Consider the following 55,895-nt stretch of genomic DNA (forward strand, 5'->3'; position numbering starts at 1 on the left):
TGGCCGTTGACAGGAATCGGTGAGGCTGTAGAATGCGCCCCACTTCGACGGACACGGCCCATGAGGCTTGAACGGGAAGGCGAAGTAAGCGGTTGTTTGATTTGGGTTTTTGCGGTTCAGGTCTTCTTCGGGAGCGGCGTTAAAAACCTTGAAATAATCGTTGACAAGGTGGCGATCTGATGTAGAATACGCGGCCTTGATTGAGCAGATGCTCAACGCTCTTTAACAAGTTGACCAAGTAATTCGTGTGGGCGCTGGCCGAGACTATCTGGCGACAGATAATCGAGGCAAGCGACTCGTCGAGAATGAGTTTTGTCTTGAGCAAGATTAGAGATCTTCGGATCTTGTATGATTTAAACTGAAGAGTTTGATCATGGCTCAGATTGAACGCTGGCGGCAGGCCTAACACATGCAAGTCGAGCGGAAACAGGGGGAGCTTGCTCCCCGCTGTCGAGCGGCGGACGGGTGAGTAATGCATAGGAAACTGCCCAGTAGTGGGGGATAGCCCGGGGAAACCCGGATTAATACCGCATACGCCCTTCGGGGGAAAGCAGGGGATCTTCGGACCTTGCGCTATTGGATGTGCCTATGTCGGATTAGCTAGTTGGTGGGGTAATGGCCTACCAAGGCGACGATCCGTAGCTGGTCTGAGAGGATGATCAGCCACATCGGGACTGAGACACGGCCCGAACTCCTACGGGAGGCAGCAGTGGGGAATATTGGACAATGGGGGCAACCCTGATCCAGCCATGCCGCGTGTGTGAAGAAGGCTTTCGGGTTGTAAAGCACTTTCAGCAAGGAGGAAAACGTGTTGGCTAATACCCAGCATGCTTGACGTTACTTGCAGAAGAAGCACCGGCTAACTCCGTGCCAGCAGCCGCGGTAATACGGAGGGTGCAAGCGTTAATCGGAATTACTGGGCGTAAAGCGCGCGTAGGCGGTTTGATAAGCGGGATGTGAAAGCCCTGGGCTTAACCTGGGAACGGCATTCCGAACTGTCAGGCTAGAGTATGGTAGAGGGTAGTGGAATTTCCTGTGTAGCGGTGAAATGCGTAGATATAGGAAGGAACACCAGTGGCGAAGGCGGCTACCTGGACCAATACTGACGCTGAGGTGCGAAAGCGTGGGGAGCAAACAGGATTAGATACCCTGGTAGTCCACGCCGTAAACGATGTCTACTAGCCGTTGGGACTCTTGAAGTCTTAGTGGCGCAGTTAACGCACTAAGTAGACCGCCTGGGGAGTACGGCCGCAAGGTTAAAACTCAAATGAATTGACGGGGGCCCGCACAAGCGGTGGAGCATGTGGTTTAATTCGACGCAACGCGAAGAACCTTACCTGGCCTTGACATGTTGGGAACTTTCCAGAGATGGATTGGTGCCTTCGGGAACCCAAACACAGGTGCTGCATGGCCGTCGTCAGCTCGTGTCGTGAGATGTTGGGTTAAGTCCCGTAACGAGCGCAACCCTTATCCCTAGTTGCCAGCACATCATGGTGGGAACTCTAGGGAGACTGCCGGTGACAAACCGGAGGAAGGTGGGGATGACGTCAGGTCATCATGGCCCTTACGGCCAGGGCTACACACGTGCTACAATGGCGCGCACAGAGGGCTGCAACCCCGCGAGGGTGAGCTAATCTCATAAAACGCGTCGTAGTCCGGATCGCAGTCTGCAACTCGACTGCGTGAAGTCGGAATCGCTAGTAATCGCGAATCAGAATGTCGCGGTGAATACGTTCCCGGGCCTTGTACACACCGCCCGTCACACCATGGGAGTGGATTGCACCAGAAGTGGTTAGTCTAACCTTCGGGAGGACGATCACCACGGTGTGGTTCATGACTGGGGTGAAGTCGTAACAAGGTAGCCGTAGGGGAACCTGCGGCTGGATCACCTCCTTAACGATAGCTGGAGGTTTCGGTCAGAGTCCACACGAATTACTTGGTCAATGAGAAGAGAGCAAAGGGTCTTTCGGGCCCGACTTGGCTTGTTTGTGACAAGCAAAACCGGGTCTGTAGCTCAGGTGGTTAGAGCGCACCCCTGATAAGGGTGAGGTCGGTGGTTCAAGTCCACCCAGACCCACCAAAATTGACCAGCTCGTCGTTGCGCCAGGACTCGCGTACTGATGTACGCTTCACCTTGGCGCGCCTAGATCTGATCAATTTTCCGAGTACGGCGAGTGAACACGGTTTGCCGGCTTGGTGAGTGGCTGATATTAGGGGCCATAGCTCAGCTGGGAGAGCGCCTGCCTTGCACGCAGGAGGTCGGCGGTTCGATCCCGCCTGGCTCCACCAAAACCTGGTCGACGATCCCTGAATACCTGACGCAAGTCAGTGTGCAGAAACAAGTGTTTCGAATTGATGACCATCGAAGCCCTTCTTTCTGATCACTGGGTCAGAATTGCTCTTTAACAATTCGGATGAGATTGAAACACGAGATTGATTCTTCTAGTTCAGAGTCAATCTCAGCGATAACGATCAAGCGTTATCCGGTGTGTCGTTGAAGTGGTTGTTTATAGCTTCAGTCGGCTGTCTCTGAATCTCGTCGAGAAGCGAGAAATGGTGAATCACTTCGGTGGTTGGCGATTTCCTGTTGAACGATGAGGCGCAGGTCAGTTGTCTTGGGGTTATATAGTCAAGCAACTAAGCGCATACGGTGGATGCCTTGGCAGTCAGAGGCGATGAAAGACGTGGAAGCCTGCGATAAGGCTCGGGGAGCTGGCAAACAAGCTGTGATCCGGGCATCTCTGAATGGGGAAACCCACCGACTTTCGGGTCGGTATCTTACACTGAATCCATAGGTGTAAGAGGCGAACCGGGGGAACTGAAACATCTAAGTACCCCGAGGAAAAGAAATCAACCGAGATTCCCTTAGTAGCGGCGAGCGAACGGGGACCAGCCCTTAAGCTGGACGACTGGTAGGAGAAGGTTCTGGAAAGGACCGCCATAGTGGGTGATAGCCCCGTATCCGAAACCTGAGTTCAGTGAAATCGAGTAGGACGGGTCACGTGTAATCCTGTCTGAACATGGGGGGACCATCCTCCAAGGCTAAATACTCCTGACTGACCGATAGTGAACCAGTACCGTGAGGGAAAGGCGAAAAGAACCCCTGTGAGGGGAGTGAAATAGACCCTGAAACCGTATGCGTACAAGCAGTCGGAGCCCCTTCGTGGGGTGACGGCGTACCTTTTGTATAATGGGTCAGCGACTTATGTTCAGTGGCGAGGTTAACCGTGTAGGGGAGCCGTAGGGAAACCGAGTCTGAATAGGGCGACTTAGTCGCTGGGCATAGACCCGAAACCGGGCGATCTATCCATGAGCAGGGTGAAGGTGCCGTAACAGGCACTGGAGGCCCGAACCCACTGTCGTTGAAAAGCCAGGGGATGACTTGTGGATCGGAGTGAAAGGCTAATCAAGCCCGGAGATAGCTGGTTCTCCCCGAAAGCTATTTAGGTAGCGCCTCGGACGAATACCACTGGGGGTAGAGCACTGTTTCGGCTAGGGGGTCATCCCGACTTACCAACCCGATGCAAACTCCGAATACCAGTGAGTACTATCCGGGAGACACACAGCGGGTGCTAACGTCCGTTGTGGAGAGGGAAACAACCCAGACCGCCAGCTAAGGTCCCCAAGTACCAGTTAAGTGGGAAACGATGTGGGAAGGCTCAGACAGCTAGGAGGTTGGCTTAGAAGCAGCCATCCTTTAAAGAAAGCGTAATAGCTCACTAGTCGAGTCGGCCTGCGCGGAAGATGTAACGGGGCTCAAACTGGTCACCGAAGCTGCGGCTGCATACGCAAGTATGCGGGGTAGGGGAGCGTTCTGTAAGCCTGCGAAGGTGTGTCGAGAGGCATGCTGGAGGTATCAGAAGTGCGAATGCTGACATGAGTAACGATAATGGGGGTGAAAAACCCCCACGCCGGAAGACCAAGGGTTCCTGCGCAACGCTAATCGGCGCAGGGTGAGTCGGCCCCTAAGGCGAGACCGAAAGGTGTAGTCGATGGGAAACGGGTTAATATTCCCGTACCTTGGGTAGCTGCGATGGAGAGACGGAGAAGGCTAGGTGAGCCGGGCGACGGTTGTCCCGGTTTAAGCGTGTAGGAAGGGGACTTAGGCAAATCCGGGTCCTCAATTCCGAGACGTGACGACGACTGCCCTTTCAGGGCGGGAAGTCATTGATGCCAGGCTTCCAGGAAAATCTTCTAAGCTTCAGGCTACTCGGGCCCGTACCCCAAACCGACACAGGTGGTCAGGGTGAGAATCCCAAGGCGCTTGAGAGAACTCGGGTAAAGGAACTAGGCAAAATGGTGCCGTAACTTCGGGAGAAGGCACGCCGGCGTTAGGTGAAACCCCTGCGGGTGGAGCCGAGGCCGGTCGAAGATACCAGGCCCCTGCGACTGTTTATTAAAAACACAGCACTGTGCTAACACGAAAGTGGACGTATACGGTGTGACGCCTGCCCGGTGCCGGAAGGTTAATTGATGGGGTTAGTCCTCGGACGAAGCTCTTGATCGAAGCCCCGGTAAACGGCGGCCGTAACTATAACGGTCCTAAGGTAGCGAAATTCCTTGTCGGGTAAGTTCCGACCTGCACGAATGGCGTAACGATGGGGGCGCTGTCTCTACCCGAGACTCAGTGAAATTGAAATCGCCGTGAAGATGCGGTGTATCCGCGGCTAGACGGAAAGACCCCGTGAACCTTTACTATAGCTTCACAGTGAACTTTGAGCATGTTTGTGTAGGATAGCTGGGAGGCTTTGAAACCGGGACGCCAGTTCCGGTGGAGCCAACCTTGAAATACCAGCCTGACATGTTTGAGGTTCTAACTTGGTCCCCTGATCGGGGATGAGGACACTGTGTGGTGGGTAGTTTGACTGGGGCGGTCTCCTCCCAAAGCGTAACGGAGGAGCACAAAGGTGGGCTAAGCATGGTCGGACATCATGCGGTTAGTGTAATGGCACAAGCCCGCTTAACTGCGAGACAGACACGTCGAGCAGGTACGAAAGTAGGTCATAGTGATCCGGTGGTTCTGTATGGAAGGGCCATCGCTCAACGGATAAAAGGTACTCCGGGGATAACAGGCTGATACCGCCCAAGAGTTCACATCGACGGCGGTGTTTGGCACCTCGATGTCGGCTCATCACATCCTGGGGCTGAAGCCGGTCCCAAGGGTATGGCTGTTCGCCATTTAAAGTGGTACGCGAGCTGGGTTTAGAACGTCGTGAGACAGTTCGGTCCCTATCTGCCGTGGACGTTGGAGATTTGAGGAAAGCTGCTCCTAGTACGAGAGGACCGGAGTGGACGAACCTCTGGTGTTCGGGTTGTCACGCCAGTGGCACTGCCCGGTAGCTATGTTCGGACGGGATAACCGCTGAAGGCATCTAAGCGGGAAGCCCCTTCCAAGATGAGATCTCCCCGGGCCCTCGAGGCCCCTGAAGAGCCGTTCAAGACCAGGACGTTGATAGGCCGGGTGTGTAAGCGCTGCGAGGCGTTGAGCTAACCGGTACTAATTGCTCGTGCGGCTTGACTATATAACACCCAAGACAACTGCGATAACCTTGATCGTAAAGCACTTCAATCTCATCCATCCCAGTGATCAACCGTTTTGCCTGACGACCATAGCGGTCTGGAACCACCTGATCCCATCCCGAACTCAGCAGTGAAACAGACCAGCGCCGATGGTAGTGTGGCGTTGCCCATGCGAGAGTAGGTCATCGTCAGGCTCTTAATCCCAAAACCCCGACAGCTAACGCTGCCGGGGTTTTTTATTGGCCGTTAGAAAGAGATGACCTACGAGAGTGTGAGCCTCGGTGCCCGACAGGGCAGGCGACGCGCAGCGTTGCCAGGGGCGAACGCCCGGAGCGTCTCGCGAAGGGCCGGGTCATCGTCGCCCTGCGCAGCAGGGCCTGGGGGCCACACCAAAACTCCTCGGCGCCCTGCGAGCGCTACCCCTCTCCCCAGCCCTCTCCCTCAGGGGGAGAGGGAGTAAGTCTGTGCAAACCGGCAACGGGGGCACTCAATACTCACCATAAAAAAGCCCCGACACCAACCGGCATCAGGGCTTTACACTCCGTTAAAAGCAGCCTCTCAGCCCCGCAATCCCCCAAACCGCTTCAAACAAACGCCATCCAGGGCACCGTCCACACCCCGAAGATCACCATCGCAGCCCCGGCAACCTGCCGAAACCAGCGGTTGGTGCGAAGTGCCTGTATCCAGGTAGCTGCGAGACCGGTGCCCAGCATGGACGGCAGTGTTCCCAGGCCGAAGAACAGCATGGTGAGAGCCGCCGCAGGAACGGTGGGTTGCAAGGCGGCCCAGCCCAGGGTGCTGTAGACCAGTCCGCAGGGTAACCAGCCCCAGAGTGTGCCCAGCAGGAGCGCCTGGAATGGGTTGCGGACGGGTAGCAGCTTGCCGGTAATGGGCTGCAGGCGCCGCCAGACCGGCGCCCCGATCCGTTCAATGTGGCGTATGCCGTTCCACCACTGGCCCATGGAAAGCCCCATGAGGACAAGGAGCAGCCCCGCCAATGTCCTCAGGGGTGGTCCCAGGCTGCTCCAGGTGCCAGTGGCACTGACGCTGAGCCAGGCGATGAGGGTTGCGATAACCACATAGGAGGCGATACGCCCGCCGTTGAAGGCGAGCAGCATGGAGAGTTGACGCAACCGAAAACCGCGACCCACCGGCAGGCTCATGGACAGTGACGCACTGATGCCACCGCACATGCCCAGGCAGTGGGTACTGCCCAGGAGGCCAATAACAAAGGCGGCGGGGTAGCTCAGTGCCAGGTCGTTCAAGGTCAGGCCTTTGGCTCGTTCCGTTCGTCCTGATCGACAGTGCGCCCGGTTTCGGCTCGGGCGACGTCCCGGGGCTGCTTGGCGTCGTCGGGGATCATGTCCCGATCATCGTCGTAGAGGATGCGGTGCGCCGGGCCTTCCAGGTCGTCATACTGGCCATTTTTTACCGCCCAGTTAAACAGCAGGATACCGGCGGTCACCAGCAGCAATGTGATGGGAATGAGTATGAGGACTATATTCACCAGCTAATCACCTCTATCCGCCCGTGGCGGACATCTTGTGTTGGCCCTGTTCGCCAGGTTCGGGGAGAGACGCTTCCGTCTCCCTCCTGGCATCCTGGCTGAGCCTGAGTGCATTGAGGACCACCACCAGCGAACTCAGCGACATGCCGATGGCCGCCAGCCAGGGTGGTACAAGGCCGGCAGCCGCCAGTGGCAGGGCCAGCAGGTTGTAACCCAGTGCCCACAGCATGTTCTGCCGGATGATACGCCGCGTATCCCGGCTGGCGTCAATGGCCCTGGCCAGGAGCGACAGCCTGCCACTGAGCAGGATGGCATCCGCCCGGTATTGGGTCAGGTCGGTGGCGGAGCCCATGGCCACGGACACGGTGGCACCCGCCATGGAAGGCAGGTCATTCAGGCCATCTCCCACCATCATGATCTTCCTGTCCTCGTCCGCCAACCCCTGCAGGTACGATAACTTGGCTTCCGGGGAGGCACCGCCAATCGCCCGGTCGATGCCCAGTTCCCTGGCCACCCGATCCACGTGGCCGGAACGGTCACCACTCAGCATGATGGTCGCAATTCCCCGGGACTGTAACGTGTGGATGGCGTCCCGGGCATCGTCCCGGATCCGGTCATCGATCAGGAAGCATGCCTCGACCTGGCCGTCCACCGACAGCCACAGGTCGATGCCGGCGTCATCCTCCGGCATCGGGGGAGGGGCTGTCGTTGTATGGGTGGCGATAAACTCCCGATGACCGATGGCCACGGGTCGACCCTGCCATTGGCCGGTCAGGCCCTCCCCGAGATAATTGTGGACGTCGGATACCTCCTCGGCGGACATTCCGGCGAATACCCGACTGATCGGATGTTCCGAATGCCGCTCCAGTCCCGCAGCCACCGCCAGGGCCTGTCCGGACGACAGTGACCCCAGCGGCCTTGTGTCCAGCAGATGCAGCCTGCCTTCGGTCAGGGTGCCGGTCTTGTCGAAGACAATGGTGTCGATCTCTCCCAGGGATTCCAGGGTGTGGCCCCTGGTGGGCAGGAAGCCCAGCTTCCGCAGTGTCAGCGTGGCGCTGGTCAGGGCCGTGGGGGTGGCCAGTGACAGGGCGCAGGGGCAGGTTACCACCAGCACCGACAGGGTGATATCGAAGGCATGGTCGGAGCCGGCCAGCCACCAGCCCAACCAGACCAGGGGCGCAATCACCAGTACACGGCTGACAAAGACAGCGGCGATTCGGTCCGCCATCCTGGCCACCCGTGGCTTGTCGGACTGTACCCGGTCGAGGATCCTCAGGATGCCCGATAGACGGGTACGGCTGCCGGTCCGCGATACCTCGATTTCCAGTGGGTTCTCGCCGTTGATACTGCCGGCAAACACCTCGTCACCCGGTTGGTGGGATTCCGGCAGGTATTCGCCGGTCAGGGCCGCCTCGTTAAGTGTGGAGCGGCCATGGACGATGACACCATCCACCGCCAGGGTCTCCCCGGGTTTCACCCGAATACGATCGCCTGCCTGTAGCTGGTGGGCCGGCACCACTTCCGATTCCCCGTCACGGACCAGTGTGGCTATCCGGGGCTGGTAGTCGCCCAGGGCCTTGCCGGTGAGCCCCGCGCGGTAGCGTGCCCTGGTCTCGATGTAGCGGCCCAGTGACAGGAAGAAGGTGAACATGCAGACCGACTCGAAATACACCTCCCCGCCACCTGAGACGGTGACCCAGGCGCTGGCGATGTAGGCCAGGCCAATGGCGGTGGCCACGGGTACATCCATGGTGAAGTGCCGGGCCTTCAGGTCGCGGATGGCATTGGTGAAAAACGGGCGGGCGCTGTAGGCCACCACCGGGGTGGCCACCAAGAGGCTGAACCAGCGGAAGAGCTGGATAAACTCCGGCGTCACGTCGCTGATCATGTCGAAATACAGTGGGATCGCGAGCATCATGCTCTGCATGGTGCCGATACCGGCCACCAGCAGGCGGATAATGGCGGAACGGTTTTCGGCCTTCAGGGCCTGTTCGGCTTCATCCGCGTGATAGGGGGAGGCCGTGTAGCCCAATTCCTGGATGGCGATCAGCAGGTCACTGAGACGGGTCTCGTCCGGTGACCAGACGAGCCTTGCCCGCTGGGTGGTATGGTTGATGGAAAACGCCTCCACACCCGGGTACCGGGCCAGGTGCTTCTCCAACAGCCAGATACAGGCCGCGCAGGTGATGCCCCCGATCAGCAGTTGTGCTTCCATGGCGCCCCTGACCGGGGCCACGAACGACTCCTGGGCGGCGGGATGGTCCAGCTCCCGAAGCCGTTCCAGGTCCGGTTCGGAGAGTGAGCGCGGGGTTGCCGCCGGCGCCGTGCGGAACTCGTAGAAACCATCCAGTCCCTCCTGGTGGATGGTTTCGAATACCGAGCGACAGCCGTGACAGCAGAACACCCGTTCTGGATGTGCCTGATCGGGGAGGATGGCCCCGGCGGACCGGACGGGCTCACTGCAATGGAAGCAGGAAAGCGTATCAGCCACGGTCCGAGTCATCGGGGCGCAACGTTATCCCGGACTCAACAGGAAAACGCCCCTCACCCTTGATACGCCAGTCAGCGGATGGGCCACTCAGGTCAAGGTACCAGCGACCATCAATATTGCCGGCAATCTGGCCCCGGTAGAGGCCGGGGCTGACAGACCGGAGTTGTATTACCCGGTCCTCCTTACCCAGGGTCGGGTGGAACAGTTGCAGGACCAGGTACTCCGGTGCCACCGCAGTGGCCGCGCTGCTCTCCAGGGTAACCTCCAGTTGGCGCTGGGACTGACGGATACGGGCTTCCAGACCCAGATCCGACGCCAGGACATACCGGGCCATGGACTGGTTGATGCCAAGCCCCTCCTTGGAATAGTCGTCCACCACCATGGAGCTCTGTGTGTTCAGGGCTATGGTAATGGCGATGATGCAGTAGGTAATGGACATCGCCGGAAACAGTACCAGGAACCAGAACCAGGGCTGTCGGTACCAGGGGCGGTTGGCTTCGTCGCTGTGGGTATTCGCGGTGTCGGACATGGTGTACTCGTTTCAGGGAACAGGTCACCCGGCCCCGGGGCCGGGCTGGTGGTCAGCGGGGTCTTGGACCAATGAACTGACTATCGGTTTCATCGGACACGTTGGTGGTGTCAAGGGCTTCTATGCGGAAGGTGATCCCGGTATTGATGTCTTCCAGGTCTTCCGGGTCCACCTCAACCACCACCGGCACCGATCGGTGACCGCTGGCATCAACGCTGACCGGGTCACTTCCGCGGAGCAGCCTGGCCGACTCGATCCCGTTGACTTCAATACGATACTCCCGCGGATCTTCCGACAGGTTGTTGATCTTCAGCGTGTAGGTGTTCTCCACCCAGCCCCGGCCATTGTAATTGAACATGGCGCCCCGGTCGCGGATCACATCCAGATCTACCGGTACCCGGGTGGCAATGGTAACCGCAACCGCGGTGATCATGAGCATCAGCAATGCCCCGTATCCGAAGGTGCGCGGGCGAAGCAGTTTCGAGCTTTTACCTTCCAGTTCGTTCTCCGTGGTGTAACGGATCAGGCCACGGGGGTATTCCATCTTGTCCATAACGCTGTCGCAGGCGTCAATGCACAGGGCACAGCCGATGCATTCATATTGCAGGCCGTCCCGTATATCGATGCCGGTGGGGCAGACCTGCACACAGAGACCGCAATCGATACAGTCGCCCAGCCCGATTTCCTCCCGGTCGGCGGACTTCTTGCGGCTGCCCCGGGGCTCACCACGGTTGGGATCGTAGGAGACCACCCGGGTATTGCGGTCGAACATGACGGACTGGAAGCGGGCATACGGACACATATACAGGCACACCTGCTCGCGCATCCAGCCGGCGTTCATGTAGGTAGCCAGGGTGAAGAAGCCGACCCAGAAATACGCCCAGCCGTTGGCGTCCAGTGTTGCCAGGTCCGCCAGCAGGTCGCGGATGGGGTAGAAATACCCCACGAAGGTCAGGCCGGTGGCCAGGGCAATCAGTAGCCAGGCAATGTGTTTCGCTGACTTACGCATGACCTTTTCAGGAGAGTTGGGGGCCTTGTCGAGTTTTATCCGCTTGTTACGGCTACCCTCGATACGCTCCTCAACCCACATGAAGATGAAGGTCCACACGGTTTGCGGGCAGGTGTAGCCGCACCAGACCCGGCCAAACAGGGTGGTGATAAAGAACAGTCCGAAGGCACAGATGATCAACATCGCCGCCAGCAGAAAGAAATCCTGGGGGTAGAAGGTGCCGCCGAAGAGATGGAACTCCCGGGCGGGCAGGTCGAAATGGATCAGCGGTTGACCGTCAAACGTCACCCACACGAACAGGAAGTACATGCCCATCAGGGCCATCAGGCTGAAGAAGCGGATACGCTGGAACAGGCCCGTTACTGCCCGCACGTAGATCTTCTTGCGGCTGGCGTAAAGCTCGACGGTTTCCGGCTTCTTTTTGTTGTTGTCGGAGGGGCCGTCAGTGTTCGGGTCTATTTCTTTGACCGGAATCTGACTGCTCATCAGTTACCTCCCGATGAAACAAGGTGACCAGCCCGTAGGCAGTGTGGTCCTTGGGGATCTTTTCAAGCCTGGGTCCGTGGTGGCAGGCCCAGGGTTGAAAAGACACCGGGCGCCGCAGGGCGACGCCGGAGACTTCAGTCGTTGGAAAGGCTGTACACGTAGGCGGCGAGGATATGGATCTTGTCGTCGCTCAGGCGTTCGCCCTGGGCAGGCATCTCGTTCTGACGACCGTAGAGTACGGTTTCCTCGATCCAGTCGTAGGTGCTGCCATACAGCCAGTTGTCGTCGGTCAGGTTGGGGGCACCAAAGGCATAATTACCCGTGCCATCGGCGCCATGGCATGACGCGCAGGCCTGGGCGAAGACTTCCTCTCCCGCTTCTGCCGACGCTGCGTCCTGTTCACGGCCACTGAAACTCAGCACGTAGTTTACCACCTGGTCCACCTGCTCGGAGGTCATATTGGGCATCATGCCTTTTGCTGGCATGTTGCCCTTACGGCCATCGTGGATGGTCTGTACGATGGTTTCCGGGTCACCGCCATGGAGCCAGGCATCGTCCGTCAGGTTGGGGAAACCGATGGATCCCCGGGCCGCGGAGCCATGGCAGACAGCACAGTTGTTGGCGAACAGGCGCTGACCCATTTCATTGGCTTCTTCGTTCTGTGCCAACTCTGGAATCGGGACGTCGCCAAACTGGGCATAGATTTCATTGTAGCGGGCTTCCGCCTGCTGCATTTCCTCTTCCCACTGCTTTTCCTGACTCCAGCCGAGCAGGCCCTGCCAGTTACCGAGACCCGGGTACAGGGCCAGGTAGCCCAGTGAAAAGACACAGGTAGCGATAAACAGGTAAAACCACCATTTGGGCAAAGGGTTGTCATACTCCTCGATGCCATCGAAGGAGTGGCCAGTGGTTTTTTCAGTTTCGGTATCGGTCGTCTGGCTCTTGCGGGTTGCCCAAAGCAGCCACCAGCAGCCGAAAATGGTACCGAGCACGATCACACTGATCCAGATGCTCCAAAAGGTACTCATTGTTTCTTCTCCGTCTTGTCCTGTTTCAAAGTGCGGTCGGCGATGTCGTCATCGTCGAAGGGCAGATGTGCTGCCTCGTCGTTAGGCTTCTTGCGGTGGGCACTATAGGCCCACCAGACGATGCCAAAGAAGGCGATCATGACCAGAAGGGTCTGGATGCCTCTCAAAACATTAATATCCATCGACATCACCGCTTGTCTGAAATTACGGTACCCAGTTGCTGCAGGTAGGCGACCAGTGCATCAATTTCAAACTGCCCCTGGACCTGCTCGGCAGCGCCGGCGATCTGTTCATCGGTATAGGGCACGCCCAGTGTCTGCAGGGTTTTCATCTTCTGCGCCGTCTGGGTGTGATCTACCCGGTTCTCGAACAGCCAGGGGAACGCCGGCATGTTGGACTCCGGTACGACGCTGCGGGGGTCGTACAGGTGCATCCGCTGCCAGGCGTCGGAGTAACGGCCGCCGACACGGGCCAGGTCGGGGCCGGTACGCTTGGAGCCCCACAGGAACGGGCGGTCATAGACAAACTCGCCCGCCACGGAGTAGTGGCCATAACGTTCGGTTTCCGCCCTGAAGGGGCGGATCATCTGGGTATGGCACACATGGCAGCCTTCCCGGATATAGATATCCCGGCCTTCCAGTTCCAGCGCATCCAGCGGCTCAAGGCCGGCCACCGGTTCGTTGGTCTCTTTCAGGAAGAACAGGGGAACGATCTCAACCAGGAAGCCGCCGCTGATCACCAGCAGGATCAGCACAGACATCAGGCCAATGTTCTTTTCTACAATCTCGTGTTTCATCTTGCGTATCGCTCCTGATCAGGCCGGCTGTGCCGCGACGTTGTCGGCCGCAACCGCGTCTTTCTGGCGGATGGTCATCCAAACGTTCCAGGCCATGACCAGCATGCCGCTCAGGAAGATGACGCCCCCGATAAAGCGGACCAGATAACCGGGCCAGGAAGCCTCAAGGGCCTGTACGAAGCTGTACGTCAGGGTGCCGTCTTCGTTCACCGCACGCCACATCAGGCCCTGCATGATGCCGTTGACCCACATGGCGACGATGTACAGGACGGTGCCGACAGTGGCCAGCCAGAAGTGCACGTTGATCAGGCCAATGCTGTACATCTCCTTGATGCCCCACAGTTTCGGGATCAGGTGATAGATTGCGCCGATACTGATCATGGCAACCCAGCCCAGGGCGCCGGAATGAACGTGTCCGATGGTCCAGTCGGTGTTATGGGACAGGGCGTTGACGGTCTTGATGGCCATCATCGGACCTTCAAAGGTGGACATGCCGTAGAAGGACAGGGACACCACCAGGAAGCGCAGGATCGGATCGGTACGCAGCTTGTGCCAGGCACCGGACAGGGTCATCATGCCGTTGATCATGCCGCCCCAGGAGGGTGCCAGCAGGATCAGTGACATGATCATGCCCGCGGTCTGCGCCCAGTCTGGCAGTGCCGAGTAGTGCAGGTGGTGGCCGCCGGCCCAGACGTAGGTGGCAATCAGCGCCCAGAAGTGCACGATGGACAGGCGATAGGAGTAGACCGGGCGGTTGGCCTGTTTGGGAACGAAGTAGTACATCATGCCCAGGAAGCCGGCGGTCAGGAAGAAGCCCACGGCGTTGTGGCCCCACCACCACTGCATCATGGCATCGGTGACACCCGCATAGGCGGAGTAGGACTTGAACAGGGAGGCGGGCAACGCCAGGTTGTTACCAATGTGCAGCACCGCAACGGTGATAATGAAGGCACCGTAGAACCAGTTGGCCACATAGATGTGGGGAGCGCTACGTTTCATGATGGTGCCAAAGAACACGATGGCGTAGGACACCCAGGTGACCAGGATCAGCAGGTCGATCGGCCATTCCAGTTCAGCGTATTCCTTGGTGGAGGTAAGGCCGAGGGGCAGGGTGATAACCGCTGCTATCAGAACGGCCTGCCAGCCCCAGAAGGTGAAGGCCGCGAGACCGTCAGAAAAGAGGCGTGCCTGACAGGTACGCTGGACAACGTAATAGGACGTCGCAAACAGGGCACTACCGCCGAAACCGAAGATCACGGCATTGGTGTGCAGTGGCCGCAGCCGGCCGAAATGGGTCCAGGGCAGGTCGAGGTTCAATTGTGGCCACACCAGCTGCGATGCAATGATCACACCCAGCGACATGCCCACAATACCCCATACCACCGTCATGATGGCGAACTGTCTCACCACCTTGTAGTTGTATGTCAGGTCTGCATTCACTGTGCTCATAGCCTTACCAATGGATTCAGGGGTGGGAAAGAAATCGGCGCAAGTATGGAGAAACGCTAACCCGTTTGCAATGACTCAGATCAACTCCGCTGGCCACGGTAATGCCGCTTAAATCAGTGTGATGGCGAATCTGTTCAATGTCGGAGTGATGTACAATTCGCGGGATTTTTCGATATTCATCAATAGTTCCCGCAACGTAACCGGGGCAACAACAGGCACCGGTCTGGTTGCGCCTGCCGGTAGACCTGTAAAGAGGAGGGTAGTTCCTCAGATGGAGCTTGCAAGATGACATATTGGCTTTTCGACAATGCCAACGACGCGCCGGACAGCGCACCGGTGATACTTCTGGCCCATGGCGCGGGGGTGGGGTATGACAGCCCCTTTATGGAACGGCTGGCCTGGTCACTGAGTGCCAACGGTGTCAGCGTGGCGCGCTTCGAGTTTCCCTATATGCAGAAACGCCGCGAGGACGGCCGCAAACGGCCACCAGATCGCCAGCCGGTGTTGCTGGAGCATTTCGAGTCGATGGTCCGTCAGTGTCGCAGGAACATTGGCGACCAGCGGACGCTGGTGGTGGCGGGAAAATCCATGGGCGGCCGCATGGCCTCCCTGTTGGCGGTGACTCCAGGAATGCCGGAACAGATCCAGGGGGTGGCCTGTTTTGGCTATCCGTTCCATCCACCGGGCAAGCCGGATAAATGGCGTACCGGGCACTTTCCGGAGGTCGCCGTACCCATGGCGATCTTCCAGGGCACCCGGGATCCGTTCGGAAAGCCGAATGAACTCGCGGACCACGGACCGCTGCCAGCCCATGTCCGGTTGCAATGGCTCGACGGCGGCAATCATGACCTGCGGCCTCTGAAGAAGCAGGGCCTGGGTGCGGATGCCCTCATTGACGAGTCGGCCAGACGGGCGGCTGCTTTTGTCCGTTCCCTCGGGTAGGCTGTCGTCCTTTTATGGCCGTTGCTGAATAGGTGCATGATGGATTCTCCCCTGAACAAACTGCTGCTTTACTGCCGCCCGGGCTTCGAGGCGGAAGCCGGGCGTGAGTTGACCGATGCCGCAGCCTCCCTCGGAGCCTGGGGCTACTTCCAGCCCGCCGAGGGTATGGGATGGCTGGAGTTCACGCTGGCCGGCGGTATGGATGCACCGGCGCTGCTGTCCGACCTGCCGTTGAGTACCCTGGTCTTCGTGCGCGACTGGATGGTTGTGGTGGCGGATGTTGAATTGCCGGCAACGGACCGGGTTGGTGCCGTGCTTGACGCAGTGCGTTACGCCGGGGCCGACGCTGTCTCGGGCTGTGACCGACTTGAGGTGCGGGTACCGGAAAACAACAGCGATGCGGACCTGAGTCGCTTTAGCCGCAAGTGGGTGGCACCCCTGTCCCGCGCCCTCCGGGGTGCAGGCCTGCTTGGTGATGGAGGCGGCGATGGTGACCGCCTTGAGTTGCTGCTGGTGGACTTTTCCCGGGTGATCATCGGCATCAGCCCGGTGAACAACCGGGCACGCTGGCCTATGGGAATTCCACGACTGAAGCTGTCCGAAGCAGCGCCCAGCCGGTCAGCACTGAAGCTCGAAGAAGCCTGGAAGGTGCTGTTGCCGGAGGGCAGGGCGCTGGATTATCTGGGGGGCGGCAAGACCGGGGTTGACCTGGGGGCCGCGCCAGGGGGCTGGACCTGGCAGCTCGTACAGCAGGGGATGACCGTGACCGCAGTGGACAATGGCCCCATGGACGATGCCCTCATGGCAACCGGCATGGTGACCCACATCCAGTCAGATGGTTACCTGTGGCGTCCGAAACGTGCGGTGGACTGGATGGTCTGCGATATCGTGGACAAGCCACGGCGGACCGCCACCATGGTCAGCGACTGGTTTGCCGACCAGCTCTGCCGATACAGTGTCTTCAACCTCAAGCTACCCATGAAGCGCCGCTACGAGGAATGGCTGGTGTGCCGTGACCTGATCAGGGAACATCTGGCCGATGCCCCCTTCGCCGTCCGGTTACGGGCGCGTCAGCTATACCACGACCGGGAAGAGATTACCTGCTTTCTGGAGCGGACCGACTAGGTCAGCACTGTTCCAGGATGGTGATCTTTTCATCCTGGTCCATCATGGGTTTGATCTCGCTCAGCAACTGCTGGCGTTCCTCCGAATGATACCAGCGGTCCCAGTCCGCCTCGGAGCGCCAGTTGGCCAGGGTAATCCGGTGGTTGCGGTCCCTGGCGTCCACCAGGGTCTCGCCCGACACGAACCCCGGGGCGGTGACCGCGCTCTGCAGTATGAACCTTGAGCGGTCCTCGTAGGCGGATTCCAGGGATTCGGCGATATGACGTTCAATGATGACACGAATCATAGACACCTCAATGCTATACCGTTCAACGGGCGATGTGGTCTAAAATGGACCATCTAAACAGTAATTTAGCACCTGGACCGGGAATTACCATCAGGTTGTTGAGGCACCATGACGCGGGTGCCTGAAACAACCGCCCCGGGGCCGGGGTGCAAAGCCCGGGAGATAAGCATGGCCGAGTTACCGAATCAGGATGCCGAACTGGATGCCCGAGGCCTGATGTGCCCCGAGCCGGTCATGATGCTGCATAACCGGATTGCCGATGTGCCGGTGGGGGGCGTGCTACGGGTACTGGCCACGGACCCGTCCACCACGAGGGACATTCCCCGTTTCTGCCAGTTCCTGAACCATGAACTGGTGCGGCAGGAAGAGACCGGCGGCGAGTACCTGTTCTGGATTCGGCGGGGAGCTTAGCAGGCCCGCGAATCTAATCTGCCGCGACCTGCTGTTGTCCGGACACCCCCTGGAGCATGGAGCTGGCCCGCTCCAGGTGCTCCCGGAACTGGGCCAGGTCCATTTCCCCCAGCACCCGGAGATCCGTCTGCTCTTGCCCGTTGCCGTCGTAGAACAGGATGGCTGGTGGCCCGAACAGGCCGAGCTCGTCGAGAAGCGCCTGTTGTGATGGGGTATTGTCGGTCATATCGATCTGCAGCAGGGTATAGGGTGCCATGGCGGCAATCACGCCCGGCTTGCTGAATACCTCCCGCTCCATGATCTTGCAGGAGATGCACCAGTCCGCGTAGAAATCCAGGATCACCGGCTGCCCCTGGGCGCTGGCCTGGTCCAGCCTTGTCCGGATGGCATCCGGGTCTTCCAGGCGCTCGAACGGGGCGTGTTCGGTCGCGGTTGCGCCACTGCTGCTGGCCGACGACGCCATAAAGGGTGCCAGTGGTCTCATGGGGTTCGAGGCACCCGAGAGGGCGCCGGCAAGTAGCGCAAGCCCCCAGGCGAACAGGAGCAGGCCGGCACCTTTCCAGGTACGCTGCCATCCCGCCCGGGCCTGATCAAAGGCCCCCAGTTGCACGCCGGTGATGGCGGCCAGGACGCCCCAGAGTGTCAGTGCCAGCCAGGCCGGTACCAGCCGCTCCAGTAGCCAGATGGCCACGGCCAGCAACATCACCCCGTAGAAGGCCTTGACCACATTCATCCACGAGCCGGTCGTCGGCAGTAAGTGACGACCGCCCACGGCGACCAGGATCAGGGGAATGCCCATGCCCAGTCCCAGGGACAGCAGGGCAACCCCGCCCACCACCGCATCCTGGGTGGTGCTGATGTAAAGCAGGCTGCCCGCCAGGGGGGCGGATACACAGGGGGATACCACCAGGGCGGACAGTGCTCCAATGCCGAAGACGCTGGCGACACGACCGCCGCTGAGGTTCTGGCTGGCCTGACTCAGCCGGTTCTGGATGCCCTGGGGCAGTTGCAGGTCAAAGATATTGAACATGGCCAGGGCAAAGAGCACGAACAGGGCGGCGAAGCTGCCCAGCACCCAGGGAGACTGCAGGTGTGCCTGCAGGTTGAAGCTGGCCCCCAGCAGTCCGGTAATCACGCCGGCGGCGGCATAGGTAAGTGCCATGCCCAGCACATAGCTCAGGGCCAGCGCCAGCGCCTGCCCCGTGCTGCGGGTGTTCTGGCTGGACACCAGCGTGGAGATGATGGGCACCATGGGCAGTACGCAGGGCGTGAAGGTCAGCCCCAGCCCCAGCGCCAGGAAAACCAGCGCGATGATGGCCAGGGACTGCTCCGACAGGAACCCGGCCAGGCCAGTGGCGCTGTCCAGGTTGCCATCCGGGGTGGTGGTCGTGGCGCCGCCGGTCGGGCCGGAGCCTGCTGCCGCTGGCTCCTTTGACTGATCCTGGCTGGCATAGAACAACACTTCCCGGGTCTGTGGGGGGTAGCAAAGGCCTGCCTTGGCGCACCCCTGGTAGGTCACCTCCAGGGTTGCCTCGCGGACGCCCTCCGGCAGGTCCAGATCGACCCGGGCCTCCACCGGCTCATAGAACACGTTGACGGTGCCGAAGTAGGGGTCCTCCGTTTCCACGCCCGGCAGGGAGAAAGCCGGTTCTGACACACTGACCCCCTCGGTCAGCGTGGACACGGCAATACGCCCCCGGTACAGGTAATGGTCTGGCGCGATATCCCAGCTCAACAACACACCGGACTCGGTGTTGGTAAAGCTGAAGGGCAGCGCCTCGTCCACTGGCAGGAAGTCCTGGCCGCCCAGGCTGTTGCTGTTGAAGGAGGCCCAGCCGGTGCTTGCGGACAGGAGCGTGGCCAGGGTCAGCAGGAACAGTCGCAGGAGGTCAGCAGGAAAACGGGATATCAGTGGCATGGATGTCAATGTCTGTCGGTTGGCAGGCGAGCGTATCCGGAATGAAAGGAAAGACTGGCTTCGATCCGGAAAGTTCCCGGTTTTTGCAGGAATATATCCGGGATTTAGTCAAGGATCCCTTAATATCCCGCTGGCATTCCTTTCGTTAAAGACGCACAATAACGGACCCATGAATCACCGTCCAGAAGACCTTGTCACACTGTTCAACAGACTGTTCCTTGAAAGTACGGGAACGGAACTGGTTCGCGGTGGCGATGAGCCTGAATACCTTCCTGCTGGCGTAGCCGGTCGCTATGCTCAGGTAATCTTCGCCCACGGCTATTTCGCCAGCGCTCTCCATGAAATCAGTCACTGGTGTATCGCCGGCGAGCGTCGGCGGCAGTTGCCGGACTATGGTTACTGGTATTGTCCCGATGGCCGTACCCGTGAACAGCAAAGGTCTTTTGAACAGGTTGAGGTGAAGCCCCAGGCGATCGAGTGGCTGTTCGCCACCGCCTGCGGCAGCCACTTCCATATCAGCGTGGACAACCTGGATGGCGGCGGTGCCATTGATGAGGACGGATTCCGTCGCAATGTATACCGTCAGGCATGCCGGTACCTGGACCTGGGTCTTCCGGTCAGGGCGGAGCATTTCCTGGAGTCCCTGATGGATTTCTACGGCACAGGGGCGGACGAGTTCTGCCGATGGCGTGAACGCCATGCCTGGCTGGCGGATGAGTTACGCCGGCAGCCACACCATTTCACAACAGAAAGCGAAGCCTATGACGCAAGCTCCTGAATCTGGTAACACCACGGACAACGTGGCCAGTGCAAACGATGATACCGAACTGAAGCAGAGTGGAACCCGCTTCTCCGAACTGGGTCTCCACCAGCAATTGCAGGATGCCATCAGTGGTATCGGGTTTGAATACTGTACCCCGATCCAGGCGGAGACGTTGCCCTACACCCTGGCCTGTCATGACCTGATCGGGCAGGCTCAGACCGGTACCGGCAAGACCGCGGCTTTCCTGATCACCGCCATCCAGACGCTGCTGGAGACGCCGATCCCGGACAAGGACCGGTTTGCCTCCGAGCCCCGCGTACTGGCCCTGGCGCCGACCCGGGAACTGGCCATGCAGATTGCCAAGGATGCGGAACAGCTCTGCGAGCGGACAGGCCATCGCGTGGTGTCCGTGGTGGGTGGCATGAACTACGACAAGCAGCGGGAAGTGCTGAGGGAAGAGATCGTGGACATCCTGGTGGCTACACCGGGGCGCCTGATCGATTTCATGGGCACCCAGGATGTGTACCTGGACCAGGTGGATCTGCTGATCCTGGACGAGGCGGACCGGATGCTCGACATGGGCTTCATCCCGGACGTCAAGCGGATTATCCGCCAGTGCCCGCCCAAGGACGATCGCCAGACCCTCCTGTTCAGTGCCACTTTCAACCAGGACGTGCTGAACCTGGCGTCCATGTGGACACACGGTGCCGAGTTTATCGAGATCGAACCCCAGCAGAAGACCGCCGAGCGCGTGAAGCAGACGGTTTACCTGGTGTCCGAGGACCAGAAGCTGCCGGTGCTGGTGAATGCCCTGAAGCAGCAGGGGGTGGACAAGGCCATCGTCTTTGCCAACCGCCGCGACCAGTGCCGTGACCTGGAAGAAGACCTGAAGAACCAGGACGTCAAGGCGGCCCTGATGTCGGGCGAAATTCCCCAGAACAAGCGGCTGAAGACCCTCGACCAGTTCAAGAACGGCGATATCCAGGTACTGGTGGCCACGGATGTGGCGGGACGTGGTATCCATGTCGAGGGCGTGACCCACGTGTTCAACTACAACCTGCCGGACAATGCCGAGGATTATGTACACCGCATCGGCCGTACCGGTAGGGCGGGGGAGTACGGCATCTCCATCAGCTTTGCCAGCGAGGACGATGCCTTTGCCCTGCCGTCCATCGAGACCTACATCAGCCAGAAGCTGACCACGACGGTACCGGAGGAAGATCTGCTGCAACCGCTGGATAAACCACTGATCCAGCGTCGTCGTGGCCGTCGCCGGCCCAGTGGCGGCGGTGGTGGTCCCCGCGGTGGCAACCGGGGACGCCAGGGCGGTCGGCCCCGGTCGTCCGGTTCCCGCTAGCCCGGTTCCCGGCAGGCGGCCATGCTGCGTATCGTTGCCGACGAGAACATTCCGCTGCTGGAACCGTTCTGCGGCGGTCTGGGCAGCCTGACCCGGGTTAACGGCCGCACCCTTGGCCGGGAGCAGTTGATGGACGCCGACGTACTGCTGGTACGTTCGGTGACACGGGTGGACGCCAGCCTGCTGTCTGGCACGTCCGTCCGGTTTGTGGGCACGGCGACCATTGGCACCGACCATGTGGACACCGACTGGCTGGAGGAACAGGGCATTGCCTTTACTCCGGCGCCCGGCTGCAATGCCACCAGCGTGGTGCAGTATGTGTTATCGGTGCTCTCGCTGTTCCTGCTTCACCACCAACAACCGTCATTTGATGGTCTCACCGTGGGCGTGGTGGGCGCGGGCAATGTCGGCGGCGCCCTGGTGCGGAGTCTGCAGGCCCTGGGGGTGACAGTTCGGGTAAGCGATCCTCCATTGCAGGCAGAGGGGGCCGACCTGCCATTCGCCTCGCTGGAGGAGGTGCTCCAGTGCGATGTGATCTCCCTCCATACCCCCCTGACCAGGGATGGCCCCCATGGCACCGCCCATTTGCTGGATGAGGACCGGTTGTCGCGCCTGTGCGGCAACCAGTTGCTGATCAACAGCGGGCGAGGACCAGTCATCGACAATCAGGCGCTGCTGAGGCGTCTTGACGAACAGGACGCGCCCACCGTGGTACTGGATGTCTGGGAAAACGAGCCCGAGCCCCTGTCGGCGCTGGTGGCCCGTTGCTGGCTGGCGACACCCCACATTGCCGGTTACAGCCTGGAGGGCAAGAGCCGGGGCACGGAAATGGTGGCCAGGGCGCTACACCAGTGGGTAGGCCTGCCCATGGATACGGATCTGGCGACGGTGCTGCCGGCGCCCCCTTTGTCTGAGCTGCGGTTTACGGCCCGGGCAACCCCTATGGAGGCCCTGCACCGGGCTCTGATGGCCTGTTACGACCCGCGGGATGATGACGCCCGGTTACGGGCGGCGTATGCCCGTGTGGCAGGGCCTGGCTCCCCGGTGGGGCCGGCTTTTGACGGCCTGCGCAAGCAATACCCGGTGCGGCGTGAGCCCGCCAGCCTGAAGGTTGTAGTGCCGGCGGACAGCGGGCAGGGTGCCCTGCTGTCGGCGGCCGGCTTCCAGGTTATTGAAACCCCGGGCCCCTGAAGGCCCGGCACGATCGACCTACCCCAGACTGGCCTGCTTGAGGGCGGCAATCCGGTCCTCCAGCGGCGGGTGAGTCATGAACAGGGCGGCCAGGCCCTGGCGGGCGCCCCGGTTGATGCCAAAGGCCTGCAGGCTGTCGGGCATCTGGTCGGGAATCCCGCTTTCCTGCTTGAGCCGGGCCAGGGCGCTGATCATGGAGCCGCGACCAGCCAGTTGTGCCCCGGCGATATCTGCCCGGAATTCCCGCCGCCGGGAGAACCAGAACACGATGGTGCTGGCCAGGATGCCGAGCACAATTTCGGCCACAATACTCACCACGAAAAAGCCGATACCGTGCCCTCCCTCATTCCTGAAGACGACACGGTCCACCATCGAACCAATCACGCGGGCGGCAAAGATCACAAAGGTGTTCACCACACCCTGGATCAGGGCAAGGGTAATCATATCGCCATTGGCCACATGCCCGATCTCGTGTCCCAGGACTGCCCGAATCTCCTCCTTGCTGAAGCGTTGCAACAGTCCTTCGCTCACGGCCACCAGGGCATCATTTTTCTTCCAGCCGGTGGCGAAGGCATTGGACTGGCTGGCCGGGAAGATAGCGACTTCCGGCATGCCAATGCCGGCCTTCTTGGCCAGTTCCGCCACCGTATCCACCAGCCAGCGCTCCGCCGGGGTACGGGGGGAGTCGATGACCCGCGCGCGGGTCATTCGTTTGGCCATGAATTTCGACATCAGCAGGGAGATGAACGAGCCGGCAAAACCGAAAACGGCTGCAAAGATAAGCAGCGAGCTGTAGTTGATGCCGTTCTGGGCCAGGTAACTGTCGACACCCAACAGGCTGAGGGTGACGCTGGCCACCAGGATCACCGCCAGGTTGGTGGCAAGGAAAAGCAGTATTCTCATGGGTCAGTCTCTCTCAAAAGGGACGCATTACACACTAATGCCCAATATCGGGCCACTCCGGGTTATTTCAATGACCTGAGTGGTTCTCGATGCGGTGAGAAAGACCGGCTGACAGGAGATCAGTTCCCGGTAGGTGCGAAGAAGGCCGCCTGCATGGCCCGGTTGAGGGTGGGGGAGTGGCCGCCCTTGATGGACTGGCGCAACACGTGCACCCAGGTGGAGCGGTCCTGGCGGACCGATGCGGGCAGGGAGTCGTCATCCGGGGCGGGCACGCCAGGTTCCGGCAGCTCCAGGGCCGCCGCCAGGTCGGCTGGTGCCGGGGTGCTCAGGCGGATAAAGGCCCGGCGGGTTAGGACGGCCTGGTCCAGGGCCTCCTGGCGGATGGTATCCACGTACCGCAGCAGGCCCTCTTCCTCGAGCCATAGCAGTGCGCCGAAGCAGGCCATGTGCCGGGGGCTGTGGAGGCCGAACTCGTCAGGTTCATCTGGCCCGGCGATATCCTCCACGAACAGGTTGATACGCCGTGGGAACACGCTGTAGAGCTGGACCAGGGCAATGGCGGAATCCCGGTAGAACTCCTCGATGTGGATATCGGCCATGTTTTTCCTCTTACTGCATTCCTTACATTATGCCCGCCAAGTGGACAGGAACCTTTCCAGGCGGCCGATGGCATCCTCCAGGGCGTCGACCCGGGGCAGGAACACCACCCGGAAGTGCTGGCGGTCGTCGATGTTGAAGCCGGAGCCCTGGACCAGCAGGATACGTTCCTGCCGCAGCAGGTCCAGTACGAACTGCTCGTCGTTCTCAATGGGGTAGAGCGCCGGATCCAGCTTCGGGAACAGGTACAGGGCCCCCTTGGGCTTCACACAACTGATACCCGGAATGTCATTGAGCAGGCGCCAGGCGGTTTCCCGTTGTTCGTAGAGTCGGCCGCCCGGCGCAATCAGGTCCTCGATGGACTGATAGCCCCCCAGGGCGGTCTGGATGGCAAGCTGGGCCGGCACATTGGCGCACAGCCGCATGGACGCCAGCATGTCGATGCCCTCGATCAGGTCCACGGCCTTGTGCTTCGCGCCACTGATGATCAGCCAGCCGGACCGGTAGCCGGCGGCCCGGTAGTTCTTGGACAGCCCGTTAAAGGTGAAGAACAGCACGTCGTCCGCCAGGGAGGCAGTGGGCACGTGCTGGACCCCGTCATATAGGATCTTGTCGTAGATCTCGTCGGACAGGATGATCAGGTTGTGCTGACGGGCCAGTTCGATTACATCCTCCAGCAACTCTTTCGGGTAGACGGCGCCGGTGGGGTTGTTGGGATTGATCAGCACGATGGCCTTGGTGCGGTTGGTGATCTTCCGGCGGATGTCGTCCAGGTCCGGGAACCAGTCCTGCTGTTCGTCGCAGCGGTAGTGCACGGCCTTACCGCTGGACAGGGTGATGGCCGCGGTCCACAGCGGATAGTCCGGAGCCGGTACCAGCACCTCATCGCCGGTGTTCAGCAACGCCTGCATGGACATGACGATCAGTTCGCTGACGCCATTGCCCAGGTAGATATCGTCGATATCCACCTTGTCGATACCAATCTGCTGACAATAGTGCATCACCGCCTTGCGGGCGGAGAACAGCCCCTTGGATTCTACATAGCCCTGGGCCTGGTGAAGGTTGTAGATCACATCCTGCTGGATCTCTTCCGGTACATCCAGCTCGAAAGCAGCAGGGTTGCCGATATTGAGCTTGAGTATCCGATGGCCTTCCTCTTCCAGGCGACGCGCTTCACGCAGTACCGGGCCACGGATTTCATAGCATACGTTGTCCAGTTTCGCGGATTTTCTGTAATTCTGCATAGAAGGCGTCTTCCCGGCGTTGGTAGGCATGCCGCAACAGGCGGCAGGATCAGAACAGGCTCACCATTCTAGCGGAGCCGGGGTTCAAAAAAACAGTCCGAAAAGGGCGCAATTGTGATGAAAAATGGCAGGGAGGGCTGCAATTTGGAGCCGGTTTCTCAAACTGGCTTTCGGAAATAAAATTGTGCACAATATAATTGTTGAAAATCCATAAGGAGCCTGACATGGCGAACGCGCCCCTCTACGACATCGAAGTAACGGATATCAAAGGCCAGCCCCGCACCCTGGCGGACTATGCTGGCAAGGTGATGCTGATTGTGAACACCGCTTCGAAATGTGGTTTTACGCCCCAGTTCGAAGGCCTGCAATCACTCCATAATGAACTGGCTCCCAAAGGGCTGGAAGTGCTCGGTTTTCCCTGTAACCAGTTCATGAACCAGGACCCGGGAGAGAACAGCGAGATCAGTGAATTCTGTTCCCTCAACTACGGCGTCAGCTTTCCCATGTTCGCCAAGCTCCAGGTCAACGGACCGGATGCCCATCCTCTGTACCGGCTGCTAAAAGACGAGGCGCCGGGTATGATGGGTTCGAAGAAAGTGAAGTGGAACTTTACCAAGTTCCTGGTGAACCGGGAGGGCCAGGTTGTCCGGCGTTATCCGCCGACTGCAAAGCCTGAAGCCATTCGCGATGATATTGTGGAGTTGCTGTAAGTGAGTGATTCGGCTATGCGTGCCAGCAAGGCTAACAGTGATGAGCTGCTGGCCCTGGACAACCAGCTCTGTTTTGCCGTGTACGCGGTGAACCGGGCGATTACCAGCCGTTACCGGCCACTGCTGGCGGAGTTGGACCTGACCTACCCGCAGTACCTGGTGATGCTGGTCATGTGGGAAGCGGACGAGGCGGGGGAGACGCCACGTGTCTCCTCCATCGGTCAGCGGCTGCGCCTGGATTCGGGTACCCTGACGCCCCTGTTGCGGCGCCTGGAACAGCGAGGCCTGATCATCCGCCAGCGGTCCAGCGAGGACGAGCGGGTGGTAACGGTTGCCCTGACGGGGGAGGGCCGCTCCATGCGTGAGCGGGCCACCGACGTACCGGTGCGGCTATTGTGCGAGCTGGGCGTGGGGCCGGAAGATGCGGTGCGCCTGCGCGGCGAACTTCGGGATCTGCTCAGTCACCTGGAGCAGGCGGAGTATCGGTAACACCTTCCGCAGTGGACCAGCGCTGGATCATCCGGTCCAGTACGTCCCGGTTGTAGGGTTTGGTGATGTAGTCGTCCATGCCCGCCGCCAGGCATTCTTCCCGGTCGCCGGACATGACATTGGCGGTGACGGCGATCACCGGCAGTTTCTTCCACTCCGGGTTCTGGCGAATCCGTCGTGTGGCTTCGTAACCATCCATCACCGGCATCTGACAGTCCATCAGCACCAGGTCGTAGGATTTCAGCGACAGGGCCGCCAGCGCCCGTTCCCCGTTCTCGGCGTGGTCCACTTCATGGCCGAGCTTGTGCAGAAGGCCCGAGGCAACGATCTGGTTGACCCGGTTGTCCTCCACCAGAAGGATACGGCAGTGGCGTCTGGTGGGCCCGGTTTCCACCACTTCCGCCATCTCCGTCTCGTCCCTGTCGGTACTCTCGTCCACCGGCAGCGGCAGGGTGACGGTAAACCAGGTTCCCTCGTCCTCCCTGGAGTCCACCCGTATCTGGCCGTGCATGCGCTCTACCAGTTGCTGGCACAGGGCGAGGCCAAGCCCTGTGCCGCCGTAACGCCGGGTGGTGTCGGTGGCCGCCTGGGAGAACGGCGAGAAAATCCGGTCCAGTTCCTGCCGTGACATGCCAATCCCGGTGTCCCGGACTTCCAGTCGGATCCCTTCAGGGGTCTGTTCGAGATGAATGGAGACCGTGCCTTCATCCGTGAACTTGATGGCATTGGACAACAGGTTGTTGGCCACCTGCCTCAGGCGGGTGGGATCGCCCAGGTACCGGTTCGCGAGACCGGTTTCCAGGTGAGTGGTGAATTTCAGCCCCTTGCGGCGGGCCTGCTCGCCATGGATGGTGGCACACTCATTGATCAGTTGTCGCAGGTCGAAGGAGATAACCTCCAGGTCCAGCTTGCCGGCCTCTACCTTGGAGATGTCCAGAATATCGTTGAGCAGGCTCAGTAGGCTCTGGCCGGCCCGGTGGGCGATTTCAAGCTGATGGCGTTGGGCAGGTTCCAGGTTACCTTCCAGGGCCAGCTCCAGCATACCCAGCACGCCGTTAAGGGGCGTGCGGATTTCATGGCTCATGCTGGCCAGGAAGCGGGCGCGGGTCTGGGCCCGTCGCACGGCGTCCTCCTTGGCGCGGATCAGGGCCCGGTTACCCCGCTGCAGGGCTTCGTTCTTTTCCGAGATTTCCCGGGTCCGGTCCTCAACTTCCCGTTCCAGTTTGCCGGAATAGTCCTTCATCTGGCTTTCCACTTCCCGCAGCTGGCTCAGGGAGGTGTCCACGGTCTGCAGGTGGCGGTTGATAATGGCCACCATGCTGCCGATCTCGTCATGTTCGTGGGAAGGTGGAACCGGTAGCCGGGCCTTTTCGGGCGCGTTGCGGACGTCCTGCAGGCTGCTGATGACCCGCATCATGGGCTTCGTCAGCACGAAATAGAACACCACCAGCAGCATGGCCGACAGCACCAGACTCTTGAGGATGCCGCTGATCAGTATGAAGGCGGCCCGGGACAGGAACAGGTTGCCGTAGTAGTTGGTGGATATTGTGATGACCAGCTGGCCCAGTTCGATCTGTTGCAGGTCCGGTACTTCCAGCTCTGTGGAGTAGCGGCGGGTCTCCCCGAACAGCAGGTCACTGATCCAGCGGTAGCTGCCATCACCGCTGCCGCGGCTGGCGGCGGACAGGGTGCGGTTCTTGGTGTCCAGGATGCGGGCGTCGATCACCGCCGGGTGGCGGAGCATGCCGTCCAGCAGTTCACCAGCCAGCCGGGTGTCGATATTGTAGGCGATCTGGGACGCAGGGCTGTGGCTGATGTCCATCAACGCCTCAATATCCTGATCCATATAGGTGCGGGTACTGTGGTATTCCACCGTTACCTGGATCAGGTTGAGAACGAGCCCCACCGCCATCGCAAGCAACACGGTGTTGCGGGTGAGGCGGTATGACAGACGGTTCCTGAAAAGATGCGTCACTCTATTCCCTGTGCGGCTGGGCAGACCTGGGTGGGTTGTCAGTCGTCGTAGTCGGCTTTCTTCTTCCAGTCATCGTCATGGAGGAAGGTATCCCATTCCTTGTCCAACCGGTTCTGCTGTTCTGCGGAACGGGCGCTTTCGCCACTGTTCAGCTCCTGTTCCAGTTCATGGATGCGTTCCTTGAAGGCGGCCACCGCCCTGGCGGCCATGTCATTGCCCTTGGACTTGGCCATTTCCGACGCCGCCAGATGGTAGGCATGGATCGCCTTGCGCAGGTCATTATGCCTGACATGATCCCGTGCCTGGAAAACGAACAGGTCGGCGTGGGTCTTGTGGATGGTAAACAGCACGTGGCGCAGGTTGGCCTTGGCCGTGGCCGCATTGACCTTGCCGGACTTGTGGAGAGACTCGATCAGCTTGAAAAGGCTTTGCAGCAGCTCCTTGATATAGTTCGACTTGTCGGGGGAATCGATGATAACTTTCGGGTGCTCGTCGGTGCCGTCCAGCACTTTCTGTTTGTTTTCCTGCACCTTGGCCAGCCAGTCTTTCACGGGGAGGTCGGCCTGTTCCTGCTGGAGCCCCTTGCAGGTTTCCTCCATCCGCCGCAGCAGGAGCAGCTTGATGTCCCGGGTCAGGTACTGGCCCGGCAATTCGTCATAGATCCGGTAGGCCCGGTTGTAGGCGTCCTCCAGCGAGGTGATACGGCGGGCTCGTTCGATGCGGGCCCGTTCGCGCATCTGGCTGATCACCACAATCACGATCGAGGCAACGACAACCGCCAGTAACAGCAGAACAATGGTGATGGTATTCATGTATCCCGGGGGGCTCCCTGATTATCTTTCTGATTTGGGGAAGGCTGCCATGAAACGGATCCGCCAGTGCCCATGATGGGGCACAGGACCCGTCCCTATAGCGCCCGAGCTATCGCAAGTATCTGGCAGACTGACAGAAAAGTCTAATCGATTCCGTTCCAACATGTTACAGGTGATAGAATGGGATGTTTGCCGTGTCCCGGAGGCGTTGCCCGCAATGGATATTTCCCGCGTTGACCTGAATCTGCTGGTGTACCTGGATGTGCTGCTGCGGGAGAAGAATGTCACCAAGGCAGCCAATCACCTGGGCATCACCCAACCGGCCATGAGTAATGGCCTGCGGCGGCTCCGCGACCTGTTCGACGACCCGCTGCTGGTGCGCACCAGCGAGGGCATGACCGCCACCGAGCGGGCCACGGAGCTGCAACCGCTGGTGCGGGGCATCCTGTCGGATATCGAGCAGGCGGTGCAGGAGAAGGCGTCATTCTCCGCCAATGAGAGCCAGCGGGTGTTCCGGATCATGGCCAGTGACTATGCCGAGTCCTGTCTGATGCCCCGGGTGTTGCGGCGTATTCGCCAGGAGGCCCCCAACGTGATCCTGGACGTACTGACCCCCAGTGATGTGAGTTTCCAGGATGTGGAGCAGGGGCGTCTGGACATGGCCATCAACCGCTTCGACAAGATTCCCCAGTCCTTCCACCAGAAAACCCTGTGGACGGAATACTTCGCCTGCCTGATGAACGTGCGCAACCCGATCCTGCAGGATCCGTTTACCCTCGACAGTTACCTGGCGGCCAGTCATATCTGGGTCAGCAAGACCGGGTTCGGTGTCGGTGTCGGGGTCAATCCCAAGGATGTGCAGCGTCTGGGATGGGTCGACGAGGCCCTGGGCCTGATGGGGCGCAAGCGGCATATCGCGGTGTTCACCCGACACTACCAGGTGGCGATGCTGCTGGCGGAGCAGCATGACCTGATTGCCACCCTGCCCAGCCGGGCGGCGTGGTTGCAGAAGGATAACGCCAACCTGGTGATCAAGCCGCCTCCCTTTGACATTCCTCCCTTCGAGCTGAAGATGGCGTGGAGTCCGCTGTTGCAGCACAACGCCGACCATCAGTGGCTGCGGCGACTGGTGGCCGCCGTGGCGGAAGAGGTGGACGAGGAGTTCGCCGAGTTCGGGCGCCAGTTCGAGGCGGTGGAGCCGGATGGCCCCCACCGGTCAGAGCGGTAGTTCCCGCAATTCCAGCGACGGACGGGCGATGTCCCACATGCGCTGGAAATCCTCCGCCAGCAATCTGGCCCGGCCGCTGTCCGCGAAGCTGGCGAATCCCTCCGGACGGTCAAACCGGTGCCGGACCAGGACACCTTGCCGGTCCACCAGCAGGAATGGTTGCTCCACCGGCGGGTAATCGGTGTTGACCAGTCGCAGGTCGATGGCACTGGGCAGGCGCCGCAGCAGGTCCACCAACCGGTGACGACGTTTCACCAATGGTGCATCGTCGTGGATCAGCAGGCGGATTTCGCTGTTGCGGTGATGTCGGGCCAGCCACGACAGCAGATCCCGCAGACGCTGGCGGTCGTACAGGTCGTGGTCCAGCAGGCGGTCATAGAGCCACAGCCGTTGCCGGGCCTGCCCCGCCAGGCTGTCCATCAGGTCGGGTATCTGGTGGTCACCGTCAATCAGCCAGCTCTGTTCGTCCTCACCCAGTATCATGGGCTTGTGCCGTGGGGGTTCATCGTCAAATCCCCCGGTCACCAGTGTTGGTGCCAGGCAACGCATGCCGTAGTGGGGGATGCCCGCGTCGTCGTAGGGTTCCGTGAAGACATGGAAGCCACTGCGCTGGTAGAAGGGGACGGCGTGTTCCTGGGCTGACAGGTGCAGGTTCTGCACCTGGCCGGCGGCCTCGGTCATCAGGTGCCGCAGCATCTTCTCGCCGAGGCCGGTGCCCCGGTGCTGGGGCCGAACGGCCATGCGCCCGATGTGGGCGGTGTCATCAAGGGTATAGAACATCCGTGCCGTGGCCGCCGGGGTGTTGTCCGGCAGCACGGCGAGGAAGTGGTCGGCGATCTCGTCGGTGTCGTCCCACTCCAGTTCCGGCGGCACCTTCTGTTCGTCGATGAAGACGGACTGGCGGATATCCCTGACATCCCGGGGCGCCAGTTGCCAGCTGTACTTGCGGAATCTCACAGTCATTCGAAATAGAGGCTTCCCTGGTTGTAGAGTACGGTCAGCAGTTCCGCCAGGGCGGGATCCCGGCACAGGCGGGTGACCTCTGCCGCGTCTGGCCGGCTGGATGCGCACAGCACCGGCGCCAGGGGTTGTGCATCACCGCTGAGCAGGTAGCGTTCCCCGTCCACGAACAGGGCGGTCTGTCCGTCCAGTTCCGTATAAGCGAAACGGGAGCCCTCATTCCAGCGTAGTACACCGCCATCCACCAGGGCTTCCAGCAGGTCGTCGGTGGTTGCCGGTGGTTCCGCGGAAATTACGATGTCACTGTTCTTCGGGGACGTGCTGAACTGGCCGAACCACAACGCCAGGTTGCGTCGGTCGGACACCCGTGAGCGGATTTCCGCTTCCAGCCTGTCCAGTGCCTGGTCGCCGATGGCGCCCGGGTTATCCGGCAGGCGGGTATCGCCATCGGAGAGATGAGCGGAGACGTCGGTTTCCGTGCACAGGAAATCGGTAAAGCTGGTCAGCAGGTCGTCCACGGTTGGCGCGCGGAACCCCACCGACAGGGTGATACAGTCATCTTCCGCCACGCCATGGTGGCCGATGCCTGGCGGCAGGTACAGCATGTCGCCGGGTTCCAGCAGGACTTCCTCATCCGCCTGCCAGTCCTTCAGGATGCGAAGCGGGGTGCCTTCCACCCGGGGCGACTGTTCGCTGCAGGCGCCACCGAAGCGCCAGCGACGATGGCCCTCTGCCTGCAGCAGGAACACATCGTACTGATCGAAATGGGGGCCGACACTGCCACCGGCAGGGGCGTAGCTGGCCATGATGTCGTCCAGGCGCCAGTTGGGCACGAAGCGGAAGTGGTCCAGGATATCGGCGGCCTCCGGCACCCAGTGGTCCAGCCCCTGCACCAGCAGGGTCCAGTTTCCCGGCGGTGGGGAGGTAAAGCGGTCGGTGCTGAACGGGCCGTTGTGGAGTTGCCAGGGGTGGCCGTTCTCTTCCTCCACAACCATTCGGGATTCCACTGCCTGTTCACAGGCCAGGCCAGCCAGTTCATCGGCACTGACCGGGCTCTCGAAGCCGGGAAACGCCTGGCGGATCACCAGCGGCTTCTTCTGCCAGTAGTCCCGCAGGAAGGTGTCGGCGGACAGGCCGCCGGGGAGTCGGTCAGGTACCGTCATGATCCGATGTTTTCCGCCTGTTCGGCCGCATTGCCGGTATAGTTTGCCGGCGTCAGCGCCATGAGTTCATCCTTTGCGGCCTGGGGGATGTCCAGGTTCTGCACGAAGTCGTGGATCAGTTCCGGGCTCATGTCCTTGCCACGGGTCAGCTCCTTGAGCTTCTCATAGGGCTTTTCGATGTTGTAGCGGCGCATCACCGTCTGGATCGGCTCCGCCAATACCTCCCAGGCGTTGTCCAGGTCATCGTTCAGACGCGTCGGGTTGACTTCCAGCTTGCCCAGGCCTTTCAGGGTGGCCTCGTAGGCAATCAGGCTGTGGGCAAAGCCCACGCCCAGGTTGCGCAGTACAGTCGAGTCAGTCAGATCCCGCTGCCAGCGGGAAATCGGCAGTTTGCTGCCCAGGTGCGCCAGGATGGCGTTGGCAATGCCCAGGTTGCCCTCGGAGTTTTCGAAGTCGATGGGGTTGACCTTGTGGGGCATGGTGGAGGAGCCAATCTCGCCGGCTACGGTTTTCTGCTTGAAGTAGCCCAGGGAAATGTAGCCCCAGATATCCCGGTCCAGGTCGATCAGGATGGTGTTGAAGCGGGCAATGGCGTCGAACAGCTCGGCGATATAATCATGGGGTTCGATCTGGGTAGTGTAGGGGTTCCAGGACAGCCCCAGGCCCTCAACAAAGTCCCTGGCGTTGGCGGCCCAGTCCACGGAGGGGTAGGCGGACAGGTGGGCATTGTAGTTGCCCACGGCGCCATTGATCTTGCCCAGCAGTTCCACCTCGCGGATCTGCTTCAGTTGGCGGCGCAGTCGGTGGACCACGTTGGCGAGTTCCTTGCCCACGGTGCTCGGGGAGGCGGTCTGGCCATGGGTACGGGAGAGCATGGGCTGTTTCGCATGCTCCACAGCGAGTGCTTCCAGGCGCTGGACAATGCGGTCCATGGCCGGCAACAGGCCGTCGTCCAGGCCTTCCCGCAGCATCAGGGCATGGGACAGATTGTTGATGTCCTCGGAGGTGCAGGCGAAGTGGACAAACTCGGTGATGGCCTGCAGTTCCTCCACCGGTGCGATCCGTTCCTTGATGAAGTATTCCACCGCCTTGACGTCGTGGTTGGTGGTGCGTTCGATGGTCTTGATGGCCTCGGCGTCCGCCAAGCTGAAGTTTTCCACCACCCGGTCCAGGCCGTCCCGGGCACTGGCGCTTAGTGTCGGTACCTCGGTGATCTCTGGGTGGTTCGCCAGTTGCTGCAGCCAGCGTACCTCCACCTTGACCCGGTTACGGATCAGCCCGTACTCGCTGAAAATTTCCCGGAATACCGAAACTTTGTTGCCGTAGCGGCCGTCCACCGGAGAAATGGCGGTCAGGCTGGTCAGTTCCATCAGATTGTAACCTCATCAGAATCGGGCAGGGCGCAGGAATGCGCGAAGCCTACGGGGTGAATAGTTTGGTGTCCATGATACACCAGCGCGAACGGCAATTCAGCGCCGGGTGGGTGTCGGGTGTGACACGATGGCAGGGGCGGGTTACCCGGAGTGATAGACCGACTGGTTGGCCTTCTCCGCCAGTTCCCGGGCAATGGCAGCCACCTTGCGGCGACGAAAGATCAGTTGCCAGCGGCGGCCCCCGGTCTGGCGCCAGAGCACGGCGGAGCGTATGCCGGCCAGCAGCAGGGCGCGTACCCGGGCGGCGTTCTCTTCCCGCTGGAGCACGTTGGGATCGCCGGTCACCTGGATGCGCAGACGGAAGGTGCTGATGGTGTCCTGATAGACTGAGGCCAGGTTGCTGATCAGGTTGCCGTGCACATAGCCGAAATGGCTGGCGGTGTGGCGGGCGCTGTCGATGCGTTGGCCGATGGCGGACAGCATGTCGCGGTTGCGGTTGAGGCTCGACTCCAGCTGGATCAGGTTCAGGCTGTAGCGAAGGATATCCATATCCTGCTGGCGGGTCTGGTTGCTGAGGATCTTGGCCAGGGCATCGAGACCTTCGCGCAGGTTCATCAGCTCACCGCCGTACACCTCCAGGGTGTCGTCCGGATTGGTGACAAACAGCGACCGCAGGGCGGTTTCCAGGCTGGACTCGGCACAGCGGCCCTGGTGGGCCACCTGGCTGACCAGGGTGGCGGCCTGGAAGACCCCTGCCAGTGCCAGTGTCTGGTCGGTGAGGGACTTGCTCAAGACGCCTCCGCCTTGGCGCTGGTGGCCGGGGCTGACGGTTCCTGCTGGTCGTCCCGCCAGGTGGTCTCGATAACGGCGCCACCCAGGCAGACCTCACCATCATAGAACACCACGGACTGCCCGGGGGTAACCGCCCGCTGGGCGTCATCGAACACGACCCGGGTACCGCGACCGGTCACAGTAACCTCGCAGTCCTGGTCCGGCTGGCGATAGCGGGTCTTGGCCTTGCAGCGGAAGCGGTGTGCCGGGGGCTCTCCGGCCACCCAGTCAACCGGCCCGCTGAGCAGTCCCCGGGACAACAGCAGGGGGTGCTGCTTGCCCTGGACGGCCACCAGTACGTTGCGGTCCAGATCCTTTTCAGCCACATACCAGGGATCGTCACTGAAACCCGCCAGGCCACCGATGCCCAGGCCCTGACGCTGGCCAATGGTGTGGTACATCAGGCCCTGGTGACGACCGATTACATGGCCGTCCGGCGTCTGGATCTCACCGGGCTGGGCCGGCAGGTACTGCTTGAGGAAGTCGCTGAACTTGCGCTCCCCGATAAAGCAGATGCCGGTGGAGTCCTTCTTGTCGTGGGTGATAAAACCCTGTTCCTCGGCGATACGCCGGACCTCCGGTTTTTCCAGTTCACCCACGGGGAACAGGGTGCGGGCGACCCGCTCGCCGGACACCGCGTGCAGGAAATAGCTCTGGTCCTTGTTATTGTCCAGCCCCTTGAGTAACTGGGCCCTGCCAGGATGATCCGGATCGGGACGCTGGCGGGTGTAGTGGCCGGTGGCGATATAGTCGGCCCCCAGGGTAATGGCGTAGTCGAGGAATGCCCGGAACTTCACTTCCTTGTTGCACAGGATATCCGGATTGGGGGTGCGACCGGCGCTGTATTCCGACAGGAAGTGCTCGAACACCCGGTCCCAGTATTCGTCGGCAAAGCTGGCTGTGTGCAGGGTGATGCCGATGGCATCCGCCACCGCCTGGGCGTCCGCAAGGTCGGTCATGGCCGTGCAGTATTCGGTGCCGTCGTCCTCGTCCCAGTTTTTCATGAACAGGCCTTCCACCTGGTAGCCCCGGTCCTTCAGCAGCCAGGCGGCCACGGAGGAATCCACACCGCCGGACATGCCGACGATAACCCGGGTATCTGCTGGTGCACTGGTAGTGAGCTGGTTCATGGCGTAAACGGATTCTGGTTGCCGGTGGATATCAGGGGCGCGATTGTAACACCGTTTGTGGTCGCTATGCTTCCGGCTCCACGATGACCTCCAGCGGGAAACGGCGGCCTTCTCGGTAATCCAGTATGCAGTCGAGCACCATGGGGCTACGCAGACGGTCCCCCAGTTGGCGGATCTCGTCCAGGGTGAGCCAGTGGGCCGCGGCGATGCCGGTATCCAGTTCGGTGGTTACCTGGCGGACCGGGGAGGCGGTAAAGCAGAAACGGAAGTAGGTCACCCCGTTTGCGGGGGCGATATAGCGGTACATGCCCAGGAAGGCTTTGGGTTCCACTTCCCAGCCGGTTTCCTCAAGGGCTTCCCGGCGGGCCGCATCGGCCACGGCTTCGCCTTCTTCAATGTGGCCGGCGGGCTGGTTGAACACCAGGTCGCCGTTGATGCGCTCTTCCACCAGCAGGAAACGTCCCCGTTCATCTTCCACGATAACGGCGACGGTGGCATGTGGTTTCCAGGTCATGGGCAACTCCCGGTCAGGTGTGTTGGCGGCGATGTCGGGGGCGTCGGCGACTGGCACTGGGCCCTTTGCCAGCGGTCCTGCCTGGCCCTTTGGGAAGGTGGATCGTGAGTTGGCGATATTCCCCGGGGGCAAGGTTATCCAGGCTCCATTCCCCGATCTGCCAGCGCACCAGTCGCAGGGTGGGGAAGCCGGTGGCAGCGGTCATACGGCGTACCTGTCGGTTGCGGCCTTCGGTCAGCCTGAGTTCGAGCCAGGAGGTGGGGATGTTCGCCCGCTCACGCACCGGCGGGTTCCGGGGCCAGAGTGATGGTGTTGGTATGCGATGAGCGGCAGCAGGGCGGGTGGGGCCATCTTTCAGGTCGACACCCCGACGCAACTGGTCCAGGGCCGAATCGGTGATTGCTCCCTCTACCTGGACCAGATAGGTTTTGGTCATCTTCTGGTGTGGGGAGGCAATTCGGTGCTGCAGGCTGCCATCATCGGTCAGTAGAACCAGGCCTTCGGAGTCGTAGTCAAGACGACCGGCGGGATAGACGTCCGGCAGATCCACATAATCGGCCAGCGTTGATCGGCCCCGTTCATCGCTGAACTGGCACAGGGTGTGAAAAGGCTTGTTGAGCAGGATAAGGGCAGCCATCCCGACATGTTAACAGACTGACATCCATTAACACGGGGGGATGGCTTATGATCGTGGTAGCGATCTTGTGTCAGCCGTTGACCATACGTACCACGTTGCTGGCCTGACCCTGTTCCTGGTCGGTGTTATCGTTATCCCGCGCGGAATGAGAATCCTGTCCCTTCGTGGCGGGTTGCTGTTCCGGAACGATGTTCACCGCGTGAACACCCTTGTCGCTGGGTTTCTTGTCAAAGGTGACCGGTTGGCCGGCTTTCAGGGTTTTATACCCTTCCATTTGTACCGAGGAGAAATGTGCAAACAGGTCGTCACTGCAGCCCTCTTCGATAATGAAGCCATAACCCTTGGCGTTGTTAAACCACTTTACTTTGCCCCTAGGCATGATGAACTCCCTTGTCCAGTCATTATCTGTCGTAACCTACGGCCTGCGCGGGCCGCCTGATACGGCGTTTTACACAATTTTACATTGCAAGATTTACTTTTGATCATTAGTGGGTGTGAGTCAACACTAAACTCGCGGGAATTACTGATTGTGCACATTACATCATTGTTATGGGGCGCTATGGTGCACCGAAATCTACAGGTTTTCGGTATTTATTGAGCATGACGTTATAGCAGCGGAATTAATAAAAGCATGGGGTCTAAGGACGGCTTCCCATCTACCGGTTCGGGCCCGCCGCCGGTCCGTCCAGTGCGGGATCTTTTCCTGGGGCGGGGTGTCGTTTTGGTGACAAGGGCACTCCGGGCTGGTTGCCCCGGGTATCGACGCGGTATCATGCGCCATTGAACCCGGTGGCGTTTTTACTGTCTGAGTGACTGTCGAGTGCTGACCTTCTGTTTCTTCCCTGGAATACCGGAAAGGTGGTCCGAAGAAGACGGGCAGCGAGAGTGCGTCCAGTCGCATAGCAGGGTAGCTCGGATCTTGAAAACCCGTCGCCGGACATCCATCTTATGTCACAGAAACCGACATCCGGTACGAGAATCATGCGGACACTCAGAAATTCTCTACTAATATTGAATCAGGGGGATCACGACGGTGAGGACGAGCCAGGGCGCGAAGACAGCGTCAGCGTGGCTCCGGAGAAACCGGCCCTGAAGCGGCCGCCCCAGTATCGGGTGGTCCTTCTGAACGACGATTACACACCCATGGATTTTGTGGTGGATGTGTTGATGAAATTCTTCGCCATGAACGAAGAAAAGGCGACGCAGGTGATGCTGCTCGTCCATACGCAGGGAAAGGCCGTATGTGGGGTGTATACCCGGGACATCGCGGAAACGAAAGCAGCGCAGGTGAACCAGTATTCCTCCGAGTGCGAGCATCCGCTGCTGTGCGAGATTGAACGTGCGGACTGACTGACCTTATGCGGGGTGGCCCATGCTGAGCAAAGATCTTGAAATTACGCTGAATGCCGCGTTCCGGAATGCCCGGGACAAGCGTCATGAATTCATGACGGTTGAGCACCTGCTGCTGGCATTGCTGGACAACGATTCAGCGGTGGGCGTCCTCAAAGCCTGCGGGGCTGACCTGCAGCGGCTGCAGGATGAGCTTACCGAGTTCGTGGACTCCACCACGCCTCTGATTCCCGGCAGTGACAGTGAGCGGGAAACCCAGCCGACCCTGGGCTTCCAGCGCGTACTGCAGCGGGCCGTCTTCCATGTACAGTCTTCCGGTAAGAAGGAGGTCACCGGTGCCAACGTCCTGGTCGCCATTTTCAGCGAGCAGGAGAGTCAGGCTGTCTACCTGCTGAAGAAGCAGAACATTGCCCGTATCGATGTGGTCAATTTCGTTTCCCATGGCATCTCCCGTGTCCAGGGAGGCGAAGAGCCGGAAGCTCCGGATCCGGCCGCGCAGGAAGAGGGCGCCGAGGAAGGTTCCTCCAACCGCCCTCTGGAAGCCTATGCCTCCAATCTGAACGAACAGGCTCGTCAGGGGCGTATTGACCCGCTGATTGGCCGCGAGCACGAAGTGGAGCGGGTGGTCCAGATCCTGGTTCGCCGCCGCAAGAATAATCCGTTGCTGGTGGGTGAGGCCGGTGTCGGCAAGACTGCCATCGCCGAGGGCCTGGCCCGTCGCATCGTGGACGGCCATGTGCCGGACATCATTGCCGATGCGGTGGTCTACTCCCTGGACCTGGGCGCGCTGCTGGCGGGCACCAAGTACCGTGGTGATTTCGAGAAGCGCCTGAAAGGGCTGCTGGCGGAGCTCAAGAAAGAGAAGCGGGCCATCCTGTTCATCGACGAGATCCACACCATCATTGGTGCGGGATCCGCCTCCGGTGGTGTGATGGACGCGTCTAACCTGCTCAAGCCGATGCTCAGCTCCGGTGAGATCCGCTGCATTGGGTCCACCACCTTCTCCGAGTTCCGGGGCATCTTCGAGAAGGACAGCGCGCTGGCCCGTCGCTTCCAGAAAATCGACGTTAACGAGCCCAGCGTGGATGACACCTACCAGATCCTCAAGGGACTCAAGCCGCACTTCGAGAAGCACCACGATCTCAAGTACACGGACAAGGCCCTGCGGGTGGCCGCCGAGCTGGCGGACCGGTACATTTCCGACCGTCACCTGCCGGACAAGGCCATCGACGTCATCGATGAGGCCGGTGCCCGTCAGCGTCTGTTGCCGGAGGCCAAGCGCCGTAAGGTGATCGGTGTGTCCGCCATCGAGGATGTGGTGGCTACCATTGCCCGGATTCCGCCGAAGAGCGTGTCCAGCAGCGACAAGGACCTGCTGCGCAACCTGGAGCGGGACCTGAAGATGACCGTGTTCGGCCAGGACCCGGCCATCGAGTCGCTGTCCAACGCCATCAAGCTGGCCCGTGCCGGCCTCAAGGCGCCGGAGAAGCCGGAGGGCGCGTTCCTGTTTGCCGGCCCCACCGGTGTCGGCAAGACCGAGGTGACCCGTCAGCTGGCCAAGGTGCTGGGCATCGAACTGGTCCGCTTCGACATGTCCGAGTACATGGAGCGCCATACTGTGTCACGGCTGATTGGCGCGCCTCCGGGCTATGTCGGTTTTGACCAGGGTGGTCTGCTCACCGAATCGGTCAACAAGCACCCGCACTGTGTGCTGTTGCTGGATGAGATCGAGAAGGCGCACCCGGAAGTGTTCAACCTTCTGCTTCAGGTGATGGATCACGGCACCCTGACCGACAACAACGGTCGCAAGGCGGACTTCCGCCACGTCATCCTGGTGATGACTACCAACGCCGGTGCCGAGGACATCAGCCGTCGCTCCATCGGTTTCCAGGAGCAGGACCACAGCACCGATGGCATGGAGGTGATCAACAAGATGTTTACGCCGGAGTTCCGCAACCGCCTGGATTCCATTATCCAGTTCGGCGGCCTGGCGCCGGAGATCATCACCCATGTGGTGGACAAGTTCCTCACTGAACTGCAGGCACAGCTCGACGAAAAGCAGGTGGTGCTGCACGTGGACGACGAGGCCAAGCTCTGGCTGGCGGAGAAAGGGTACGATCCGACCATGGGGGCCCGTCCTATGGCCCGCCTGATCCAGGACAAGATCAAGCGTCCGCTGGCGGAACAGATCCTGTTCGGGGCTCTGTCCGAGAACGGTGGCGAGGTGAATGTTCACCTCAAGGATGGGGAGCTGGTGTTCGAGTACGAGAACGAGCCGGCCGAAGCGGTGTAACGATCAGGCCCCGGGGAGCCGGGGCCTGTGATCCGCACCATGCACAACAACGAAAAAGCCCCGCCTTGGCGGGGCTTTTTCTTGCGCAGATGTCAGGCCGCTGTGTTGCCGGCCCGGCAGGCTGGCGGCATTAACGGGCGCGGTAGACGATGCGCCCCTTGCTCAGGTCGTAGGGAGTCAGCTCTACCTTGACCTTGTCGCCAGTGAGGATGCGGATGTAGTTCTTGCGCATCTTGCCGGAGATGTGGGCAGTGACAACATGGCCGTTGCTCAGCTCCACACGGAACATGGTGTTGGGAAGGGTATCCACAATTACCCCTTCCATTTCAATGACATCTGATTTCGCCATTCAGTAAGGACCTCGCTTGATTGGGTTTCCCTGATTCCAGAATGGCGCAATTCTGCCTCATTTGGTCGCGATTGGCAAAAAAAGCGTCAATCCTGCGGGAACGTCGTCTTATGGAATAACCGAAAGGCGGTGCTCAGGAGGGTTCCTGGTCCGGGTCGAACTGCTGCCAGGAGCCGTCGATCAGCGCCTCGATCGGACGGAAGCGGGTCTTGTAGTTCATCTTCCGGCTCTGGGCAATCCAGTACCCCAGGTAGACCCAGGGCAGCCCCTGCTCCCGGGCCTCCCGGATCTGCCAGAGTATGGCCAGGGTACCCAGGCTGCGCCTGTCGTGGTCCGGGCTGAATACGGTGTAGATGGCGGATAGCCCGTCATCCAGCTTGTCCAGCACCGCCAGGCCGATCAGCTCGTCACCGACGTTCATCTCCAGGAACCAGCTGTCCGTGGCACCTTCCACCAGGAAGGACTGGAACTGGTCCCGGGAAGGCGGGTACATGTCGCCGTCGGCATGTCGTTCATTGATGTAGTGCTCATAGAGCTGGTAGTACCGTTCGGAGAACTGGGCGGGCACCAGCTTGAAGGTGACATCCTCGTTGCGTTTCCAGACCCGGCGTTGGGACCGGTCCGGGCGGAACGCGCGGGCGTCCAGGCGAACCGGGACACAGGCGTTGCAGTGCTCGCAGTGGGGGCGGTAGTAATGGGAGCCGCTACGGCGAAAGCCCAGAGCAGTGAGCTGGCTGTAGAGCCGCTTGTCTATCTGCGCTCTGGGGTCCACGAACATGGTGGTGGCGTCGCGGCCGGGCAGGTAACTGCAACTGTGGGCCGGTGTGGCAAAGAATACCAGCGTTCTCAGGCTGCTCATCCTTATCCCTCCCCCGGGCGTGAGCCTTGCCAGGTCCAGTCCAGTCGCCAGTGGTCCTGGCGAGGTGGGTGGTCGATGTTTTCCTCCAGTATAGATAAGAATACCCGCCGGGGAATAGTTCGTGCGCCCATTCTCAGCAGGTGGGGGCTTTCCACCTGGCAGTCCATCATGCGGTAGCCGGAGCGCCACAGCTCGCCGCACAGGTGAACCAGCACTGTCTTTGAGGCGTTGGTTTCCAGGGAAAACATGGATTCACCAAAGAAGCAGCGCCCGATGGCCAGCCCGTAGAGGCCGCCCACCAGTTCATCGCGGTGATTCCAGGCTTCGATGGAATGGGCGTGACCACGACGGTGGAGTTCCTTGTAGGCCTGCTCCATGTCGTCGGTGATCCAGGTGCCTTCGGGCCGGGTGGAACCGCACAGATGGATGACGCGTCGGAACGACTGGTTCGTGGTGATGCGGAAGCGCCCCTGGTTCAGGGTGCGACGCAGGCTGTGTGAGATATGAATGTCATCGGGAAAGAGGACGCATCGGGGGTCGGGGGACCACCAGAGGATCGGCTGGTCGTCGCTGAACCAGGGGAAGATGCCGCTCCGGTAGGCGTGCAGCAGCCGTTCAGGGGACAGGTCGCCCCCGAGGGCTAGCAGGCCATCGGGTTCCCGCAGGGCTTCTTCCGCGGGGGGAAACCACAGGTAGTCCGGATCAAGCCAGGGCAGGGCACTCATCGGGTCTGCCTCTTGTTACCCACCCCGGGCTGACGCCGGGGCGGGTGATCTCCATGCGGGGTTCAGCCCTGCTGGTCCAGGAATTTCTCGGCATCCAGCGCCGCCATGCAGCCGAAGCCGGCGGAGGTGACCGCCTGGCGGTAGACATGGTCAGCCACGTCGCCGGCCGCAAAAACGCCGGGCACGCTGGCCTGGGTAGCCATGCCTTCCAGGCCGCTGCGAATGCGGATATAGCCGCCTTCCATATCGAGCTGACCTTCAAACAATTCGGTATTGGGGCGGTGGCCGATGGCAATGAATACGCCGGCCAGGTCCAGTTCCCGGGTGCTGTCATCCTTGGTGCTGCGAATGCGCATGCCGGTAACGCCGGTGCCATCGCCCAGAACCTCGTCCAGGGTATGGTCCCAGACAATCTTGACGTTGCCGTTCTCGGCCTTCTCGAACAGCTTGTCCTGCAGGATCTTCTCCGCCCGGAGCTTGTCCCGGCGATGGACCAGGGTCACTTCGTCGGCGATATTGGACAGGTACAGGGCCTCTTCAACGGCGGTGTTGCCGCCGCCGATCACCGCGACTTTCTGCTTCTTGTAGAAGAAGCCATCGCAGGTGGCACAGGCGGATACGCCCTGGCCCTTGAACTTCTCCTCGGACTCCAGACCCAGGTACATGGCCGAGGCGCCGGTGGCAATGATCAGGGCATCGCAGGTGTACTCGCCGCTGTCGCCCTTGAGGCGAAACGGACGGTTACGCAGATCGGCCTCGTTGATGGTGTCGTAAACCACACTGGTTTCGAAGCGCTCGGCGTGCTTGAGCATGCGCTGCATCAGTTCCGGGCCCTGGACGCCGTCGTTGTCGCCGGGCCAGTTGTCCACGTCGGTGGTGGTGGTGAGCTGGCCACCCACCTCAATGCCTGTGATCAGGGTAGGCTTCAGGTTGGCGCGGGCCGCGTAGACAGCCGCTGTATAACCGGCGGGGCCGGAACCCAGGATGATCAGTCGGGAGTGTTTGCTGTCGGTCATTGCTCGTGTCTCTTCAGTTCTCGGGGCGATTGTCCGTGGCGGAAAAGGATACCAAGATCTATGGCAAACGCGAATTTGATTGCCGTAATCTGGGTCATTGAGTGGCGCTATTCCTGTCGGATGACCGGGTGATCGTATGATGCCCGGTCGGGCAGAGGGCTAGGCTCGCCCGATGACCGGCACCTGGTCCAGTAGCTGCCGGACCCGTTGCTCGCCCTTGCCGCTGTCGCCCTGTTCCAGTCGATGACTGGCGATGGCCGGGAACACGGTCTGTACATCATCTGGCAGGACATGATGACGCCCCTGCATCAGTGCCCAGGCCCGGGCGGCCCGCATCAGGCCGAGACCGGCACGGGGAGACAGGCCATAGATCAGGCCCGGCATGCGCCGGCTCTCTTCCAGCAGGTTCTGGATGTAGTCCAGCAGGGCCGGGCTGGTACTGACCCGGGCGACGCCCTCCTGCAGGGTTTTCAGGTCCTCGGGGCGGAACATGGTGCGAAGCCGCTCGGTCATCTGGCGCCGGTCTTCCCCTTCCAGCAGTTCCCGCTCTGCCTTGGGGTCCGGGTACCCCAGGCGCAGGCGCATCAGGAAGCGGTCAAGCTGGGACTCCGGCAGGGGATAGGTGCCCCCCTGTTCCACCGGGTTCTGGGTGGCAATCACGAAAAATGGCAGGGGCAGGGGGCGGGTTTCACCCTCGATGGACACCTGGCGCTCCTCCATGGCTTCCAGCAGGGCACTCTGGGTGCGCGGAGAGGCGCGATTGATCTCGTCGGCCAGGACCACCTGGGCAAAGATGGGCCCCTGGTGGAACACCAGTGAACCGGCCTCCCGGTCGTACATGGAGAACCCCAGTACATCCGCCGGCAGCAGGTCGTTGGTGAACTGGATGCGCTGATAGGACAGGCCCATAACCTTGGCGAGGGCGTGGGACAGGGTGGTCTTGCCCATGCCGGGGATGTCCTCGATCAGCAAGTGCCCCTGGGCGAGCAGCCCGCACAGGGCGAGCCGGATCTGGGGCTCCTTGCCGAGGACGATGTGGTTCAGTTCGGTGATCGCGGCGTCGATCAGTTTCTTCATGGAGAATCCGGTGGTTGTGTGTCAGTCCCGCACGCGCTTGAGCAGGTCGCTGTACGCATCGATACGTCTGTCCCTGAGGTACGGCCAGATGCGACGCACGGACTCGCTCCGATGCCGGTCGATGTCTGCCGCCAGGATAGCTTCCTGGTGCTCGTCTGCGCGGTTGAGGAATTCCCCCTGGGCGCCACAGATGAAGCTGTTGCCCCAGAAGCGGATGCCAGTGGTCTGGCCGGACGGGTCCGGTTCGATGCCCACCCGGTTGGGGGCAATCACGGGCAGGCCGTTGGCGACCGCGTGGCCCCGTTGCACGGTGATCCAGGCGTCCAATTGCCGTGCCTGTTCGTCGGCGTCATCGGTGGTGTCCCAGCCAATGGCGGTGGGGTAGATCAGCAACTCCGCGCCGGCCAGTGCCATCAGTCGGGCCGCTTCCGGATACCACTGGTCCCAGCATACCAGCACGCCCAGCCGGCCTACGGAGGTGTCAATAGGGGTAAAACCGCTGGCGCCGCTGTTAAAGGTAGCGTCCCCCGGTGTGAAGTAGAATTTTTCGTAGAAACCCGGATCGTCGGGAATGTGCATCTTGCGGTAGAGCCCGGCGATGGAGCCGTCGCTCTCCAGCACCACGGCGGTGTTGTGATAAACGCCATTCATGCGGCGTTCGAAGACTGAACCCACCAGTACAATGCCCAGCTCCCGTGCCAGCGAGGCCAGGCGGTCGGTGGTGGGACCGGGAATGGGTTCCGCCAGGTTGAAAACCGCCGTGTCTTCCTTCTGGCAGAAGTACAGGGTGGCGTGCAGTTCCTGCAGTATCACCAGTTGCGCACCTTCGGCGGCAGCCTGTCTGACCAGTCGCTCCGTGGTCTCCAGGCTGGCCGATTTATCGTCACTGCAGGCCTGCTGGATGGCGGCAACCCTGAGTGTCCGGTCTGCGCTCATAGATCCACCACGCCCTGTGGCAGTTGCATGGTGACACAGTGCAGGCTGCCGTGCTGTTCCACAAGGGGCCGACAGGCAACGGGGATGATCTCCCGGTCCGGGAACAGCGCGCGCAAGGTGGTCAGGGCGTCGTCGTCCTGGGGAACGTCATAGGTGGGTACCAGCACCGCGCCGTTGATCACCAGGAAATTGGCGTAGGTGGCGGGCAGGCGCTCGCCGTCCTCGTCCAGGACCGGGTCCGGCCAGGGTAACGGTGTCAGCCGGTAGGGCGAGCCGTCAGCCTGGTGGAACTGGCGCAACTCCTCCTCCATGGCCTTGAGGGCCGGGTAGTGTTCATCGTTGGGGTCGCCGCAACGGACATAACAGATATGGTCCGGGCTACAGAAACGGGCGAGGGTGTCGATGTGGCTGTCGGTATCGTCACCGGCCAGGTAGCCGTGGTTCAGCCAGAGCACACGTCTGGCCCCGATGGTCTCGCCCAGCAGGGCCTCAATGGCGGCACGGTCATAGTCAGGGTTGCGGGTCGGCGTCAGCAGGCATTCGCTGGTCACCATGATGGTGCCTTTGCCATCGGATTCGATGGACCCGCCTTCCAGGACGAAATCCACCGTTTCCAGTGGGGTGTCACCAAAACAGCCCCCGGTTGCCAGATGCTGGTTCAGGGCGTTGTCTTTCTCCCAGGGGAACTTGCCGCCCCAGGCATTGAAGCGGAAATCCAGCAACCGGGTCCCGTCTTCGGTCGTTACGGCAAGGGGGCCGTGGTCCCGGGCCCAGGTATCGTTGGATGGTGCGGCCACGCAGTGGGCCCTGCCTGGCAGGTTTTGTTCGCGGGCCCACTGGTTGAGCTCCTGCTCGAGCTTCTGGGCCCGGAACACATGCTCGCAACTTACCACCAGGTGCTCAAACCGGAGAACCGCCCGGGCGATGGCCAGGAAAACCGGTTCCACTTGATCCATCTGGCTGAACCAGTCAGTTCCGGGGTGGGGCCAGGTCAGCATGACGGCACTCTGGGGTGCCCATTCGGCAGGCATCACGCGTGTCGAAGTCAAAATAGCAACCATCCTGTCAGTGGTTCACGGTAGGGAACCGGCCAGTGGGTCCCGCGTCGGATTTCGCCGCATTCTACCGGTTTGGTAGCGTAGCGTCAGTTGTGTTCGAGAGTGCGTACGGCATTCAGCGGGAGTGCCTGGCGACAGTGTGGATTACGTGGTTGTATTCGAAGTAGACCACGAAGTCATCATAGTGCCACTGGGAGATGGGGGGATCACCCACGGGGCCGGAAGTGCGGACCGGATCACCAAACCGCTGACGTACCATTTTCCGTGACTGGCCGGTATCCGGCAGTGTCATGGTCTGGCGGTCGCCCTGGGACATTACCGGCACCTTGACCTCGTCAGCCTGGGCCGTGGGTACCAAACCCGTTCCCAGTGCGGTAATGGCAAGACTCGCAGCGACGGCTGCGGACATCAGCTTGTTCATTGTCAGTTCTCCTGAAACTTCTTTAATGATTGATTCGGTCCATTATGAATCGAACCAGTTCATTATTGCGATGGTTCGCCGCCCTGTCTCTGTCGAATCTGCCATGCCATGACGTGTTTCGCAATCTGCTGACGGTCACCTTCCGGTATGTCGACGAAGGAGGTATGTATGAGCTCCAGACCGGCGCCCGGAGCTGATTCCAGTGGTGTGATATCAACCACTTCGGCGGTACCCTGGGGGCGGTAGAGTTCCGGTGGCAGGGTCAGGCGGAGGGCCACCAGATCACCCCGGGACAGCTCGCCACCTTTTGCCGGAAAGCTTACACCGCCTTCACTCAGGGTAACCTCCCGCCAATCTTCCGGTTGCAACGGATTTTGGTCAAAGGCCATAATGCGCGCCAGCGTATCAACCTTACCGTTCAGCGACTTGAGCAGGGAAGCCGCCAGCCGGTCCCGCTCCGCCAGTAACGGAAGCTGGTTGCGGAATTCCTGGTCCAGGCGTTTCAGTTCCGATTTCAGGCTGTCCAGGTGGTCCTCTGCAAAGGGATTGCCGCCGGTATCGTCCGGATGAATCCGCTGGTACTCCAGACCGATCCGATCTTCGATGCGGTAAAAATCCCGGCGGTCCGGGGCGTTATGATCTGACGTCATTCGGGCTCCAGCACATTGACGGGTGACCGGGCGATTCGCAGCAGCAGGCGGTCACCAGGACCAGGAACCGAAAGGGCACCCGTATCCAGAGCAGTTTAGCAGCTTCCCGGTGGCAAGAAAGCGGGGGCACTCGATTCGATTTCCGGCAGTGACAGGCGACCTGTATGTTTCGACCTCTCTCGTTCTACATCGGTTTGCGTTATACCGCAGCCAAGCGACGAAACCACTTTATCTCCTTTATTTCCCTGACGTCGATGATCGGCCTGATGCTCGGTGTGGCCGTGCTGATCATTGTACTGTCGGTGATGAATGGTTTTGACCGGGAACTCAAGCAGAAGGTGCTGGGTATGGTGCCCCATGCCGTGGTCAAGGGGGATCCCTACCTTTCGGACTGGCAGGACGTTGACCAGAAGGTGACGGCACATCCCCGGGTCCTGGCTGCGGCCCCCTTCATTGAGGGTCAGGGCATGGTCACCGGAGGCGGCAATGTTCGTGGTGTGCTGATCAAGGGGGTCGTGCCTGAGGAGGAGGACACGGTGTCGATCATCTCCAGCCAGATGATTGAGGGGAAGCTGGAGGACCTGAAGGCCGGCGAGTTCGGCATTATCGTGGGACGCCCCCTGGCGGCCAGCCTGCGTCTGGAGGTGGGCGACAGACTAACCATTGTGCTGCCGGAAGCCTCGGTCAGCCCGGCGGGGGTGATGCCCCGGCTCAAGCGCTTTACCGTGGCCGGTATCTTCAGTACCGGGGCCGAGCTGGATGGCAACTACACCCTGGTCCACATGGAGGATGCCAGTAAGCTGATGCGGACCGGCGGTCGGGCCGAAGGCGTGCGCCTGCTGGTGGATGACCTGTTCGCCGCGCCCACCGTGGTGGAAGAAGCCGCACTGAGTCTTGGTGGTCGCTACTACATCTCCGACTGGACCCGCACCCATGGCAGTCTGTTCAGTGCGATCCAGATGGAAAAAACCATTATCGGCCTGTTGCTGATGTTCATCGTGGCGGTGGCGGCGTTCAATATCGTTTCGACCCTGGTCATGGTGGTGACCGACAAGACCGGCGATATCGCCATACTCCGCACCATGGGGGCCACCCCGGGGCGGATTATGAGGATCTTCATGATCCAGGGAGCCATTATCGGGGTCTTCGGTACGCTGGTGGGGACCACCCTGGGCATCTTCGGCGCCTGGTACATCAGTGACCTGATCAGCGGGCTTGAGAGTCTGCTTAACCACCAGTTCCTCAACGCCGACGTCTATTTCATCAGTTACCTGCCCTCCGACCTGCAGTGGCCGGATGTGGCCATCATCAGTACGGCGGGGCTGGTCATGAGTCTGCTGGCCACCATCTATCCGGCCTGGCGGGCATCACGCATTGATCCGGCGGAGGCCCTGAGGTATGAGTGAGGAGCAGTCCATGCAATCGAACCAGCGGCCCGTGATCGAGTGCCGGACCATTACCCGAACCTACCGGGAAGGTCCCGCCACGCTGACCATTTTCTCCGACATCTCATTGGTGGTCGGAGCCGGGGAAACCGTCGCCATTGTCGGTAGCAGCGGTGCCGGCAAGACCACTTTGCTGAACCTGCTTGGCGGCCTCGACAAGCCATCGTCCGGCCATATCGCCATCTGCGGGGAGGACATCCACCGCATGGGCGAGGCCCGGCGGGCGCGCTTCCGCAACCGGCACCTTGGCTTTGTCTACCAGTTCCACCATCTGCTGCCGGAGTTTTCCGCCCGCGAGAACGTGATGCTGGCCTGTACCCTGGGGGGGATGTCCATCCGGGAGGCCGGGGATCGGGCCGATGATATGCTGGCCCAGGTTGGCCTGGCGGAGCGTCTGGGCCACAAGCCTGGCGAACTGTCCGGTGGTGAACGCCAGCGGGTGGCCATTGCCCGCGCACTGGTGAACGAGCCCGAATGCGTGTTGATGGACGAACCCACTGGCAACCTGGACGAGCAGACCGCCAACAGTGTCCAGAAGCTGATCGAAAGCCTGCGGGACCGGTTGGGTATCGCCTTTGTGGTGGTGACCCATGACATGACCATTGCCCGTGGTCTGGGGCGGGTGCTCAGGCTGGAGCAGGGCAAGTTGCATCCGGCCTGATCAGCGGCAAGGGCGGATCTCAGGGATGGCGGCGACGATGGCGCCATTCCGTGCGTACCTTGCGGCGCCAGAGGAACTGGATCAGCAGGTAGCTGGCGCAGGCCAGAACCGTGGCCACGGCCATCGAGCCGATGTACAGTGGAATGCCGATTTCCACGATCCGTTCGCTGAACCAGTTCCATGAAAACTGGAACTCGAAGGTGATCACCGGGCGGTCCAGCAGCATGGCCCCCACCTTGTAGTTGAAGTAGAAGATAGGCGGCATGGTCAGGGGGTTGCTGATCCAGACCAGTGCCACCGACAGTGGCAGGTTGGCGTTGAGCCAGACGGCACCGAAGGCCGCCGCCACCATCTGGAACGGCATCGGAATAAACGCGAGGAAAATGCCGATCAGGAAGGCCCGGGCCACACAGTGGCGGTTGATATGCCACAGGTTGGGTTCATGAAGGATATCCCCCAGGAAGTGCAGCGACTCGATGGAGCGCACTTTCTCCGGTGACGGGATGTAACGTTTCATGAACTTCTTCGGCATATCGAAGAAAAGCCTGGTTGCCTGGGTGGCCCGGCATGGAGAAACCGGGTTCCGAACGCCTGGTTGATGGAATTGGGGTGGAGTCTCGTCCGGTTTGCTGAATGAGCCGGACCGGAGACCAGGAATCCCCTTCAGGATAGGGACGATCAACTCATGGGGGCAAGGATCGCCGCCTTTGCCTGCGGCGTCATCATACTGTACTCCGGGCTTTTTCCGCCACCTCGGGCGCTGTCGGTGTCGGTTTTCTGCCTGGCCCTGATGGCGACCGTTGCGCTCTGGCGGAGGCACGGCAGGGGACGTCACTATCTGGTGATGGCGATCTGCCTGATGCTGGGGCTCGCCTGGGCAGCCCTGGCCTCCCAGGGTCGCCTGGAGGACCGTCTGGCGTCCGCTCTTGAGGGCCGGGAGTTGACGGTCACCGGATACCTCTGTGACGCCCCGTCGCCGGGGGCCTGGGACAGTGTCCGCTTCAGCCTTTGCCTGACCGGCGACCGCCCCGACGGGGTGCCCCGTCGGTTGCGCCTGTCCTGGTATGGCGACGGCGCCACCCTCGCGCTTCCCAGCCCCATGACCGCCACGGTGGTGCTCAAACGTCCCCATGGCGCCATCAACCCCGGCGGTTTCCGTTACGAGACCTGGCTGTTTCGCAAGGGGTATGGCGCCACCGGCACCGTGCGTGAGGTGGGCGCTGCCCCGTCGGAATCCTGTGGCCTGCCTTGCCGGTACTATCGCTGGCGCCAGCAGGCACTGCTGGCCACCCGCGATACCCTGGATGACATGGCGCATAGCGGCCTGGCAATGTCGCTGCTGCTGGGCTATCGCGGAGATCTGGGCAACCGACACTGGCAGGTGCTCGAAGCCACCGGAACCATCCACCTGGTGGCCATATCGGGGCTGCACCTGGGTCTGGTGGCGACGCTGGCGTCCCTGGTGCTGCGCTGGCTGGCTCTGCGGTTGCCCCGCCGGGCACCCTCTCCCCGGCAACTGCGGTTGTGGCTCTGGTTGTGCGTGATCCTGGTGGCCGCTGGCTATGCCCTGCTGGCGGGTTTTACGGTTCCCACACGACGGGCGCTGGTGATGGTGGTGATCGCCGGCTGGCTGTTGCTGGTGGGACGCCTGTCCTCGCCCTGGCACGGGTGGTTGCTGGCCCTGGGGGCGGTCCTGCTGCTGGACCCGCTGGCGCCCCTGGACCAGGGGTTCTGGTTGTCGTTCTGCGCCGTGGCGGTGCTGATTCTGGTGTTCAGCCGTCGACAGGCGCAGCCTGGCGCTATCCGCGCCCTGGTGATTGCCCAGGCAGCGGTGTTTGCGGGGCTCTGGCCGGTACTGTCGGTGCTGGATCAGGGCGCCGCCTGGGCGGGCCTGGTGGCCAATATCCTGGCCATCCCCATGCTGTCCCTGATTGTGATGCCGGTGCTGTTGGCCGGTGGCCTGGTGTTGCTGGTGACCGGTGGGCAGGCGGCTGCCTGGGTTGGCATGGTGTTCGATGGTGTGCTTGGCAGCCTATGGTGGGTGCTGACGTCTCTGGCCGGGCTGGATCTGCCCCAGGGGCGGATGCCGGTGGTACTGGCTCTGGTGGTGGCCGGCACCGTGCTGGTCGCCCTGTGGGTTCCGGACCGTCGTCTGCGCTGGTGTTCGGTGCTGTTGGTGGGGGCGGTGCTGGTGGGTGCCGGGCTGCCTGCCGGAAACCGATGGCAACCGACTCCCCAGCTATGGGTCTGGGATGTGGGGCAGGGGTTGTCGGTGATGCTCCGGCACCGGGATGAGGTGCTGGTCTATGATACCGGGCCGGAATCCGCCTCGGGATACAACGCCGTATCCGAGGTGCTGATCCCTTCCTTTGAGCACATCGGTGTCCGGCACATCGCAACCCTGGTGCTCAGTCACGGCGACCAGGATCACGCCGGTGGCTTGGCCCATCTGTTCCGGCGCTATGAGCCCGGACGGATCATCTCAGGGGAAGCCGGCCGGATCGCCGACAATGTCGGGAATCGTGCCGTGGTGCCGTGCCATCGGCAGGAGCCCTTGAAGGTGGGGGCGGTGGAGGTCCATTTCTGGCAGGCGATGCCAGCGGAAATCGACGATGCCAACGATCGTTCCTGTGTCCTGGCCATTCGCCATGGCAACCAGCAGATCCTGTTGCCGGGCGATATCTCGGTGCCGACGGAGCGCAGGTTGCTGGCGGAGTGGCCCGTGGCACTCGGGGAGGGGCGTGAACTGGCCCTGCTCGCCCCGCACCACGGCAGCAAGACCTCTTCCGGGGCGGCATTCGTCCGCCGGCTGTCTCCGGAGCGGGTGATCTTCTCCGCAGGCTACCGGCACCGCTACGGCCACCCCCATCCGGATGTGGTGGCGCGTTACCAGTCCGCTGGCAGCGACCTGTTCAATACCGCGACATCCGGTGCCCTGAGGCTGGACCTGGATACTGATGGGTTGTGGGTAACACCCTGGCGGCAGGGGGCCCCGTTCTGGGTCCGTGGGCCGGAGTCCGTCACCCCGGAGTGAGGAATCCTTCCCAACCGTCGCTTTCGGGTGTGGTCTGATTCCGTGGCTATGCTAAAGTAGCGCCGCTTGTAACAGATCAGGGAGACCGTGCGTGTTTGAGCTTCTGAAAGCGGGTGGCATTCTGATGGTGCCGATTGTGTTGTGCTCCATTCTGGCGCTGGCCATTATCCTGGAGCGGTTGTGGACCCTCAGGCCCTCACGGGTGGCGCCACCGGATGTCATGTCCGAGCTGTGGCGCTGGATCAAGGCCAAGGACCTCAATGGCCGCAAGCTCAAGGCACTGCAGGCATCATCTCCCACCGGTCGGGTGCTGGCCAGCGGCCTGATGAATGCCAAGCATGGCCGGGAGGTCATGAAGGAAAGCATTGAACAGGAAGCGGCCCAGGTGATCCACGACCTGGAACGGTTCCTCAACCCCCTGGGCACCATCGCCACCATCTCGCCGTTGCTGGGTCTGCTGGGTACTGTCATCGGTATGATCAAGGTGTTTGCGAAGATGCAGGGCACCGAAGGGGCCGCCAACATCGCCACCCTGTCCGGTGGTATTTCCGAGGCGCTGGTGACCACTGCCGCTGGCCTCACTGTGGCCATCCCCGCGCTGATCGCCCACCGTTACCTGATTCGCCGTATCGAGGCGCTGGTGGTGGGTATGGAGCAGGAAGCCATCCGCCTGGTGGAGGTGGTGCATGGCGACCGCGAAATCGACGTTGAGGGAGCCTGACGGCCGTGAAATTCCAACGCCAGCGAAGCCGGGAAGTGGGGGTGGATCTTACCCCCCTGATCGATGTGGTATTCCTGCTGCTGATTTTCCTGATGGTGTCCACCACCCTGCCGGACGATAACCAGCTCAACATCCAGTTGCCCGAGGCCGACGGTGAACCGATGGCCGTGGAGGCGGAACTGATCGACCTGGTGGTGAACGCCCAGGGCCACTACATTGTTAATGGTCGCACCCTGATCAATAATCGTCGTCAGACGCTGGAGCAGGCCATTCGCGATGCGGCGGGCGACAACAGCGACCTGCCGTTCGTGATTACGGCGGATGCCCGCACGGCCCACGAGTTTGTCATCCGGGCCATGGATGTCGCCGGCAAACTGGGTTTCACCAAGATCAAGTTCACCACCGATCCCACGTCGGACGACTCCTAGTGTCACGTCTGGGATACTGAATCCGGCAAACACCTGGCAGGGCGATGAACCAAGCTGAAGCTTCCAACTGGCAGACCTACGGGCGACTGCTCAAGTACGTCAAACCCTTCTGGTTCGCCTTCTCCCTGGCGGTGGTGGGCAACGTTATCTATGCGGCTGCCTCCACCGGTATGGCGGCGGCCATGGAATTCGTCATCCAGGCCATCGAGAATCCCACCGCCGAGAATCGCATGCTGATTACGGGGATGATCGTGGGGGTGTTTGCCTTCCGGGGCGTGGGCACCTTCATGAGCCAGTATTTTATTGCCTATGTGGGCCGCCATGTGGTCAACGCGCTGCGCAAGCAACTGTTTGACCGGCTGCTGTCGTTGCCATCCAGCTACTATGATAATCATGCCTCCGGGCGGCTGGTATCCAAGCTTACCTTTAACGTCGAGCAGGTGGCGGATGCCACCACCAACGCGGTGACCATTATCCTCCGGGAGGGGCTGACCATCGTTGGCCTGTTGGGGTTCATGGTCTATACCAACTGGAAACTGACCCTCATCTTTGTCGCCCTGGGGCCGTTGATCGGGCTGGTGGTGAACTACGCCAGCAAGCGTTTCCGCAAGATCAGCCGGCGCATCCAGAGTTCCATGGGGGATATCACCCACGTATCGTCCGAATCCATTACCGGTTACCGGGTGGTGCGCACCTTTGGCGGCGAGGACTATGAACGGCAGCGCTTCGGTGATGTTGCCGACCGCACCATGCGCCAGGGGCTGAAGATGGCCTCCACCCAGGCGATCGCGACACCAGTGGTACAGGTGCTGGTGGCCCTGGCCCTTGCCGCCCTGGTATGGGTGATGCTGGCGCCGGAGATCCGGGGGAGTATGACCACCGGGCAACTGGTGGCGTTTATCACCGCCGCGGCCACCATGGCGAAGCCGATCCGACAGGTGACGTCGGTGCATAGCAAGATCCAGAAAGGGGTGGCTGCGGCCCATGATGTATTCGGCACCATGGACGAGGAGCCGGAAGAGGATGCCGGTCAGTACGCGCCGGAGCGGGTCGACGGTGCGATCCGTTTCGACAACGTCTGCTTCCGCTACCAGGACACCCTGGACGACGTCCTGCACCAGATCAGCCTGAATATCCCGGCAGGGCAGAGTGTGGCCCTGGTGGGGCGGTCCGGCAGTGGCAAGTCCACCCTGGTGAGCCTGCTGCCCCGATTCTACGAATACCACCAGGGGGAGATCCGGCTGGATGATCACCCCATCACCGACTTCAGCCTGGCGGCACTGCGGGCCCAGATTGCCCTGGTGACCCAGAACGTGGTGCTGTTCAACGACACCATTGCCGCCAACATCGCCTATGGCTCGCTACGGGAACGCTCCCGGGAGGAGATCGAGGAAGCCGCCCGCAAGGCCCACGCCCTGGAGTTTATCGAGCGCATGCCCGAGGGGCTGGACACCGTGGTGGGCGACAATGGCGTGATGCTGTCCGGAGGCCAGCGCCA

The 55,895-nt window shown here is 61.0% G+C and carries 52 protein-coding genes, 2 tRNA genes and 3 rRNA genes (1 of these 57 running past the window's edge); 23 read left to right on the forward strand and 34 right to left on the reverse strand.

Annotated elements, in window-relative coordinates; all coding sequences use genetic code 11:
• The 6 genes from ACJO3T_RS07335 to rrf form a co-directional block, all read left to right on the forward strand.
• Positions 1-180, forward strand: a 180-nt coding sequence (locus ACJO3T_RS07335) for a hypothetical protein (protein ID WP_406978166.1), incomplete at its 5' end; no start/stop codon positions are given.
• 175 nt (positions 181-355) lie between these two features.
• Positions 356-1,896: ribosomal RNA gene (locus ACJO3T_RS07340) — 16S ribosomal RNA — on the forward strand.
• Between the two features lie 107 nt (positions 1,897-2,003).
• Positions 2,004-2,080 (forward strand) — tRNA-Ile (locus ACJO3T_RS07345).
• A 133-nt stretch (positions 2,081-2,213) separates the two neighbouring features.
• Positions 2,214-2,289, forward strand: a tRNA-Ala gene (locus ACJO3T_RS07350).
• 338 nt (positions 2,290-2,627) lie between these two features.
• Positions 2,628-5,522 (forward strand): 23S ribosomal RNA (locus ACJO3T_RS07355).
• A 77-nt stretch (positions 5,523-5,599) separates the two neighbouring features.
• Positions 5,600-5,714, forward strand: a 5S ribosomal RNA gene (rrf, locus tag ACJO3T_RS07360).
• The 16S, 23S and 5S rRNA genes sit together here with 2 tRNA genes alongside, the layout of an rRNA operon.
• A gap of 390 nt (positions 5,715-6,104) precedes the next feature.
• Here rrf and ACJO3T_RS07365 read toward each other — a convergent pair.
• The 9 genes from ACJO3T_RS07365 to ccoN form a co-directional block, all read right to left on the reverse strand.
• Positions 6,105-6,785, reverse strand: coding sequence for a sulfite exporter TauE/SafE family protein (locus ACJO3T_RS07365; protein WP_406978172.1), 681 nt, complete (start codon positions 6,783-6,785; stop codon positions 6,105-6,107).
• Between the two features lie 2 nt (positions 6,786-6,787).
• Positions 6,788-7,027, reverse strand: coding sequence for a cbb3-type cytochrome oxidase assembly protein CcoS (gene ccoS, locus ACJO3T_RS07370; protein WP_406978173.1), 240 nt, complete (start codon positions 7,025-7,027; stop codon positions 6,788-6,790).
• A 13-nt stretch (positions 7,028-7,040) separates the two neighbouring features.
• The gene (locus tag ACJO3T_RS07375; RefSeq protein ID WP_406978174.1) at positions 7,041-9,518 is read right to left on the reverse strand and encodes a heavy metal translocating P-type ATPase; all 2,478 of its coding nucleotides are present in this window, start codon (positions 9,516-9,518) and stop codon (positions 7,041-7,043) included.
• Positions 9,511-10,047 (reverse strand): FixH family protein, encoded by a 537-nt coding sequence (locus ACJO3T_RS07380; RefSeq protein ID WP_406978175.1) that lies wholly within the window; start codon positions 10,045-10,047, stop codon positions 9,511-9,513. The genes ACJO3T_RS07375 and ACJO3T_RS07380 overlap by 8 nt, the downstream gene beginning before the upstream one ends.
• A gap of 52 nt (positions 10,048-10,099) precedes the next feature.
• Positions 10,100-11,542 carry a cytochrome c oxidase accessory protein CcoG gene (gene ccoG / locus ACJO3T_RS07385; protein ID WP_406978176.1) on the reverse strand — a complete coding sequence of 481 codons (1,443 nt, stop codon included), beginning with the start codon at positions 11,540-11,542 and terminating at the stop codon, positions 10,100-10,102.
• A gap of 134 nt (positions 11,543-11,676) precedes the next feature.
• Positions 11,677-12,570, reverse strand: coding sequence for a cytochrome-c oxidase, cbb3-type subunit III (ccoP, locus tag ACJO3T_RS07390; protein ID WP_406978177.1), 894 nt, complete (start codon positions 12,568-12,570; stop codon positions 11,677-11,679).
• Entirely contained in the window at positions 12,567-12,752 is a 186-nt protein-coding gene (locus ACJO3T_RS07395; RefSeq protein ID WP_406963578.1) for a cbb3-type cytochrome oxidase subunit 3, read from the reverse strand. The genes ccoP and ACJO3T_RS07395 overlap by 4 nt, the downstream gene beginning before the upstream one ends.
• A 5-nt stretch (positions 12,753-12,757) precedes the next feature.
• Positions 12,758-13,366, reverse strand: a complete 609-nt coding sequence (gene ccoO, locus ACJO3T_RS07400) for a cytochrome-c oxidase, cbb3-type subunit II (RefSeq protein WP_406963577.1) — start codon at positions 13,364-13,366, stop codon at positions 12,758-12,760.
• A gap of 18 nt (positions 13,367-13,384) precedes the next feature.
• Positions 13,385-14,815 (reverse strand): cytochrome-c oxidase, cbb3-type subunit I, encoded by a 1,431-nt coding sequence (gene ccoN / locus ACJO3T_RS07405; RefSeq protein WP_406978178.1) that lies wholly within the window; start codon positions 14,813-14,815, stop codon positions 13,385-13,387.
• A gap of 285 nt (positions 14,816-15,100) precedes the next feature.
• On the opposite strand from ccoN, the gene ACJO3T_RS07410 reads away from it, so the two are divergent.
• Positions 15,101-15,757, forward strand: a complete 657-nt coding sequence (locus ACJO3T_RS07410; protein ID WP_406978179.1) for an alpha/beta family hydrolase — start codon at positions 15,101-15,103, stop codon at positions 15,755-15,757.
• A 51-nt stretch (positions 15,758-15,808) separates the two neighbouring features.
• Positions 15,809-16,882, forward strand: coding sequence for a 23S rRNA (cytidine(2498)-2'-O)-methyltransferase RlmM (rlmM, locus tag ACJO3T_RS07415; protein WP_406963603.1), 1,074 nt, complete (start codon positions 15,809-15,811; stop codon positions 16,880-16,882).
• 1 nt (position 16,883) lies between these two features.
• Here rlmM and ACJO3T_RS07420 read toward each other — a convergent pair whose 3' ends face one another.
• Complete coding sequence (locus ACJO3T_RS07420; RefSeq protein ID WP_406963574.1) at positions 16,884-17,168, reverse strand: antibiotic biosynthesis monooxygenase family protein; 285 nt, start codon at positions 17,166-17,168, stop codon at positions 16,884-16,886.
• A 168-nt stretch (positions 17,169-17,336) separates the two neighbouring features.
• Between ACJO3T_RS07420 and tusA the strand changes: the two genes are divergently transcribed.
• Positions 17,337-17,579, forward strand: a complete 243-nt coding sequence (tusA, locus tag ACJO3T_RS07425; protein WP_406963573.1) for a sulfurtransferase TusA — start codon at positions 17,337-17,339, stop codon at positions 17,577-17,579.
• A gap of 13 nt (positions 17,580-17,592) precedes the next feature.
• Here the strand turns inward: tusA and dsbD are convergent, their stop codons facing one another.
• Positions 17,593-19,497: a protein-disulfide reductase DsbD gene (gene dsbD / locus ACJO3T_RS07430; RefSeq protein ID WP_406978180.1), complete on the reverse strand. Its 1,905-nt coding sequence runs from the start codon at positions 19,495-19,497 to the stop codon at positions 17,593-17,595.
• Positions 19,498-19,666: 169 nt separating this feature from the next.
• Between dsbD and ACJO3T_RS07435 the strand changes: the two genes are divergently transcribed.
• From ACJO3T_RS07435 to ACJO3T_RS07445, 3 genes are read left to right on the forward strand one after another with little or no spacing between them, the layout of a single operon-like run.
• Positions 19,667-20,275, forward strand: coding sequence for an elongation factor P hydroxylase (locus ACJO3T_RS07435; protein WP_406963571.1), 609 nt, complete (start codon positions 19,667-19,669; stop codon positions 20,273-20,275).
• On the forward strand, positions 20,259-21,617 hold the full coding sequence (locus tag ACJO3T_RS07440) for a DEAD/DEAH box helicase (protein ID WP_406963570.1): 1,359 nt from the start codon (positions 20,259-20,261) through the stop codon (positions 21,615-21,617). The genes ACJO3T_RS07435 and ACJO3T_RS07440 overlap by 17 nt, the downstream gene beginning before the upstream one ends.
• Positions 21,618-21,641: 24 nt before the next feature.
• Positions 21,642-22,808, forward strand: a complete 1,167-nt coding sequence (locus tag ACJO3T_RS07445) for a 4-phosphoerythronate dehydrogenase (protein WP_406978227.1) — start codon at positions 21,642-21,644, stop codon at positions 22,806-22,808.
• 18 nt (positions 22,809-22,826) lie between these two features.
• Here the strand turns inward: ACJO3T_RS07445 and htpX are convergent, their stop codons facing one another.
• From htpX to ACJO3T_RS07460, 3 genes are all read right to left on the reverse strand, one after another.
• Positions 22,827-23,711 (reverse strand): protease HtpX, encoded by an 885-nt coding sequence (gene htpX / locus ACJO3T_RS07450; RefSeq protein WP_406963569.1) that lies wholly within the window; start codon positions 23,709-23,711, stop codon positions 22,827-22,829.
• A 119-nt stretch (positions 23,712-23,830) separates the two neighbouring features.
• The gene (locus ACJO3T_RS07455) at positions 23,831-24,310 is read right to left on the reverse strand and encodes a hypothetical protein (protein WP_406963568.1); all 480 of its coding nucleotides are present in this window, start codon (positions 24,308-24,310) and stop codon (positions 23,831-23,833) included.
• Between the two features lie 27 nt (positions 24,311-24,337).
• Positions 24,338-25,552, reverse strand: coding sequence for a pyridoxal phosphate-dependent aminotransferase (locus tag ACJO3T_RS07460; protein ID WP_406963567.1), 1,215 nt, complete (start codon positions 25,550-25,552; stop codon positions 24,338-24,340).
• 224 nt (positions 25,553-25,776) lie between these two features.
• Here ACJO3T_RS07460 and ACJO3T_RS07465 point away from each other — a divergent pair, with 224 nt between their 5' ends.
• A complete protein-coding gene (locus ACJO3T_RS07465) occupies positions 25,777-26,262 on the forward strand; it encodes a glutathione peroxidase (RefSeq protein ID WP_406963566.1) in 486 nt (161 codons plus the stop codon).
• Between the two features lie 15 nt (positions 26,263-26,277).
• Positions 26,278-26,751, forward strand: a complete 474-nt coding sequence (locus ACJO3T_RS07470) for a MarR family winged helix-turn-helix transcriptional regulator (protein ID WP_406963601.1) — start codon at positions 26,278-26,280, stop codon at positions 26,749-26,751.
• Here ACJO3T_RS07470 and ACJO3T_RS07475 read toward each other — a convergent pair.
• Both ACJO3T_RS07475 and ACJO3T_RS07480 read right to left on the reverse strand, forming a co-directional pair.
• On the reverse strand, positions 26,720-28,726 hold the full coding sequence (locus ACJO3T_RS07475; protein WP_406978181.1) for an ATP-binding protein: 2,007 nt from the start codon (positions 28,724-28,726) through the stop codon (positions 26,720-26,722). The two genes, ACJO3T_RS07470 and ACJO3T_RS07475, sit on opposite strands and share 32 nt — an antisense overlap.
• Positions 28,727-28,764: 38 nt before the next feature.
• Entirely contained in the window at positions 28,765-29,538 is a 774-nt protein-coding gene (locus ACJO3T_RS07480) for a hypothetical protein (protein WP_406963564.1), read from the reverse strand.
• A 217-nt stretch (positions 29,539-29,755) separates the two neighbouring features.
• Between ACJO3T_RS07480 and ACJO3T_RS07485 the strand changes: the two genes are divergently transcribed.
• Positions 29,756-30,766, forward strand: coding sequence for a LysR family transcriptional regulator (locus ACJO3T_RS07485; RefSeq protein ID WP_406963563.1), 1,011 nt, complete (start codon positions 29,756-29,758; stop codon positions 30,764-30,766).
• On the opposite strand, the gene ACJO3T_RS07490 is transcribed toward ACJO3T_RS07485, so the two are convergent.
• From ACJO3T_RS07490 to ACJO3T_RS07525, 8 genes are all read right to left on the reverse strand, one after another.
• Positions 30,755-31,729, reverse strand: coding sequence for a GNAT family N-acetyltransferase (locus ACJO3T_RS07490; RefSeq protein WP_406963562.1), 975 nt, complete (start codon positions 31,727-31,729; stop codon positions 30,755-30,757). The genes ACJO3T_RS07485 and ACJO3T_RS07490 overlap by 12 nt on opposite strands.
• The gene (locus ACJO3T_RS07495) at positions 31,726-32,889 is read right to left on the reverse strand and encodes a ribosomal protein uL16 3-hydroxylase (RefSeq protein ID WP_406963561.1); all 1,164 of its coding nucleotides are present in this window, start codon (positions 32,887-32,889) and stop codon (positions 31,726-31,728) included. Before ACJO3T_RS07495 ends, ACJO3T_RS07490 begins: the two co-directional genes overlap by 4 nt.
• Positions 32,886-34,259 (reverse strand): adenylosuccinate lyase, encoded by a 1,374-nt coding sequence (purB, locus tag ACJO3T_RS07500; RefSeq protein WP_406978182.1) that lies wholly within the window; start codon positions 34,257-34,259, stop codon positions 32,886-32,888. The genes ACJO3T_RS07495 and purB overlap by 4 nt, the downstream gene beginning before the upstream one ends.
• A gap of 144 nt (positions 34,260-34,403) precedes the next feature.
• On the reverse strand, positions 34,404-35,054 hold the full coding sequence (gene hflD / locus ACJO3T_RS07505; RefSeq protein WP_406963559.1) for a high frequency lysogenization protein HflD: 651 nt from the start codon (positions 35,052-35,054) through the stop codon (positions 34,404-34,406).
• Positions 35,051-36,223, reverse strand: coding sequence for a tRNA 2-thiouridine(34) synthase MnmA (gene mnmA, locus ACJO3T_RS07510; RefSeq protein ID WP_406963558.1), 1,173 nt, complete (start codon positions 36,221-36,223; stop codon positions 35,051-35,053). Before mnmA ends, hflD begins: the two co-directional genes overlap by 4 nt.
• 64 nt (positions 36,224-36,287) lie before the next feature.
• Positions 36,288-36,737 carry an NUDIX hydrolase gene (locus ACJO3T_RS07515; protein WP_406963557.1) on the reverse strand — a complete coding sequence of 150 codons (450 nt, stop codon included), beginning with the start codon at positions 36,735-36,737 and terminating at the stop codon, positions 36,288-36,290.
• A 13-nt stretch (positions 36,738-36,750) separates the two neighbouring features.
• Positions 36,751-37,374 (reverse strand): pseudouridine synthase, encoded by a 624-nt coding sequence (locus ACJO3T_RS07520; protein ID WP_406978183.1) that lies wholly within the window; start codon positions 37,372-37,374, stop codon positions 36,751-36,753.
• Positions 37,375-37,444: 70 nt separating this feature from the next.
• Positions 37,445-37,753 carry a cold shock domain-containing protein gene (locus ACJO3T_RS07525; RefSeq protein ID WP_406963555.1) on the reverse strand — a complete coding sequence of 103 codons (309 nt, stop codon included), beginning with the start codon at positions 37,751-37,753 and terminating at the stop codon, positions 37,445-37,447.
• A 602-nt stretch (positions 37,754-38,355) separates the two neighbouring features.
• Between ACJO3T_RS07525 and clpS the strand changes: the two genes are divergently transcribed.
• Positions 38,356-38,724, forward strand: a complete 369-nt coding sequence (gene clpS / locus ACJO3T_RS07530; protein ID WP_406978228.1) for an ATP-dependent Clp protease adapter ClpS — start codon at positions 38,356-38,358, stop codon at positions 38,722-38,724.
• A gap of 22 nt (positions 38,725-38,746) precedes the next feature.
• Positions 38,747-41,017: an ATP-dependent Clp protease ATP-binding subunit ClpA gene (gene clpA / locus ACJO3T_RS07535; protein ID WP_328189355.1), complete on the forward strand. Its 2,271-nt coding sequence runs from the start codon at positions 38,747-38,749 to the stop codon at positions 41,015-41,017.
• Between the two features lie 130 nt (positions 41,018-41,147).
• Here the strand turns inward: clpA and infA are convergent, their stop codons facing one another.
• The 9 genes from infA to ACJO3T_RS07580 form a co-directional block, all read right to left on the reverse strand.
• The gene (gene infA, locus ACJO3T_RS07540) at positions 41,148-41,366 is read right to left on the reverse strand and encodes a translation initiation factor IF-1 (protein ID WP_008938619.1); all 219 of its coding nucleotides are present in this window, start codon (positions 41,364-41,366) and stop codon (positions 41,148-41,150) included.
• 133 nt (positions 41,367-41,499) lie between these two features.
• Positions 41,500-42,225, reverse strand: a complete 726-nt coding sequence (locus ACJO3T_RS07545) for an arginyltransferase (protein ID WP_406963554.1) — start codon at positions 42,223-42,225, stop codon at positions 41,500-41,502.
• Positions 42,226-42,227: 2 nt separating this feature from the next.
• Positions 42,228-42,950, reverse strand: a complete 723-nt coding sequence (aat, locus tag ACJO3T_RS07550; protein WP_406978184.1) for a leucyl/phenylalanyl-tRNA--protein transferase — start codon at positions 42,948-42,950, stop codon at positions 42,228-42,230.
• A 62-nt stretch (positions 42,951-43,012) separates the two neighbouring features.
• Complete coding sequence (gene trxB / locus ACJO3T_RS07555; protein ID WP_406978185.1) at positions 43,013-43,966, reverse strand: thioredoxin-disulfide reductase; 954 nt, start codon at positions 43,964-43,966, stop codon at positions 43,013-43,015.
• A 159-nt stretch (positions 43,967-44,125) separates the two neighbouring features.
• A complete protein-coding gene (locus ACJO3T_RS07560; protein ID WP_406963551.1) occupies positions 44,126-45,043 on the reverse strand; it encodes an AAA family ATPase in 918 nt (305 codons plus the stop codon).
• Between the two features lie 21 nt (positions 45,044-45,064).
• Complete coding sequence (locus ACJO3T_RS07565) at positions 45,065-45,979, reverse strand: carbon-nitrogen hydrolase (RefSeq protein ID WP_406978186.1); 915 nt, start codon at positions 45,977-45,979, stop codon at positions 45,065-45,067.
• The gene (locus ACJO3T_RS07570) at positions 45,976-47,010 is read right to left on the reverse strand and encodes an agmatine deiminase family protein (protein WP_406978229.1); all 1,035 of its coding nucleotides are present in this window, start codon (positions 47,008-47,010) and stop codon (positions 45,976-45,978) included. Before ACJO3T_RS07570 ends, ACJO3T_RS07565 begins: the two co-directional genes overlap by 4 nt.
• A 142-nt stretch (positions 47,011-47,152) precedes the next feature.
• Positions 47,153-47,458, reverse strand: a complete 306-nt coding sequence (locus ACJO3T_RS07575) for a hypothetical protein (RefSeq protein ID WP_406963549.1) — start codon at positions 47,456-47,458, stop codon at positions 47,153-47,155.
• A gap of 62 nt (positions 47,459-47,520) precedes the next feature.
• Positions 47,521-48,108 (reverse strand): PilZ domain-containing protein, encoded by a 588-nt coding sequence (locus tag ACJO3T_RS07580; protein WP_406963548.1) that lies wholly within the window; start codon positions 48,106-48,108, stop codon positions 47,521-47,523.
• A 164-nt stretch (positions 48,109-48,272) separates the two neighbouring features.
• Here ACJO3T_RS07580 and ACJO3T_RS07585 point away from each other — a divergent pair, with 164 nt between their 5' ends.
• Positions 48,273-49,514: a lipoprotein-releasing ABC transporter permease subunit gene (locus ACJO3T_RS07585; RefSeq protein WP_406963547.1), complete on the forward strand. Its 1,242-nt coding sequence runs from the start codon at positions 48,273-48,275 to the stop codon at positions 49,512-49,514.
• A gap of 10 nt (positions 49,515-49,524) precedes the next feature.
• The gene (locus tag ACJO3T_RS07590) at positions 49,525-50,214 is read left to right on the forward strand and encodes an ABC transporter ATP-binding protein (RefSeq protein WP_406978187.1); all 690 of its coding nucleotides are present in this window, start codon (positions 49,525-49,527) and stop codon (positions 50,212-50,214) included.
• Positions 50,215-50,233: 19 nt separating this feature from the next.
• Here the strand turns inward: ACJO3T_RS07590 and ACJO3T_RS07595 are convergent, their stop codons facing one another.
• Positions 50,234-50,731 carry a DUF2062 domain-containing protein gene (locus ACJO3T_RS07595; protein WP_406963545.1) on the reverse strand — a complete coding sequence of 166 codons (498 nt, stop codon included), beginning with the start codon at positions 50,729-50,731 and terminating at the stop codon, positions 50,234-50,236.
• 168 nt (positions 50,732-50,899) lie between these two features.
• Here ACJO3T_RS07595 and ACJO3T_RS07600 point away from each other — a divergent pair, with 168 nt between their 5' ends.
• From ACJO3T_RS07600 to msbA, 4 genes are all read left to right on the forward strand, one after another.
• Entirely contained in the window at positions 50,900-53,248 is a 2,349-nt protein-coding gene (locus ACJO3T_RS07600; protein WP_406978188.1) for a DNA internalization-related competence protein ComEC/Rec2, read from the forward strand.
• A gap of 91 nt (positions 53,249-53,339) precedes the next feature.
• A complete protein-coding gene (pocA, locus tag ACJO3T_RS07605; RefSeq protein ID WP_328189342.1) occupies positions 53,340-53,969 on the forward strand; it encodes a flagellar polar localization protein PocA in 630 nt (209 codons plus the stop codon).
• 5 nt (positions 53,970-53,974) lie between these two features.
• Complete coding sequence (locus ACJO3T_RS07610) at positions 53,975-54,397, forward strand: ExbD/TolR family protein (RefSeq protein WP_406978189.1); 423 nt, start codon at positions 53,975-53,977, stop codon at positions 54,395-54,397.
• Positions 54,398-54,441: 44 nt separating this feature from the next.
• Positions 54,442-55,895: the 5' portion of a lipid A export permease/ATP-binding protein MsbA gene (gene msbA / locus ACJO3T_RS07615; RefSeq protein WP_406963542.1), read on the forward strand. It continues 292 nt past the right edge of the window; the window shows 1,454 of its 1,746 coding nt (coding positions 1-1,454); its start codon is at positions 54,442-54,444; its stop codon lies beyond the right edge, outside the window.

It is taken from the genome of Marinobacter shunpengi (assembly GCF_045449715.1).
Taxonomy (GTDB): Bacteria; Pseudomonadota; Gammaproteobacteria; order Pseudomonadales; family Oleiphilaceae; genus Marinobacter.

What these genes read in the sequence shown, in the direction of transcription:
- trxB (WP_406978185.1), bottom strand. Translation starts at nt 43,966, where the DNA reads ATGACCGACAGCAAACACTCCCGACTGATCATCCTGGGTTCCGGCCCC.
- htpX (WP_406963569.1), bottom strand. Translation starts at nt 23,711, where the DNA reads ATGAGAATACTGCTTTTCCTTGCCACCAACCTGGCGGTGATCCTGGTG.
- ACJO3T_RS07600 (WP_406978188.1), top strand. Translation starts at nt 50,900, where the DNA reads ATGGGGGCAAGGATCGCCGCCTTTGCCTGCGGCGTCATCATACTGTAC.
- ACJO3T_RS07490 (WP_406963562.1), bottom strand. Translation starts at nt 31,729, where the DNA reads ATGACTGTGAGATTCCGCAAGTACAGCTGGCAACTGGCGCCCCGGGAT.
- ACJO3T_RS07470 (WP_406963601.1), top strand. Translation starts at nt 26,278, where the DNA reads ATGCGTGCCAGCAAGGCTAACAGTGATGAGCTGCTGGCCCTGGACAAC.
- ACJO3T_RS07440 (WP_406963570.1), top strand. Translation starts at nt 20,259, where the DNA reads ATGACGCAAGCTCCTGAATCTGGTAACACCACGGACAACGTGGCCAGT.
- tusA (WP_406963573.1), top strand. Translation starts at nt 17,337, where the DNA reads ATGGCCGAGTTACCGAATCAGGATGCCGAACTGGATGCCCGAGGCCTG.
- ACJO3T_RS07565 (WP_406978186.1), bottom strand. Translation starts at nt 45,979, where the DNA reads ATGAGCGCAGACCGGACACTCAGGGTTGCCGCCATCCAGCAGGCCTGC.
- clpS (WP_406978228.1), top strand. Translation starts at nt 38,356, where the DNA reads ATGCGGACACTCAGAAATTCTCTACTAATATTGAATCAGGGGGATCAC.
- ACJO3T_RS07525 (WP_406963555.1), bottom strand. Translation starts at nt 37,753, where the DNA reads ATGCCTAGGGGCAAAGTAAAGTGGTTTAACAACGCCAAGGGTTATGGC.
- ACJO3T_RS07495 (WP_406963561.1), bottom strand. Translation starts at nt 32,889, where the DNA reads ATGACGGTACCTGACCGACTCCCCGGCGGCCTGTCCGCCGACACCTTC.
- ACJO3T_RS07380 (WP_406978175.1), bottom strand. Translation starts at nt 10,047, where the DNA reads ATGTCCGACACCGCGAATACCCACAGCGACGAAGCCAACCGCCCCTGG.
- dsbD (WP_406978180.1), bottom strand. Translation starts at nt 19,497, where the DNA reads ATGCCACTGATATCCCGTTTTCCTGCTGACCTCCTGCGACTGTTCCTG.
- ccoP (WP_406978177.1), bottom strand. Translation starts at nt 12,570, where the DNA reads ATGAGTACCTTTTGGAGCATCTGGATCAGTGTGATCGTGCTCGGTACC.
- ACJO3T_RS07520 (WP_406978183.1), bottom strand. Translation starts at nt 37,374, where the DNA reads ATGGCTGCCCTTATCCTGCTCAACAAGCCTTTTCACACCCTGTGCCAG.
- ACJO3T_RS07580 (WP_406963548.1), bottom strand. Translation starts at nt 48,108, where the DNA reads ATGACGTCAGATCATAACGCCCCGGACCGCCGGGATTTTTACCGCATC.
- ACJO3T_RS07460 (WP_406963567.1), bottom strand. Translation starts at nt 25,552, where the DNA reads ATGCAGAATTACAGAAAATCCGCGAAACTGGACAACGTATGCTATGAA.
- ACJO3T_RS07455 (WP_406963568.1), bottom strand. Translation starts at nt 24,310, where the DNA reads ATGGCCGATATCCACATCGAGGAGTTCTACCGGGATTCCGCCATTGCC.
- aat (WP_406978184.1), bottom strand. Translation starts at nt 42,950, where the DNA reads ATGAGTGCCCTGCCCTGGCTTGATCCGGACTACCTGTGGTTTCCCCCC.
- ccoO (WP_406963577.1), bottom strand. Translation starts at nt 13,366, where the DNA reads ATGAAACACGAGATTGTAGAAAAGAACATTGGCCTGATGTCTGTGCTG.
- infA (WP_008938619.1), bottom strand. Translation starts at nt 41,366, where the DNA reads ATGGCGAAATCAGATGTCATTGAAATGGAAGGGGTAATTGTGGATACC.
- ACJO3T_RS07465 (WP_406963566.1), top strand. Translation starts at nt 25,777, where the DNA reads ATGGCGAACGCGCCCCTCTACGACATCGAAGTAACGGATATCAAAGGC.
- ACJO3T_RS07485 (WP_406963563.1), top strand. Translation starts at nt 29,756, where the DNA reads ATGGATATTTCCCGCGTTGACCTGAATCTGCTGGTGTACCTGGATGTG.
- ACJO3T_RS07480 (WP_406963564.1), bottom strand. Translation starts at nt 29,538, where the DNA reads ATGAATACCATCACCATTGTTCTGCTGTTACTGGCGGTTGTCGTTGCC.
- purB (WP_406978182.1), bottom strand. Translation starts at nt 34,259, where the DNA reads ATGGAACTGACCAGCCTGACCGCCATTTCTCCGGTGGACGGCCGCTAC.
- ACJO3T_RS07410 (WP_406978179.1), top strand. Translation starts at nt 15,101, where the DNA reads ATGACATATTGGCTTTTCGACAATGCCAACGACGCGCCGGACAGCGCA.
- ACJO3T_RS07590 (WP_406978187.1), top strand. Translation starts at nt 49,525, where the DNA reads ATGCAATCGAACCAGCGGCCCGTGATCGAGTGCCGGACCATTACCCGA.
- ACJO3T_RS07545 (WP_406963554.1), bottom strand. Translation starts at nt 42,225, where the DNA reads ATGAGCAGCCTGAGAACGCTGGTATTCTTTGCCACACCGGCCCACAGT.
- ACJO3T_RS07435 (WP_406963571.1), top strand. Translation starts at nt 19,667, where the DNA reads ATGAATCACCGTCCAGAAGACCTTGTCACACTGTTCAACAGACTGTTC.
- ACJO3T_RS07560 (WP_406963551.1), bottom strand. Translation starts at nt 45,043, where the DNA reads ATGAAGAAACTGATCGACGCCGCGATCACCGAACTGAACCACATCGTC.
- ACJO3T_RS07570 (WP_406978229.1), bottom strand. Translation starts at nt 47,010, where the DNA reads ATGCCTGCCGAATGGGCACCCCAGAGTGCCGTCATGCTGACCTGGCCC.
- ccoN (WP_406978178.1), bottom strand. Translation starts at nt 14,815, where the DNA reads ATGAGCACAGTGAATGCAGACCTGACATACAACTACAAGGTGGTGAGA.
- ACJO3T_RS07575 (WP_406963549.1), bottom strand. Translation starts at nt 47,458, where the DNA reads ATGAACAAGCTGATGTCCGCAGCCGTCGCTGCGAGTCTTGCCATTACC.
- ccoG (WP_406978176.1), bottom strand. Translation starts at nt 11,542, where the DNA reads ATGAGCAGTCAGATTCCGGTCAAAGAAATAGACCCGAACACTGACGGC.
- clpA (WP_328189355.1), top strand. Translation starts at nt 38,747, where the DNA reads ATGCTGAGCAAAGATCTTGAAATTACGCTGAATGCCGCGTTCCGGAAT.
- ACJO3T_RS07585 (WP_406963547.1), top strand. Translation starts at nt 48,273, where the DNA reads ATGTTTCGACCTCTCTCGTTCTACATCGGTTTGCGTTATACCGCAGCC.
- ACJO3T_RS07515 (WP_406963557.1), bottom strand. Translation starts at nt 36,737, where the DNA reads ATGACCTGGAAACCACATGCCACCGTCGCCGTTATCGTGGAAGATGAA.
- ACJO3T_RS07395 (WP_406963578.1), bottom strand. Translation starts at nt 12,752, where the DNA reads ATGGATATTAATGTTTTGAGAGGCATCCAGACCCTTCTGGTCATGATC.
- ACJO3T_RS07420 (WP_406963574.1), bottom strand. Translation starts at nt 17,168, where the DNA reads ATGATTCGTGTCATCATTGAACGTCATATCGCCGAATCCCTGGAATCC.
- ACJO3T_RS07595 (WP_406963545.1), bottom strand. Translation starts at nt 50,731, where the DNA reads ATGAAACGTTACATCCCGTCACCGGAGAAAGTGCGCTCCATCGAGTCG.
- mnmA (WP_406963558.1), bottom strand. Translation starts at nt 36,223, where the DNA reads ATGAACCAGCTCACTACCAGTGCACCAGCAGATACCCGGGTTATCGTC.